56 protein-coding genes (1 of these 56 only partly in view) are annotated in these 56,475 nt (G+C 68.6%); 36 read left to right on the plus strand and 20 right to left on the minus strand.

What is annotated here, in order from left to right:
• The coding region (locus tag HYZ11_11475; GenBank protein MBI3128216.1) for a TRAP transporter large permease subunit at positions 1–945 on the minus strand (945 nt) is incomplete at its 3' end.
• A gap of 106 nt (positions 946–1,051) precedes the next feature.
• Positions 1,052–2,047: a TAXI family TRAP transporter solute-binding subunit gene (locus HYZ11_11480; protein MBI3128217.1), complete on the minus strand. Its 996-nt coding sequence runs from the start codon at positions 2,045–2,047 to the stop codon at positions 1,052–1,054.
• A 388-nt stretch (positions 2,048–2,435) separates the two neighbouring features.
• Between HYZ11_11480 and HYZ11_11485 the strand changes: the two genes are divergently transcribed.
• The 10 genes from HYZ11_11485 to HYZ11_11530 all read left to right on the plus strand — a co-directional run bounded on the left by HYZ11_11485 (position 2,436) and on the right by HYZ11_11530 (position 11,762).
• Positions 2,436–3,410 carry an NADPH:quinone reductase gene (locus HYZ11_11485; GenBank protein ID MBI3128218.1) on the plus strand — a complete coding sequence of 325 codons (975 nt, stop codon included), beginning with the start codon at positions 2,436–2,438 and terminating at the stop codon, positions 3,408–3,410.
• Positions 3,411–3,426: 16 nt separating this feature from the next.
• Positions 3,427–3,843 (plus strand): thioesterase family protein, encoded by a 417-nt coding sequence (locus tag HYZ11_11490; protein ID MBI3128219.1) that lies wholly within the window; start codon positions 3,427–3,429, stop codon positions 3,841–3,843.
• A gap of 52 nt (positions 3,844–3,895) precedes the next feature.
• Positions 3,896–5,068, plus strand: a complete 1,173-nt coding sequence (locus HYZ11_11495) for a CoA transferase (GenBank protein ID MBI3128220.1) — start codon at positions 3,896–3,898, stop codon at positions 5,066–5,068.
• 118 nt (positions 5,069–5,186) lie between these two features.
• Entirely contained in the window at positions 5,187–6,410 is a 1,224-nt protein-coding gene (locus tag HYZ11_11500; protein MBI3128221.1) for an alpha/beta hydrolase, read from the plus strand.
• A 23-nt stretch (positions 6,411–6,433) separates the two neighbouring features.
• Positions 6,434–7,237, plus strand: coding sequence for a 3-keto-5-aminohexanoate cleavage protein (locus HYZ11_11505; protein ID MBI3128222.1), 804 nt, complete (start codon positions 6,434–6,436; stop codon positions 7,235–7,237).
• A gap of 124 nt (positions 7,238–7,361) precedes the next feature.
• Complete coding sequence (locus tag HYZ11_11510) at positions 7,362–8,237, plus strand: DMT family transporter (GenBank protein MBI3128223.1); 876 nt, start codon at positions 7,362–7,364, stop codon at positions 8,235–8,237.
• A gap of 485 nt (positions 8,238–8,722) precedes the next feature.
• Entirely contained in the window at positions 8,723–9,586 is an 864-nt protein-coding gene (locus HYZ11_11515) for a J domain-containing protein (GenBank protein ID MBI3128224.1), read from the plus strand.
• Between the two features lie 279 nt (positions 9,587–9,865).
• On the plus strand, positions 9,866–10,492 hold the full coding sequence (locus HYZ11_11520) for a rhomboid family intramembrane serine protease (protein ID MBI3128225.1): 627 nt from the start codon (positions 9,866–9,868) through the stop codon (positions 10,490–10,492).
• A gap of 113 nt (positions 10,493–10,605) precedes the next feature.
• Positions 10,606–11,184 carry a hypothetical protein gene (locus HYZ11_11525; protein ID MBI3128226.1) on the plus strand — a complete coding sequence of 193 codons (579 nt, stop codon included), beginning with the start codon at positions 10,606–10,608 and terminating at the stop codon, positions 11,182–11,184.
• 47 nt (positions 11,185–11,231) lie between these two features.
• Positions 11,232–11,762, plus strand: coding sequence for a hypothetical protein (locus HYZ11_11530; protein ID MBI3128227.1), 531 nt, complete (start codon positions 11,232–11,234; stop codon positions 11,760–11,762).
• A 20-nt stretch (positions 11,763–11,782) separates the two neighbouring features.
• Here HYZ11_11530 and HYZ11_11535 read toward each other — a convergent pair whose 3' ends face one another.
• From HYZ11_11535 to HYZ11_11550, 4 genes are all read right to left on the minus strand, one after another.
• The gene (locus HYZ11_11535; GenBank protein MBI3128228.1) at positions 11,783–12,136 is read right to left on the minus strand and encodes an XRE family transcriptional regulator; all 354 of its coding nucleotides are present in this window, start codon (positions 12,134–12,136) and stop codon (positions 11,783–11,785) included.
• 105 nt (positions 12,137–12,241) lie between these two features.
• On the minus strand, positions 12,242–12,628 hold the full coding sequence (locus HYZ11_11540) for a hypothetical protein (GenBank protein MBI3128229.1): 387 nt from the start codon (positions 12,626–12,628) through the stop codon (positions 12,242–12,244).
• A 164-nt stretch (positions 12,629–12,792) separates the two neighbouring features.
• Entirely contained in the window at positions 12,793–13,326 is a 534-nt protein-coding gene (gene pyrR, locus HYZ11_11545) for a bifunctional pyr operon transcriptional regulator/uracil phosphoribosyltransferase PyrR (protein MBI3128230.1), read from the minus strand.
• A 306-nt stretch (positions 13,327–13,632) separates the two neighbouring features.
• A complete protein-coding gene (locus HYZ11_11550) occupies positions 13,633–14,958 on the minus strand; it encodes a CCA tRNA nucleotidyltransferase (GenBank protein MBI3128231.1) in 1,326 nt (441 codons plus the stop codon).
• Between the two features lie 144 nt (positions 14,959–15,102).
• Here HYZ11_11550 and HYZ11_11555 point away from each other — a divergent pair, with 144 nt between their 5' ends.
• From HYZ11_11555 to HYZ11_11565, 3 genes are all read left to right on the plus strand, one after another.
• Positions 15,103–16,122, plus strand: coding sequence for a tetratricopeptide repeat protein (locus HYZ11_11555; GenBank protein ID MBI3128232.1), 1,020 nt, complete (start codon positions 15,103–15,105; stop codon positions 16,120–16,122).
• 341 nt (positions 16,123–16,463) lie between these two features.
• A complete protein-coding gene (locus HYZ11_11560) occupies positions 16,464–17,435 on the plus strand; it encodes an NADPH:quinone reductase (protein MBI3128233.1) in 972 nt (323 codons plus the stop codon).
• 35 nt (positions 17,436–17,470) lie between these two features.
• Complete coding sequence (locus tag HYZ11_11565; GenBank protein ID MBI3128234.1) at positions 17,471–18,445, plus strand: NADPH:quinone reductase; 975 nt, start codon at positions 17,471–17,473, stop codon at positions 18,443–18,445.
• A gap of 513 nt (positions 18,446–18,958) precedes the next feature.
• On the opposite strand, the gene HYZ11_11570 is transcribed toward HYZ11_11565, so the two are convergent.
• Positions 18,959–19,543, minus strand: coding sequence for a thiamine pyrophosphate-binding protein (locus HYZ11_11570; protein MBI3128235.1), 585 nt, complete (start codon positions 19,541–19,543; stop codon positions 18,959–18,961).
• Positions 19,540–20,049, minus strand: a complete 510-nt coding sequence (locus HYZ11_11575; GenBank protein ID MBI3128236.1) for a hypothetical protein — start codon at positions 20,047–20,049, stop codon at positions 19,540–19,542. The genes HYZ11_11570 and HYZ11_11575 overlap by 4 nt, the downstream gene beginning before the upstream one ends.
• A 154-nt stretch (positions 20,050–20,203) precedes the next feature.
• On the opposite strand from HYZ11_11575, the gene pdxA reads away from it, so the two are divergent.
• Positions 20,204–21,322, plus strand: coding sequence for a 4-hydroxythreonine-4-phosphate dehydrogenase PdxA (pdxA, locus tag HYZ11_11580; GenBank protein MBI3128237.1), 1,119 nt, complete (start codon positions 20,204–20,206; stop codon positions 21,320–21,322).
• A 100-nt stretch (positions 21,323–21,422) separates the two neighbouring features.
• A complete protein-coding gene (locus tag HYZ11_11585; GenBank protein MBI3128238.1) occupies positions 21,423–21,650 on the plus strand; it encodes an addiction module protein in 228 nt (75 codons plus the stop codon).
• Between the two features lie 69 nt (positions 21,651–21,719).
• Here the strand turns inward: HYZ11_11585 and HYZ11_11590 are convergent, their stop codons facing one another.
• From HYZ11_11590 to HYZ11_11640, 11 genes are all read right to left on the minus strand, one after another.
• Positions 21,720–22,478 carry a helix-turn-helix domain-containing protein gene (locus tag HYZ11_11590; protein MBI3128239.1) on the minus strand — a complete coding sequence of 253 codons (759 nt, stop codon included), beginning with the start codon at positions 22,476–22,478 and terminating at the stop codon, positions 21,720–21,722.
• A 155-nt stretch (positions 22,479–22,633) separates the two neighbouring features.
• Complete coding sequence (locus HYZ11_11595; protein MBI3128240.1) at positions 22,634–23,410, minus strand: ComF family protein; 777 nt, start codon at positions 23,408–23,410, stop codon at positions 22,634–22,636.
• A gap of 13 nt (positions 23,411–23,423) precedes the next feature.
• On the minus strand, positions 23,424–24,575 hold the full coding sequence (locus HYZ11_11600; protein ID MBI3128241.1) for an XdhC family protein: 1,152 nt from the start codon (positions 24,573–24,575) through the stop codon (positions 23,424–23,426).
• Positions 24,576–24,612: 37 nt separating this feature from the next.
• Positions 24,613–25,425, minus strand: coding sequence for a putative selenium-dependent hydroxylase accessory protein YqeC (gene yqeC / locus HYZ11_11605; protein MBI3128242.1), 813 nt, complete (start codon positions 25,423–25,425; stop codon positions 24,613–24,615).
• Positions 25,422–27,194 (minus strand): hypothetical protein, encoded by a 1,773-nt coding sequence (locus HYZ11_11610; GenBank protein MBI3128243.1) that lies wholly within the window; start codon positions 27,192–27,194, stop codon positions 25,422–25,424. Before HYZ11_11610 ends, yqeC begins: the two co-directional genes overlap by 4 nt.
• 12 nt (positions 27,195–27,206) lie before the next feature.
• Positions 27,207–28,091: a MoxR family ATPase gene (locus HYZ11_11615; GenBank protein ID MBI3128244.1), complete on the minus strand. Its 885-nt coding sequence runs from the start codon at positions 28,089–28,091 to the stop codon at positions 27,207–27,209.
• Entirely contained in the window at positions 28,088–28,942 is an 855-nt protein-coding gene (locus HYZ11_11620; protein ID MBI3128245.1) for an EF2563 family selenium-dependent molybdenum hydroxylase system protein, read from the minus strand. The genes HYZ11_11615 and HYZ11_11620 overlap by 4 nt, the downstream gene beginning before the upstream one ends.
• 59 nt (positions 28,943–29,001) lie before the next feature.
• Complete coding sequence (locus HYZ11_11625; protein MBI3128246.1) at positions 29,002–30,084, minus strand: hypothetical protein; 1,083 nt, start codon at positions 30,082–30,084, stop codon at positions 29,002–29,004.
• 10 nt (positions 30,085–30,094) lie between these two features.
• Positions 30,095–30,364 (minus strand): hypothetical protein, encoded by a 270-nt coding sequence (locus HYZ11_11630; GenBank protein MBI3128247.1) that lies wholly within the window; start codon positions 30,362–30,364, stop codon positions 30,095–30,097.
• Between the two features lie 54 nt (positions 30,365–30,418).
• Positions 30,419–30,700: a hypothetical protein gene (locus HYZ11_11635; protein ID MBI3128248.1), complete on the minus strand. Its 282-nt coding sequence runs from the start codon at positions 30,698–30,700 to the stop codon at positions 30,419–30,421.
• Positions 30,701–30,728: 28 nt separating this feature from the next.
• A complete protein-coding gene (locus HYZ11_11640; protein MBI3128249.1) occupies positions 30,729–31,877 on the minus strand; it encodes an acyl-CoA dehydrogenase family protein in 1,149 nt (382 codons plus the stop codon).
• Between the two features lie 434 nt (positions 31,878–32,311).
• Between HYZ11_11640 and aroF the strand changes: the two genes are divergently transcribed.
• The 15 genes from aroF to HYZ11_11715 all read left to right on the plus strand — a co-directional run bounded on the left by aroF (position 32,312) and on the right by HYZ11_11715 (position 51,261).
• Entirely contained in the window at positions 32,312–33,331 is a 1,020-nt protein-coding gene (aroF, locus tag HYZ11_11645) for a 3-deoxy-7-phosphoheptulonate synthase (protein ID MBI3128250.1), read from the plus strand.
• Entirely contained in the window at positions 33,332–34,210 is an 879-nt protein-coding gene (locus HYZ11_11650; GenBank protein MBI3128251.1) for a peptidase, read from the plus strand. It abuts the gene before it with no gap.
• Positions 34,211–34,347: 137 nt separating this feature from the next.
• Positions 34,348–35,373 (plus strand): DUF4115 domain-containing protein, encoded by a 1,026-nt coding sequence (locus HYZ11_11655; GenBank protein ID MBI3128252.1) that lies wholly within the window; start codon positions 34,348–34,350, stop codon positions 35,371–35,373.
• 102 nt (positions 35,374–35,475) lie between these two features.
• Positions 35,476–38,973 (plus strand): transcription-repair coupling factor, encoded by a 3,498-nt coding sequence (mfd, locus tag HYZ11_11660; GenBank protein MBI3128253.1) that lies wholly within the window; start codon positions 35,476–35,478, stop codon positions 38,971–38,973.
• On the plus strand, positions 38,970–39,923 hold the full coding sequence (locus HYZ11_11665) for a peptidyl-prolyl cis-trans isomerase (GenBank protein ID MBI3128254.1): 954 nt from the start codon (positions 38,970–38,972) through the stop codon (positions 39,921–39,923). Before mfd ends, HYZ11_11665 begins: the two co-directional genes overlap by 4 nt.
• Entirely contained in the window at positions 39,907–41,370 is a 1,464-nt protein-coding gene (locus tag HYZ11_11670; GenBank protein ID MBI3128255.1) for a peptidylprolyl isomerase, read from the plus strand. Before HYZ11_11665 ends, HYZ11_11670 begins: the two co-directional genes overlap by 17 nt.
• Before the next feature lie 8 nt (positions 41,371–41,378).
• Positions 41,379–41,693, plus strand: a complete 315-nt coding sequence (locus tag HYZ11_11675) for an RNA-binding S4 domain-containing protein (GenBank protein ID MBI3128256.1) — start codon at positions 41,379–41,381, stop codon at positions 41,691–41,693.
• A gap of 276 nt (positions 41,694–41,969) precedes the next feature.
• Positions 41,970–42,554, plus strand: coding sequence for a bifunctional pyr operon transcriptional regulator/uracil phosphoribosyltransferase PyrR (gene pyrR / locus HYZ11_11680; GenBank protein ID MBI3128257.1), 585 nt, complete (start codon positions 41,970–41,972; stop codon positions 42,552–42,554).
• On the plus strand, positions 42,551–43,573 hold the full coding sequence (locus tag HYZ11_11685) for an aspartate carbamoyltransferase catalytic subunit (protein ID MBI3128258.1): 1,023 nt from the start codon (positions 42,551–42,553) through the stop codon (positions 43,571–43,573). Before pyrR (HYZ11_11680) ends, HYZ11_11685 begins: the two co-directional genes overlap by 4 nt.
• The gene (locus HYZ11_11690) at positions 43,557–44,876 is read left to right on the plus strand and encodes a dihydroorotase (protein ID MBI3128259.1); all 1,320 of its coding nucleotides are present in this window, start codon (positions 43,557–43,559) and stop codon (positions 44,874–44,876) included. Before HYZ11_11685 ends, HYZ11_11690 begins: the two co-directional genes overlap by 17 nt.
• Before the next feature lie 11 nt (positions 44,877–44,887).
• Positions 44,888–45,979: a glutamine-hydrolyzing carbamoyl-phosphate synthase small subunit gene (gene carA, locus HYZ11_11695; protein MBI3128260.1), complete on the plus strand. Its 1,092-nt coding sequence runs from the start codon at positions 44,888–44,890 to the stop codon at positions 45,977–45,979.
• 8 nt (positions 45,980–45,987) lie between these two features.
• Complete coding sequence (locus HYZ11_11700; protein MBI3128261.1) at positions 45,988–46,857, plus strand: hypothetical protein; 870 nt, start codon at positions 45,988–45,990, stop codon at positions 46,855–46,857.
• Positions 46,858–47,027: 170 nt separating this feature from the next.
• Positions 47,028–47,324 (plus strand): isoamylase early set domain-containing protein, encoded by a 297-nt coding sequence (locus tag HYZ11_11705; protein MBI3128262.1) that lies wholly within the window; start codon positions 47,028–47,030, stop codon positions 47,322–47,324.
• A gap of 232 nt (positions 47,325–47,556) precedes the next feature.
• Positions 47,557–50,814 carry a carbamoyl-phosphate synthase large subunit gene (gene carB / locus HYZ11_11710; GenBank protein ID MBI3128263.1) on the plus strand — a complete coding sequence of 1,086 codons (3,258 nt, stop codon included), beginning with the start codon at positions 47,557–47,559 and terminating at the stop codon, positions 50,812–50,814.
• Positions 50,815–50,862: 48 nt separating this feature from the next.
• The gene (locus HYZ11_11715; protein ID MBI3128264.1) at positions 50,863–51,261 is read left to right on the plus strand and encodes a DUF3465 domain-containing protein; all 399 of its coding nucleotides are present in this window, start codon (positions 50,863–50,865) and stop codon (positions 51,259–51,261) included.
• Between the two features lie 201 nt (positions 51,262–51,462).
• Here HYZ11_11715 and HYZ11_11720 read toward each other — a convergent pair whose 3' ends face one another.
• Positions 51,463–52,218 carry a class I SAM-dependent methyltransferase gene (locus HYZ11_11720; protein MBI3128265.1) on the minus strand — a complete coding sequence of 252 codons (756 nt, stop codon included), beginning with the start codon at positions 52,216–52,218 and terminating at the stop codon, positions 51,463–51,465.
• Between the two features lie 41 nt (positions 52,219–52,259).
• On the opposite strand from HYZ11_11720, the gene HYZ11_11725 reads away from it, so the two are divergent.
• The 6 genes from HYZ11_11725 to HYZ11_11750 all read left to right on the plus strand — a co-directional run.
• Complete coding sequence (locus HYZ11_11725) at positions 52,260–52,511, plus strand: hypothetical protein (GenBank protein ID MBI3128266.1); 252 nt, start codon at positions 52,260–52,262, stop codon at positions 52,509–52,511.
• 126 nt (positions 52,512–52,637) lie between these two features.
• Positions 52,638–53,288: a fructose-6-phosphate aldolase gene (gene fsa / locus HYZ11_11730; protein MBI3128267.1), complete on the plus strand. Its 651-nt coding sequence runs from the start codon at positions 52,638–52,640 to the stop codon at positions 53,286–53,288.
• A gap of 26 nt (positions 53,289–53,314) precedes the next feature.
• The gene (locus tag HYZ11_11735; GenBank protein MBI3128268.1) at positions 53,315–53,542 is read left to right on the plus strand and encodes a zinc ribbon domain-containing protein; all 228 of its coding nucleotides are present in this window, start codon (positions 53,315–53,317) and stop codon (positions 53,540–53,542) included.
• A gap of 83 nt (positions 53,543–53,625) precedes the next feature.
• The gene (locus HYZ11_11740) at positions 53,626–54,879 is read left to right on the plus strand and encodes a glutamate dehydrogenase (protein MBI3128269.1); all 1,254 of its coding nucleotides are present in this window, start codon (positions 53,626–53,628) and stop codon (positions 54,877–54,879) included.
• Between the two features lie 8 nt (positions 54,880–54,887).
• Positions 54,888–55,826, plus strand: coding sequence for an ATP-binding cassette domain-containing protein (locus HYZ11_11745; GenBank protein ID MBI3128270.1), 939 nt, complete (start codon positions 54,888–54,890; stop codon positions 55,824–55,826).
• Positions 55,823–56,475: the 5' portion of an ABC transporter permease gene (locus HYZ11_11750; protein ID MBI3128271.1), read on the plus strand. It continues 127 nt past the right edge of the window; 653 of the gene's 780 nt are visible here — the first part of the coding sequence; it begins with the start codon at positions 55,823–55,825; the stop codon falls past the right edge of the window. Before HYZ11_11745 ends, HYZ11_11750 begins: the two co-directional genes overlap by 4 nt.

The following is a 56,475-nucleotide window of genomic DNA, read 5'->3' on the forward strand; positions in this document are numbered from 1 at the left end:
GAGCCCGCTCGAGACCACGGCCGTGAGGCCGGGGCCGCCGGTGCGCTGGCCCGTCAGGCGGAAGGTGAAGTCGATGAAGAGGCTGCCCAGGCCCGTCTTCTCCAGGAAGGCGCCCATGACGACGAAGATGACGATGAAGTTCGCGAACACCTCGACGATGAGGCCGGTCAGGCCGTCCGACTCGATCAGCAGGAACTCCGCGATGCGCGCCGTGCGGAAGCCGTCGTGGTAGAGGAGGCCCGGGGAGATCTTGGCGATTGGCGCGAAGTTGTAGAGCAGGAAGGCGGAGCCGATCAGCGGGATGATGGGCCCCACGATCCGCCGCGCGATGTCGATGCTGACGCAGGTGATGAGGCCCGCCGCGATCACCAGCGGAGTGGGGACCGGTCCGCCGATCCGTGACTGGAGGGCCACGTTGTTCGACATCCACCAGAGGACGGAGCCCGTGATGGCGGCCAGGTAGATCCAGTCCGAGAGGGCGAGCCGCTCGGGGATCTCGTCCCGGTTCGCCTCCCGCCAGTAGAGGGCGGCCCCCCCCAGGAGGCCCGCGGCGAAGGCCGAGAGCGCCCCCTTGCCCGCGAACTGGTCCCACATCGGGACGGGGTCGAAAAAGAGCCAGAAACCGAGGAGGACGACCAGGCCGCAGGCCGTGGCGAGGGCGCCCAGGTGGAAGAACTCGTCCAGCCAGCTGAACCCCAGGCGGAGGGAGGTCAGCCTCCCCTTGTAGTACAGAAGGCAGAGGAGGGCGATGCCGAGGATGAAGGCGCCCTTGAAGATCTCCTCGACCGGGGGGCCGAAGAAGGATACGTGGACGAAGAAGTAGGAGAAGGCCACGGCCAGGAGCGAGGTGACGATGCGGGCCGGGCCCTCCAGCCTGCGGGGGGTGACCACGCCCTCCGCGACGAGGCCGATCTTGATGAGAATCTCCAGGAAGCGCTTGAACATGGCTCCCCAAGCTCGGGCGAGAGAGAGGCGCGCAAGCCTCGTCATGAAAGAGGGGGGCGGCGGGGCGCCGCCCCCCTCAGCAAGCGTGACGCTTGGGCCGGATGGCCTAGAAGCCCTTCACGACTTCTGCCGGCACCTTGGTTCCGCGCTCCTTCCAGTACCGGGCGGCCGCCGGGTGGACGAGTATCTTGTTGGCCTTCAGGGGATCGAAGTCCCCGCTCAGGTCCTTCCAGTAGCTAGCGGCCTTGGAGAGCTGCTTGAGGTTCGCCGGGTCGGCGACCGTCTTGAGCATGTCGTAGATGGCCTGCTCGGACATGGACTTGTGGGCGATCCACCAGACGTCGTAGGCGATGCTGCGGGCGGGCGTGGTCACCCCCTTCACCTCTTTCTGGGGCGGGATGGTGATCGGGGAGTAGAACTTGAACTTGTCCGTGATCTTATTCTGCTCCGCCTCGCTCATGCTGACGTAGCGGACGGGCTTCTGGATCGAGAGCTGGGTGAGCGCGGGGATGACGAAGGGAACCCCCGCCGAGCAGAAGACGTCGATCTGCCGGTCGCCGAGGGCCCGGGCCGACTCAGCGAAGCCGAGGTAGCGGGCGTCGATCTTGTCCATCATGCCCAGGGCTTCGAAGATATTCACGCAGTTGACGCTGCTGCCCGAGCCGCGGTTGAGGAGGCTCACCTTCTTCCCGGCCATGTCGGCGTAGGACTTGATGGGACTGTCCGCCAGGACGGCGATGATCTGGCTCTGGGCCCGCACCTTGGCGACGACCCGGAAGGTCTGCTTGGCGCCGTCCTTCTTGAAGGCGTCCGTGCCGTGCCACTGCTGGTACACCTGGACGATGTGCCCCCACGCCGTGTGGAGCTCGCCCAGGGCCACCTGGCGGACGTTGGCCACCGACCCGCCGGTGGGGGAGTTCTGGAAGTTGTACTTGCTCCCGAGCTGCTTGTTCAGGAGCTGGGTGCCGGCCCCGACGGCGGGGGCCCAGGCGCCGCCCGCGGGGCCTCCACCGAAGCGATAGCGCTCGGCGGCCGTGGCGGGCGCCGCGGCGAGGGCCGCGGCGGCGAGCGCGGCCAGTATCCAAAGGCGTGCGATTCTCATGGATAGTTCCTCCCTATCTTGCGCCTCATCCGGCGCGGTCCATCGCTCCGGCAAGGACGCCCAAAAGATGCGGAACTTGAAGGAGGGCAGGCAACGGCCGGTAACTGCCCCGCCGCTCCGAAGTGAGGTGCAGCGGCAATAAGAGCCCGCAAATCAAGACAATCCCCTATGACGATGGGCCGATTATCAGATGCGTGCATGGGGTTGTCAAGAAACCGTTTTTCGGGGGGCCATCCTGCGCGCGCCAACGGCGTCCGCAGCGTGCGCCCCGTGGGCCGTTTGTGGTAAGGGGAGAGTGCCGTTTCCGGTGCGAATGCACGGGGCGGGTGCGGGGGCGTTCCCGCATCCCCTTTTGAGCGGCTCCAGGTCCTTCAGCCACGGAGGAGCGATGAAAGCGATCCAGGTGCATCAGTTCGGCGGTCCCGAGGTCATGAAGCTCGAAGACGCCAAGGAGCCCTCGGCGGGCCCCGGGCAAGTGCTCATCCGCGTGAAGGCGGCGGGGGTGAACCCGGTGGACACCACTTTCCGCTCGGGCAACCACCCGCTCGCGAAGTCCCTCAAGCTCCCCTGGACGCCGGGCGGGGACGCGGCGGGGGAGGTGGTGGCCGCCGGCCCGGGCGTGGAGGCCTTCAAGGCGGGGGACCGCGTCTTCGGCTCGGCCGCGACCGGGAGCTACGCCGAGATGGCCCTCATGAGCCCCACCCGCACGGCCCAGCTTCCCCAGGGCATGAGCTTCGAGGAGGGGGCCTCCCTCCCCGTCGTGCTCTACACGGCCTACTACGGCCTCGTGTACAAGGCGGCCATCCGGCCCGGCGAGACCGTCCTCATCCACGCCGGGGCGGGCGGGGTGGGCAGCATGGCCATCCAGATCGCCAAGGCGAGCGGCTGCCGCGTCATCTCGACCGGGAGCTCCAAGGAGAAGCTCGACTTCTGCAAGAAGATGGGCGCCGACGTCGCGATCAACTACCGCGAGGAGAATTTCGCCGATCGCTGCCTGAAGGAGACCGGCGGCCGCGGGGTGGACGCCGTCCTCGAGATGGTGGCGAGCGAGAACTTCGACAAGGACTGCCAGGCCCTGCGCCGCTCGGGGCGGATGGTCCTCCTCGGCTCGGGCACCGGCAAGAGCCCCCAGGGGACGGTGACGTATCCCCCCTTCTACTCGAAGGACATCGACGTGCGCGGCATGAGCCTCTTCAACGCCGAGCCCGTCTTCGCGGACATGATCCGGCAAGTCGGCCTGCTGCTCCGCGAGGGCAAGGTGAAGGCCCACGTGGGCCAGACCTTCCCGCTGGCCGAGGCGGCACGGGCCCACGAGACGCTGATGACGGGCAAGGTGCTGGGGAAGATCGTCCTTAAGGTCTGACCGCGGAGGGAGCGTCTTGGGCTACGAGGATATCCCCGACGGCATCGAGGGGACTCATTCCCTCATCGTGGCGGACGAGCATGTTCCCCCCCACCTGCGGGGGACGAACGCCGAGGTGGTCTCGACCCCCAGCCTCGTGCTGTTCATGGAGATAGCGGCCTTCCGCTCCATCGAGCCTTATCTCGCGCCCGGGTTCACGAGCGTGGGGACGGTGGTGGAGCTCAAGCACCTGGCCGGGACCCCCAAGGGCATGAAGCTGGAGGTGCGGTCCCTGCTCGTCGAGCGCGATCGGCGGCGCTTCGTCTTCGTCTGCGAGATCTTCGACGAGGTGGAGAAGGTGGCCGAGGGCCGGCACGAGCGCTTCGCCGTGCCGCGCGAGCGCAAGAACGAGAAGCTGGCCGAGAAGATCGCCAAGGTGCGGGGCCGGGCCTGAGCCGGGGGGCAGGGCCGGGGCCGGAGCCCGGCCCTGTGGACGAAGGGAGCCGATGGGCGCTCTGGACGGAATCCGGGTGCTCGACCTCACCCACTACGTGGCGGGGCCCTTCTGCACCCTCCTGCTGGCGGACCAGGGGGCGGACGTCGTCAAGCTCGAGCCCCCGGCCGGGGACGCCATCCGGCGCTTCCCCTCCTCGTTCGAGGGCGAGAGCCGCCTCTTCCTCGGCCTGAACCGCGGCAAGCGCGGCATCGCCCTCGACCTCTCCCGCGAGGAGGGCAAGCGGGCCGCGCGCGCCCTGGCCGCTCGGGCGGACGTGCTGGTCGAGGGCTTCCGGCCGGGGGTCGCGGCGAAGCTGGGCCTCGGCGCGGACGAGATGCAGGCCCTCAACCCCCGCCTCGTCTACGCCTCCATCTCGGCCTACGGCCAGACGGGGCCCTTGAGCGCGCGCCGGGGCATCGACCCCATCGTCCAGACCTTCGCGGGCATTCCGGCCGAACAGGCGGGCGGAGGGCCCCCCCAGCTCGTCCAGGGCCACTTCCTCGACTACTTCACCGGCGCCCTCGCGGCGAACGCCATCGCCCTGGCCCTGCTCGAGCGGGCGAGGACGGGGAAGGGGATGCGCGTCGAGGCCTCCCTCCTCGCCTCGGCGGCGGCGCTCCAGCAGGGGCGGCTCGTGTGGGCGGCGGACCGCGAGCCGCGCGAGAGCGTGCGCGACCTCCTGGGGGACCGCCTCGCCCGCATCTACGAGACGGCGGACGGCCACATCTACGTCTACCTCGACGTGGACGGCTTCTGGGAGCGCGCCCTGGCCGTCCTGGGCCTGGAGCACCTGGGCGGGGACGCGCGCTGGCGGACCTTCCGGGGCCGCCACGCCGGGAGAGGCGAGCTCATCCCCCGCATCCAGGAGGCCCTGCGCGCGGAGAGTTCCGAGGCCTGGGTGGCGCGCTTCGAGGCGGCCGGGGTGCCCTGCGCGCGGGTGCGCTGGCCCTGGGAACTCCTGGAGGAGGAGCAGCTTCGCGGGATGGGGATGCTGAAGGAGGTGCGGCACCCGGACTACGGCGCGCTCCGCCTCATCGGGGCGGCCTTCCAGGCCGGCGGCCCGGCGGGAGGGTCGGATCTCCCGCCGCCCCGCCTGGGCGAGCACACGGAGGAGGTGCTGCGGGAGGCGGGCTTCGCGCCGGAGGAGATAGAAGCCTGGCGGATCTCGGGGGCCATCCGTTGAGGGAGGAGCGCCCTCATCCGTTGACCGCCGGGAGGCCGTGCCCGTACCATCGGGGCATCGGCGATTCGCGCCGTTTCCTGCGGGACTCCGCTATTTTTCACTTTTCCTGGAGGATGACATGATCCGCAAGCTTCGCACCCAGCGCGACAACCAGCAGTGGATGCTCGACCTGGCGCTCCACATGCGCGGGCGCGTGCAGAACTTCGAGCGCGGCGATTTCCCGGAGGTGCCCCAGGGGAAGACCGCGCACAACTACCAGATGCTCCCCAAGATGTGGCGCCAGGCGGCCGAGCACCACGAGGCGCTCGCCAAGCGGGCCCAGCGCGAGGGTTTCAAGGCCACGGCGACGGAGTACTACGATCACGCCATCGAGGCCTACCGCATGGCCCAGCACCCGATCTTCTACGACGACAACCCGGTGAAGATCTACCTCTGCAACAAGCTGGACGAGATGGTGGACCGCCGCTCCGAGACGGCCACCTACCCCATCGAGCGGGTGGAGGTGCCCTTCCTCGAGGGGAAGAGCATCTCGTGCCTCCTGCACCTCCTGCCGGACCGCCGCAAGGCCCCCTGCGTCATCTACGTGCCGGGGATGGACCAGACCAAGGAGTCCTTCCCCTTCGCGCAGCGCAACGTGGCCGGCGAGCGCGGCTTCCACCTCATCTCCATGGACGGCCCCGGGCAGGGCGCCTCGAACATCCGCAAGATCCGGGCCGTGGGGGACAACTACGAGCGGGCGGGCGCGGCGGTGATCGACTACCTGATCCGGCGCCCGGAGGTGGACGCCTCCAAGATCGGCATCTACGGCATCAGCATGGGGAGCTACTGGTCGCTCCGGCTGGCGAGCTACGACCGGCGCATGGCGGCGGTGGCGAGCGCCGTGGCCTGCTTCAACCCCAACAACACCATCTTCACCATCTCCTCCCCGCGCTTCAAGCAGATGTTCATGTACATGGCCGGCATGAGCAACGAGGAGGAGTTCGATAAGATGGCCCGCCACATGACCGTGAAGGGCTACATGGACAAGGTGCAGTGCCCGACCCTCCTGGCGACGGGAGAGTTCGACCCCTTGTGCCCCCTCGAGGACGCCATCGAGGTGTTCGAGGACCTGACCTGCCCGAAGGAAATGTGGGTGTTCGAGAACCAATTCCATCCGCTCAACCGCCTGAAGAACCTCGGGGGAGCTGACCACCACCAGCCGATCCTGGACTGGCTCCACCGCGTCCTCGTGCAGGGGAAGCCGAACAAGCGCCGCGTCGCCTACGTGCGCGAGGGCGGCGACGGCCCCTTCGGCGACTGCGAGTGGACCCCGCCCGTCCGCCCCGGCCAGCCGTATTTCTAGAACTCGTCCCCGAGGGAGGGCTGATGAATAAGCTCATCATCACCAATTGCGCGGCGGACAGCCGAAAACATTCCGGGGCGCCGAAACGGCTACAGACGCCGGACGCCGTGGCGAATGCCATCCGGGAGAGCTGGAAGGCCGGCGCCTCCATCGCCCACATCCATGGCATCCCCATGAAGCTGGAGAGCTGGGAGCCGCTGACCAAGGCGGTCCGGGAGCATTGCCCCGAGGTGTTGATCCAGTTCGGCATTGCGGCGATGGGGCTGAAGGGCCGCCAGAAGATCATCCACCTCAAGCCCGACATGGCCTCCGTCGCCCTGGGCTCTCATGATTTCGCTTTCGTCGACGGCGACCTCATCATCGAGCACACCCGCCAGGAGATCGAAGATCAGGTTCGCCTCCTCAACGACAACGGGGTGAAGCCTGAATTCGAGTGCTTCAACCTGGGGCACCTCTGGAATCTGCAATGGCTCCTGGACAAGGGGCTGGTCGCCGAGCCCATCCTCTTGACCATCTTCTTCGGCTGGCCGGGAGGCTTTTATTCCCCGCCGACGGTCAAGGAGCTGCTTCACCGGATCGAGCACCTGCCCAAGGGATGCACCTTCTCCACCAGCGTCGCGGGCCTGACGCAGACCGCCCTTGAAACCGTCGCGATCATCCAGGGAGGGCACGTCCGCGTGGGCTTCGAGGACGAACCGTACTATGCGGAAGGGGCGCTCGCCGAAAGCAATGCCCAGCTGGTCGCGCGCATCGTCCGGATCTCCCGGGAGCTCGGCCGCGAGCCCGCCACGGTCGGCGAGACGCGGCGGATGTTGGGATTGCCGTGAGGGAGCTCATCTTCCTCATCCCGGCCCTCCTTCGCTGCGGATGGAGCATTCCCGCGCCGTAGGGGCGTTCCATGGGACGCCCTACATTCGTCAGGGCGGATGATGCCTTGAGAAGCCAGGCCCGTTGGACCCGCTGATCGCCGTCACGTTCTCCGTCACCTCGGCGGTCGTCTTCGCCAGCTTCAGCGTCCTGGTCCGGAAGACCCTCTCGGTGGGCTCGGCCTACGCCGGGGCGGTCATCAGCCTGGTGGTGGGCCTGCCCATCCTGGGCGGGCTCTCGCTCCTCTTCTCCTCGTGGGAGAGGCTGACCTGGGAGGCGGCGGCCTGGTTCGCCCTGGGGGGCCTCTTCGCGCCCGGGCTGGGGCGGCTCCTCCTCTTCCAGGGCATCCGCCACATCGGGGTGGGGCGCACCATGCCCCTTGTCATGCTCACCCCCGTCTTCTCGACCGCCCTGGCCGTGGCCTGGCTCGGGGAGCGGCCCGGCCCGGCCGCGTGGCTGGCCACGGCGAGCGTGGCCGCGGGATGCGTCCTCCTCTCCCTCAAGCCCGTGGGGGACGCGGACTGGCGGCGGGTCCACCTGCTCCTCCCCCTGGGGCACGCCGCGGTGCTGGCGCTCGCCTCCATCACCCGACGCCACGCCCTCCTCATCGCCCCCGACCCGATCATCGGGTCCTTCCTCGCCAACCTCGTCTCCCTGCCCTGCGTGCTGGCCTGCGCCCCGCTCTTCCCGCCGGAGGAGCGCTTCCGGGTGAACCGGACCGGGCTCCTCCGCTTCGGCCTGATCAGCGTGCTCAACACCTTCGCCTTCCTGCTCTTCTTCTCCTCCTTCCGCTTCGGGGAGGTCTGGCTCGTGGTCCCGCTCGGCTACTCGGCCCCCCTCTTCTCGCTCCTCTTCGCCCGCTTCTTCCTGCGCGAGGAGGAGAGGGTCACTTGGCAGAAGGGGTGGGGGGCCCTTCTCCTCTTCCTGGGGATGGCCATCATCGTCTGGCAGGCGGCGTGAGATGCCGGGGGCGCCATCGGTAGGGGCGGGGTTTCAAACCCGCCTCTGCGGAGGAGCCGGAGGACCCATGATTCACAGGAACATCACCGGCGGGATGGCGGTTGGTTTGCCCCCTCCCGCCGGGAGGTCGGGCCCGCATGGGCCCGAGGGGGGAGGGAGGGCCGCTCGTGGCATTTCCCCCGCCCCTTCCCCTCCCCCGGAGGGGGAGGGGGTCTGCGGTGCCTGGGCCGCCGCATGGGCCGATGCGGATTTCAAATCCATCCTGCGGACCAACCGGCAGGCCGGTGATTCGCAGGAACCTCACCGGCGCGATGCGTCCGTAGGGGCGCACGGCCGTGCGCCCCTACGGCAACCGGCCCGGTGATCCACAGGGCGTGGCATTTTCGGGTGATGCGCCCCCCTTCCCCCCGCGGCACATTTTCTGCACTATCTCCCTGATCGGCGGGGGGTTTTTTGGGGATCCCGGCGGGGAGGGAGGGAGAATCTTGCCCGTTTCGCCCGGCGGAGGCGGCTCGGACCGGCAAAAAGCGCTCGCCCTCCTGGGCCTCGCCCCGGGGGCGGAGAGGGCCGAGGTGCGCCGCGCCTACCGCCAGCTCGCCTTCCTCTGCCACCCCGACCGCCACCCGGGCCGGCCCGAGATGGCGCGGCGCTTCCAGGCGCTGAGCGAGGCCTACTGCCTCCTCCTGACGCTGGGGACGGGCCAGCCCGCCCCCCACCCGGCCTTCCCTCCCATGCCCCGGCGCGGGCGCGACCTCGAGTGCCGCCTGCGCCTCGACTTCCTCGAGGCGGCGCGGGGCGGGGAGTTCCCGGTGAGTTTCACCCGAGTGCGCCCCTGCCCGGCCTGCGAGGGAACGGCGGGCATGAAAGAAGGCTGCGCGGCCTGCGGCGGGAAGGGGGAGATCGCCGGGCGGGCGGCGGTGCGGGTCCGGGTGCCGCCCGGCATGGCGGACGGCGAGAGCCTCTGCCTCGAGGGCGAGGGCGACGCCGGGCGGGACGGGGGCCCGGCCGGGGACCTCCGCATCCTCCTCTCCTGCGGGGGCCATCCCGCCCTCCGGCGCCAGGGGCTGGACGTCTACGGCGAGGTGAGCGTGCCGCGCTTTAGGCTCGATGAGGGGGGCCCGGTGCGCGTCCCCACCGTGAAGGGGCCCGCGCGCGTCGAGATCCCCCCCCATACCCGGCCCGGGCGCGTCTTCCGGCTGCGCGGCATGGGCATCGACCGCTTCGAGGGGGGCGCGGGAGGCCGGGGGGATCACATCGTCCGCATCGCCGAGATGCCCGCCGAGCCCCTCGACTACGCCGAGAAGACGAGCCCCCGCTATCCCTGGAAGGCGAGGAAGGGGAAGGGGTAGGGGAAGGAAAGGGCGCCTATTGTCCTGTAGGGGCGTATTGCAATACGCCCCTGCACAGATATCGGACGGATTGGCAGGATGTCCTCTGTAGGGGCAGTTCGCGAACCGCCCCTACGAACGGAAGGCCAACCGGAAAACCGGGCGACGCTGGTTCGATGTCATTCCGAGCACAGCGAGGAATCTGCGCTCCCTGCCGCTTACGAAGATTCCTCGCGCCTCCGGCGCTCGGAATGACATACGGGTGCCCTTGATTCCTCTTTTTCTCCCGCAAGGGTCGAGATGCTTCCGCTCTGGGACGACGTAACGAAGGACTGGCGCGCGCCCCTCACCTGGCTCCTCATCCTGGCCAATACGGCCATCAGCCTCTACGTTTTCAACCTTCCACCGGACGGGCAGGCCGGGATCGTCGAGCGCTATGCCTTCCTGCCCAATCTCCACGAATCCCTCTCGCCCCGGCTCCTCACCTCGGCCTACCTGCACGGCGACTACCTCCACCTCATCTCCAACATGGTCTTCCTCTTCGCCTTCGGGCCCTCCCTGGAGCGCCGCCTGGGCCGCATCTCGTTCCTCGCCCTCTACCACCTGGCCGCCCTGGCCGGCTGGCTCCTCTACGCCGCCCTGGCCCGCGAGGTCGCCCCCGCCATCGGCGCCTCGGGCGCCGTCTCGGGCCTCGTGGCGGCCTACATCCTCCTCTTCCCGCGCGCCCGGATCTTCACCGCGGTCTGGCTCGTGTGGTTCTGGCGGGCTTTCTACATTCCCGCCTGGGTCTACATCCCGGTCTGGATCGCCATCCAGCTCGCGGGCGCCCTGAACCCCGAGGAGACCGAGATCGCCTACCTCGCGCACATCGGGGGAATCCTGCTGGGGCTGGGGTGGGGAGGGGTGGCGAGGATGAGGAGGAGATAAGGGGAAGGACAATGCGATTTCAGGTCAGTGCCAAGACATAGTAGCCTAAGCGATATTAATTTGGTAAAGTTTTAAGTTGTGCAAAACTGTATATAAATCAGAGAAGAGAGGCAATGGTAATTGTGGGAATAGTTTCGGGATTTGCACGGGCTTTCATTGGGGGTGTTTTTCTTCTGGCAGTTTTTATTGGATTACTTGAATTTGTTCTTGGAATCAAAATGGATTTGAGCCAGGGTAGTTATTTGGTCTTGCTCTTCTTGGCGTCAGCATTAGTCTACTTTTATTTGGCAGATCGCGATAGTCATGCTCTGCCAAAGTTAAACGAGGCGTTGAAATCCATCTTCAAATCGGCAGACATATCAATAAGAATGTGGGAAGAAAATGAATCTATTTTTTCTATTTTGAAGCCATCGGTTGATGTCTTGAATGAACGTTCGGAAATTAAGGCTGCACTTGCCCTTCTACGACAGAATAGTGAATCCATGCATTTGCATTTGATTGAGCTAAAGAAAGTTCTTGATTATGTGGAGAAGGATATCATTCGATCGGAAAAGGCCGAAGCAAATTTGACAGCATATGGTGTTAACGTTAATTCATTTGATACGCTATCTGACATCGGGGCGAGGCGGCAACATATAGATGAAATGAAGATGATAATACTTGCGTTGCGAAAAGCGTATGGCATCTCATAGTGGCAGATTATCTCCTTCTGTGACCCTGATAGATTTGAGGATAGCTCATGGAAAGGGATTTTCAAGAGTTTATGCATATATTCCTCGCCGCGACGCAAAAAATTGAGAATCATTATTTCCAATTGCCTGTGGCGGGGCGTGAGGCGGTCTATCGAGAAAGGGTTTATTGTTATGAGCTCTACCATTGTCTTAGAGAATGTTCTCCGTCTGATTGGCCATATGTGCTTTGTGGTGAGATTGACAAAAGTGGGCATCCTATCTTTAGGACGAAACGAAAGCCTGATTTTTTGGTCCATCTTCCCGGAAAACTGGAAAAGAATCTCGTTATTGTCGAGGTAAAACCCGTCAATGCAAAAGAAGAGTCCATTCAGAAAGATAATGAGACGTTGAGATATTTTCTTGATTCGGCTGGATATTCTCAGGCGGTGTATCTAATTTACGGCAATATGAGTGAAGGAAAGTTAAATAAATTCAAGGAAATTATGCGGAGTATATTTCTATCTTATCACGCAGAAAAGGTGCACTTGCTTTGGCATTCGAAGGCAGGTTCATCAGCTGAAATAATTGAATGGAAGTAACCTCAATAATTTATTCTCCCTCACGTCGCCGCGACGACCTTCATCCGCCCCCGCCGCCCCCGCGCGGACACGCGCTCCCGGACGACGATCTCCACGTCCTTGCCCAGGAGGGTGAGGAAGTTCATCAGCCGCTTGGTCGAGAACTTGGAGAGCTTGCCCCGCAGGAGGTTCGAGACGTCGGGCTGCTTGAGGCCGAGGATTTTGGCGGCGGCGGCCTGGGTGAGCTTCCGGTCCTCGATGATCCCGGCAATCTGGCTCGTGAGCCCGGCCTTGACGAGCAACTCGTCCGCGTCCTTGAGGCCGAGGTCCTTGAAGACGTTCCTGCTGCCTTCGACGATCTTGGGCTTCACCGGGGCCTCCCCGCGCCGACGCACCTTCGCGGGAGTATAGCCGTAGTTCTATATTTAAGACAACATGAATGCGGGGAGCAGGGACAGGCGCGAAAGAGGCGGAAGCGGGCGTTCTGCGGAGGCGGAGCCCTACAGCGGGCCCGCCCGATCGAGGACGGCGGGTTCCGCGAACGTTGGCTTGGCCGCCGGGATCCCCGCGGCCGCCGGGGCTTCGGCGACGGCCGCGGCCTGGGCGAGCCGCTCCTCGAGGCGCTCCTCGAGGTAGCGCTCCAGGATGGGCACGGCGGACTTATAGAGGCGGTGGCCCGCCCGCCAGAGGAGCCCGCCGAAGGCCGCGCCCGCCGCGAAGAGGATGGCCAGCGCCATGAACAGCGCGGCGTCCTGCCCGAGGATGTCGGCCGGGAAGCCGATGAGGGAGACGAGGAAGCCGGCGGCGTCCTTCAGGAAGGCCGACAGCTCGCGCAGGAAGAAGTCGATGCTTCGGGCGATCGCGCCCAGGAGGCTGTTCGGTTCCATGGGGATGCCCGGACGGCGGACGGGCCGAAAGCATGAGATGCCGGGAGAATGATATCACGCCGGGGGCGGAGCGGGCCTGTGGTTTTTCCCCGAAACCGGCGGGGGACGGTCCTTCAAGCCGGCCTCGGGTGAAGACCCGGGAGGCCCGCCGGCGCGGGGCGCCTTTACCTCCCCGCCTCGGGCCGCTCGAGCCAGACGCCCTCCTCGCCGTCCGTCTCCTTGAGGCGGACGTTCACGCGCTCGGCCCGCGCCGTGGGGACGTGCTTCCCCACGAAGTCGGGGCGGAAGGGCAGCTCCCGGTGGCCCCGGTCGATGAGGGCGGCGAACCAGATGCGGCGGGGCCGGCCGAGCTCCATCAGGGCGTCGAGGGCGGCGCGCACGGTGCGGCCGGTGAAGAAGACGTCGTCCACGAGCACCACGTGGCGGTCGGTGATGTCGGAGTCGAAGCGGGTGGGGCCCGAGCGCATCCCGCTGTAGGGGTGGGAATCGAGGTCGTCGCGGTGGATGCCGATGTCGAGGACGCCCACGGGCGGGCGCACCCCCTCCATCTCCTCGATGAGGGCCGCGAGGCGGCGCGCCAGGGGCTCCCCGCGCGTGCGGACCCCGGCCAGCACCATGTCCCGCCCCGGGCCGCTGCGCTCCGCGATCTCGGAGGCCATGCGGCGCAGGGCGAGCTCCACCTCGCGCTCGTTCAGGATGGTGGTCTTCGCCGCGGCGCTCACGGGGCAGGCTCTCCCAAGGTCACGGGAGGATGGTAGGGAGGCGCCCCCCGCCCGTCAACGGCGCGCGGCGGGTCTGTGAGGGAAGGCGGCGGCGTGTAGGGGCGGTTCGCGAACCGCCCCTACGTAAAGATAGGCCCCAGGTGATGGAATGGGCGCCTTTCGTCCGGCGAAGGCCGGCGGTCGCCCCTGCGGACGGGAAAGGCACCGGCGGCGTGTAGGTGCGGTTCGCGAACCGCACCTACGCAAGGAACAGGCCTCCGCCCAACGATGAAAACGCGCGGATCACCCCGCCCGGTGGCGGCCGAAGCGGCTTTCCGCGAAGGAGCGGGCCTCCTCCTCCGTGCGGACCCGGCCCTCGAGCTGCTCGTCCTCGAGGGCGGAGAGGACCTCGCCCAGGATGGGCCCTTTGGGAAAGCCCATCTCCATCAGCGCGTGCCCATCCAGCAGGCGCGGCGGCCGAAGCGCCTCCTCCGGGACCTCGGCCAGCATCTCCCGGCAGAAGTGGTGCGCCGTCAGGTCGCCGTGGCTGGCCAGGCAGTCCAGCCGGTGGAGCTCCAGCAGCTCCCCGAAGAAGGGCTCGCGCAGGAAGCGCTTGAGGCGGCTGGGGCGCATCTGCATGGCGTTCATGAAGCGCATGTGGTGGGCCACGAGGTCGCGGACGCGCGCGGCCTCCTCGCCCGGCATGCGGAGGCGGCGCGCGATCTCCTCCGCCATGCGGGCCCCCGCCGCGGCGTGGCCGTTGAAGCGGATGCGGTCCGTCACGGTCATGGTGACCGGCTTGCCGATGTCGTGGAGGAGGATGCCCCACGCCAGCGCGGGGGAGGGCGCCGCGGCCAGGCGGAACATGAGCCTCACGTGGGTCCACACGTCGCCCTCCGGGTGGAACTCCGGGGGCTGGGGGACGCCCTCCATCGCGGCGGCCTCGGGCAGCACCTCGCGGAGGAGGCCCGAGCCTATGAGGAGATCGAGGGCGCGCTCGGGACCCCTTCCGGCGAGCATGAAGGTCAGCTCGTCGCGCACGCGCTCGGCGCTCGTGCGCTGGATGCGCGGGGCGAGCGCCCGCGCGGCCTCGAACGTCGCCGCCTCGATCTCGAAGCCGAAGCGGGCCGCGAAGCGGACGGCGCGGAGCATCCGCAGGTGGTCCTCCTCGAAGCGCTCGCGCGGCTCGCCGATGGCGCGGACGAGGCGGCCCTCGATGTCGCGGCGGCCCCCCACGAAGTCGAGGACGCGGTCCTCCCCCGGATCGTAGAACATCCCGTTGATGGTGAAGTCGCGCCGCCGGGCGTCCTCCTCGGGCCCCGCGGGGTGGACGGCCACGGGCCGGCGCCCGTCGGCGTAGGCGTCGTCCCGGCGGAAGCGGGCCACCTCGTACTCCCCGTCCGCCATGAGGACGCGGACCACCCCGAACTGAGCGCCGACGGGGACGGTGCGCCGGAAGAGCCGCATCACCTCCTCGGGCCCAGCGTCGGTGACGATGTCCCAGTCCGCCGAGGGGAGGCCCATCAGCGCGTCGCGGACGCACCCCCCCGCCAGCAGGGCCTGGCGGCCCGCCTCGCGCAGCCTTCCGATGATGCGCAGCGCGCCCTCCGGGGCGGTGATGCGGGGCATGGCGTTCTCCCGTCTCAGGATGATACCTGATGCCAATCCAAACGATATCCCAGGGGCTTTCCTAGGGAAAATCTCCCTTGCCGGGGCTTCGCCTCCTCTGGTAGCGTCCCCTGCTAGCCGCGATTTCCCGCAGAGGGGCGTCCGATGGTTCGATTCCTGGCGTCCCTGGTCCTCGCGGGGCTGATCCTCCTTCCGGCGGCTTCCCGGGCGATGAACGAAGAGGCTCTCCTCCGCGGCGCCGAGGCCGCGGCGGCGGGCCGCTTCGAGGACGCTCTCCTCGTCTTCGATCGCCTCGCCAGGGAATACCCCGACCGGCCCGAGGGCCCGTTCTTCCGCGCGGCCGTCTACCAGTTCCTCAAGGGGCACTTCGAGCTGCCCGACTACAAGAAGGGCATGGAGGAGAGCCTCGCCCTCGCCATCTCGCTGGCGGAGGAGCGCATGCGCCGCGACCCGGCGGACGCCCGCGCGCACTTCTTCGCCGGCCTGGCCCATGGCATCCGGGCGGTCGAGGCGGTGAGCGACTGGAACTACCTGAGCGCCATCGCCGAGGGGCAGCGGATGGTCCATCTCCTCGAGCGGGCCCTGGCCCTCGACCCGGGGCTGGTGGACGCCTATTACGGGCTGGGAGTGTACCGCGTCCGGATGGCGCAGGTCCCCGTGATGCGCCCCTTGATGGGCGCCTCGCTCGACGAGGGGCTCGGCATGCTCCGCCGGGCCGCCGCCGGGGGCCGCTGGATGGCGGCGCTGGCCCGGGTGGACCTCGCCTGGGCCCTCTACCGGGAGGAGCGCTACGACGAGGCGCGGCGCGAGCTCGCCCCCCTGCTTGACCGGTATCCCCGCCACCCCCTCTACCAGCTCGCCTGGGCGGAGGGCTATTTCCTCGCCCGCGACTATCCCAAGGCGCGCGAGCAATTCTCCTCGCTTCAGGGCAACCTGTCCGGGAAGCCGGACCGCTTCTCCCACTTCTACGGGCGCTTCGCCCAATGGCGGGTCGCCCGCTGCGACTACGCCATGGGGCGCTACGCGGAGGCGGGCGTCGCCGCTCGCGAGGTGATGGACGCCCCGGACATGAACTCCTCGCTCCTGCGGCAGGTCCGCAAGGGAGCGGCGGCCATGCTGGACCGGATCGAGAAGAAGAACGCCCAGCTCCGCGGCGGGAGCTAAACCGCCCCGGCGCCCCGCCCTGCCGTTCCGGGGGAAAGGGGTCGCCCTGAACCCGCTGGATACGGCTTACGGCGGTGGGTCAGTTCGATGTTTTTGCTGTCGTTCCGAGCGCCGCAGGCGCGAGGAATCTGCTTCTAAACGGCAGATTCCTCGGTCGCCTTTTTTTAGGTCCTCCAGGCGGCGAGCCGCCTGGGCGGGCTTCCTCGGAATGACATCTCTGCGTGCTGCTCAAGTTGACCTGCCACCCGGCTTGCCCGCGGCGCCCGGAACAATCAGAATAAAGCCCAACTAGGAAATCTTTCCTTTTCCCGTCCTCTTGACGTGAAGGAGATGTGAATTCCATGCGAGCCGTCCGCGTGCACCAGTTCAACCTCGACGTTCCGATGCGCCTCGAGGAGGTCCCCGATCCCCAGCCGGCCGCCGGGCAGGTGCTGATCCGGACCGGCGCCGCCGCCATCAACCCCGTGGACGTGGCCATCCGCCAGGGCGTCCACCCCTACGCCAAGCTGGTGAAGCCCCCCTACGTCCCGGGGGCCGAGGCGGCGGGCGACATCGTCGCCCTGGGGCCGGGCGTGCAGGGCTTGAAGGTGGGCCAGCGGGTCTTCGGGCGCGCGGTGGGCGGGGGCTACGCCGAGCGCGTGCTGCTCGACGCGCGGGGCACGGCCGAGCTCCCCGAGCGCTACAGCTACGCCGAGGGCGCGTCGATCACCGTGGCCTACGGCACCGCCTGGAACGCCCTGGTGATCAAGGCCGAGGCGGGGCCGGGCGAGACGGTGCTCATCCAGGGCGGGGCCGGGGGCGTCGGCATGGCCGCCGTCCAGCTCGCCAAGCGCCTGGGCTGCCGGGTGCTGGCGACCGTCAGCTCCAAGGAGAAGGCGGACTTCTGCCGCCTCATGGGCGCCGACGAGACCATCAACTACAAGACCGAGGACTTCGCCGCCCGCTGCCAGGAGCTGACCGGGGGCCGCGGCGTGGACGTCATCGTCGAGCTGGCCGCCTGCGACAACTTCGACAAGGACCTCGACGCCATCCGGGTGGAGGGGCGCATCGTCGTCGTGGGCACCGGCACGGGCAAGGGCCCCAAGGCGGAGTTCCGGGTGCCGGCCGCGATGACGAGGGACGCGCGCGTCATCGGCATGGCCGCCATCAACCTGGCGCCCAAGCTGCCGGAGGTGTTCCGCCGCTTCGGCGCCCTCCTCAAGGAGGGCCTCAAGGTCCACGTGGACCGGCAGGTGCGCCTGGACGAGGCCAACGAGGCCCACGACCTCGTGCTGAGCGGCAAGTTCCTGGGCAAGGTGGTCATCACCGCCTGAGGGGAGGCAGGGAAAACCGCAGACAGGAGGAACAGATGAAAGCCGTGCTGGTCAAGAAGTTCGGCCTCGACACGCCCCTGGCGGTCGAGGAGGTGCCCGAGCCCCGGGCGGGCGCGGGCGAGGTGCTCGTCCGGGTGCGGGCGGCGGGGGTGAACCCCCTGGAGATATCGGTCCGCAACGCCGCCCATCCCAGCGCCAAGCTCCTGAAGCTCCCCTACATCTGCGGCACCGACATCGCGGGCGAGGTGGAGGCCGTGGGCGAGGGCGTCAAGACCTTCGCCAAGGGCGACCGCGTCTGGGGCCGCGCGGCGGGCGGGGCCTACGCCGAGAAGGCGGTGCTCGCCGCGGCGGAGACCGGAAGGCTCCCCAAGGCCATGTCCTTCGCCGAGGGGGCCTCGCTGGCCATCCCGCTCCTCACGGCCTGGAACGCCCTCGTCGTCAAGGGGGAGGCCCAGGCGGGGGACGCCGTCCTCGTGCAGGGGGGCGCGGGGGGCGTGGGCCAGATGGCCATCCAGCTCGCCCGCCGGATGGGCTGCCGCGTGTTCGCCACCGTGAGCACGGACGAGAAGGCCGACCTCTGCCGCCAGCTCGGGGCCGAGGCGGTGATCTTCTACAAGAAAGAGGACGTGGCCGCGCGCGTGATGGAGCTGACGGGAGGCCGGGGGGTGGACATCGTGGTCGAGACGGTGGCCGCCGAGAACCTGCCCGTCTCCGCCGGCATCACCTGCGTGGACGGCAAGGTCATCATCGTGGGCAACGGCACCGGCAAGGGGGGGCAGGGCACCTTCCAGCTCCGGGACGCCATGGGCCGGGACGCGCGCATCATCACCCTCGCCTCGGGCTACCTCAAGCCGCGCCTGCCCGAGATCCTCCGGCGACTCGACCCCCTGCTCGAGGCGGGCGCCCTCCGGCCCCACATCGGCAAGGAGATGCCCCTCGGCCAGGCCGAGGAGGCCCAGAAGCTCCTCCTGAGCGGAAAGTTCCTGGGGAAGATCGTGCTCAAGCCGTAGGGCGAAGAATCCAACGCCGGATGCGAGGTTCGTCTGTAGGGGCGCACGGCCGTGCGCCCCTACGTCTTTTGGGCACCACCCAGGACGCCACGCAAGACGTCATCCTGAGCGAAGCGAAGGATATCGGTGTGGATTTTGGTCTGTATTCAAGGACACACCGATATCCTTCGGTCGCCCTTTGTGGTTTCCCCGCCGGTTTTGCCGCCTGGGCGGGCTCCCTCAGGATGACCTCGCTCTTCCCCCCGAAAAATGTTCTTCGGAGCACGAACCAGCGCGAAAATGGCGGAAATTGCTGTAACCGGCTTTCCCGCCGGAGGGCGTATGTTGCCCCCCGGGGCGGGCGGCCGCCCGGGGGGAGGCGGTATTTCGTCCGTAGGGGCGGGTCTCAGACCCGCCCCTACGGAATAGGGCGGGGCCACGCGTCTGCCGGGGCGGTTTTCGGAGCCGTCTCTCGGAAGTAACGGCTAATAACGCTTAATAAGGGAAAAAGGGGGTAAAAAGCCCCCGCGCTGGTCAGACCACCCCCAGCGCCTTGCGGAGGTTCCGCACCCGGCCGGCGTGGTCGGTGTGGGCGACGGGGGGGAGGGGCTCCTTGTTCGTGACGGGGAGGACGACGAAGTGGGGGCCCTCCTCGGCCAGCAGCCGGGGGAGCTGGGCCTCGAACTCGGCCAGGGTTCCGATGCGCTCGACCTTGCCCTTGCCGGTCGCGCCGCCCCCGTGGAAGCCCGCCGCCCGGGCCAGCTCGAAGAAGTCGGCCCGGGGCGGAAGGGGCTGGCCCCCCACCATCTCGTAGGTGTGGTTCTCGAGGAGGAGGATGAGGAGGTTGCCGGGCGCGTAGGCCGAGTAGGTGACGAGGGAGCCGAGGCTCATCAGGAGGCCCCCGTCCCCCTTGAAGACGATGGTCTTGCGCTCGGGCCGGGCCATCGCCAGGCCCATGCCGAAGTCGGCGGCGTGGCCCATGCCGAAGGCCAGGAAGTCGAAGTCGAGCTCGTGCCGGGAGACGAGGGGCCACTGGAGGGTGGTGGTCATGGTCATGACCACGATCTCGTTCGTGCGCCGCGCCTGGACGGCGCGCAGGAGGTCCATTCGCTCGATCATGGCCGGAAGGTGAACCCCGTGACGACGGCGGCCGGGAACGAGGTTTCCCCGGCCGTCTTGTCCATGGTGTCGAGAAGGGGGAGGTCCTCGTCCCGCATGAGGTGCCAGTGGGGGATGCCGTAGGCCGAGAGCACGGGCTCGGTGTAGGTGTAGGCCGAGTCGATGGGCTTCCTGTTGGCGATGGCCCCGGCGTAGCCCCGCCAGCCCACCATGAGGCGCAGCGGAATCTTGGGGCCCAGGCCGCAGCCCCGCAGCGAGTCGCCCGCCTCGAAGAGGCCCGTGCACTGGACCACGACCAGGGGCTTCCGCCCGCCCGTCCAGAGCCCCGCGGCGATGGCCATGGACTCGCCCTCCCGGCAGGGCGTGATGAGCTTGATGGACTTCGAGCGCCCCGCCGCTTCGTGGAGGAGGCGGCTCTCGCTGTCCGGGATCATGACGACGTGGGTGAAGCCCAGGGACTCGATCTTGGCGAGCGTCTTGGCCGCGCTCGCCCCTCTCTCGCTCACGGCGGGTCTTCCTCCGAAGATGGCTCGTCCCAGCGCGAGGGACTATGCACCGCGGCTAATCGGATGGTCAACTCCCAATTGAGTTGCGGAGTAGGATATTCTGGCCGGGGCGTCGATGGGTTTCATGTAGGGGCAGCCCCTGCGGTTGCCCCCCATGAGGGCGGGCACAAGGCCCGCCCCTACAGCGGCCTCTTCGGGAGATATGCCAAGCGGAGGACCCATGAGCCAGCTTCCAATTATCGCCGTCACGATGGGGGACCCGGCCGGGGTGGGGCCCGAGGTGTGCCTGAAGGCGGTCCGCTCGCCCAAGGTGCGGCGCTGCTGCGTGCCCCTCATCGTGGGGGACCTGGAGGTCCTCCGCCTCCACGCGAGGAAGATGCGCCTGCCGGGCCGCCTCGCGGCCGTGGCCCCGGGGGGGCTGCCGGTGAAACTCGGGGCGGAGGCGCCTGCCCCCGTGCTGGACCTCGCCAACGTCCCCCCGGGGGAGCGCGCCTTCGGGGAGGTGCGCCCCGCCCTGGGCCGGGCGGCGGGGGAGTACGTCGAGCGGGCGGTCAAGCTCGTCCAGGAGGGGGCCTGCCGGGCGGTGGCCACCGCCCCCATCCAGAAGGAGGCCTTCCAGGCGGGGGGCTACAACTTCCCGGGCCACACCGAGTTCCTCGCCCACCTGACGGGGGGGCGGCCCGTCATGCTCCTCTGGCACGGGCGCTTCCGCGTCGCCCACGTCTCGACCCATCTCTCCCTGCGGGCGGCGCTCCGCCAGGTGAGGCGCGCGAACATCCGCCGCACCGGAAAGATTTTCGCCGATGCGCTTCGCGCCTACCTCGGCCGCCCGCCGCGCCTCGGGGTGGCGGGCCTCAACCCCCACGCGGGGGAGGGGGGTCTCTTCGGCCGGGAGGAGATCGAGGAGATCGCCCCCGCCGCCGGGGACCTCCGCGCGGAGGGGATCGACGCCCGGGGGCCCGAATCCCCCGACACCATCTTCGCCAAGCTGCGCGGGGGCCTCTACGACGGCGTCCTCGCCATGTACCACGACCAGGGGCACATCCCGGGCAAGCTCCTCTGCTTCCGCTTCGACGAGCGGGGCCGGGGGAGTGTGCGCGGGGTGAACGTCACCCTCGGCCTCCCCATCGTGCGCACCTCGGTCGAGCACGGCACGGGCTTCGAGATCGCGGGCAAGGGCGTGGCCGACGAGTCCAGCATGGTGGACGCGATTGTGCTGGCGGCGAGGCTGGCGAGGGGGAGGGGGAGGGGGAGGGGGAAAGAAAAAATGTAGGGGTGTTCAATTGAATACCCCTGCGGAACGAAACGTGGACGCCTACGAAGGTGCCGTGACACAATTGATGCTGGGTGCCTCGCCGTGGGGGGATTCGTGAATGGACATCAACCTGGAAAAGCTGGAGGAGGAGGCGCTGAAACTCACGCCGGGCGAGCGCGCCGCGCTCGCGCAGAGATTGCTCGCGAGCCTCGATGAGGATACCGGGATCGAAGAGGACTGGGCCGCCGAGGTCGAGCGCCGGATAGCGGAGGTCGAGCGCGGCGCGGTCCCGCTCATCCCCATCGCCGAGGCACTCGCACAGGCTCGCGCGTCACTGAAGTGCTGACGCGAAAAAAATAAGGGGCGTGCGCCGTACGCCCCTACAGAATCCCATCAGCGTGTCCCGGATTTTCCCCTACGCCATCTTCTGCCACACCCAGATGACGCGGCCGATGACGACGTCCTCGATGCGGTCGCCCGACTTGAGGTCGATGTGCTCGAACTCCCCGGCCGGGCGGTCCTCGACGAACCACAGGCGGTTGCCGCTGCGGCTCAGGCGCCGGACGGCGTTGACGCTGGCCTCGGAGGAGGGGCCCTTGCGGGAGAGGGTATTCACGGCGTAGTAGGCGTCGGGCTGGATCTCCTTGTCGTCGCGGTCGACGATGGCCCGGCTGCCGGCCCGCAGCGGCGGGTTCATGTTCTTCACCCACTCGCCACGGAGGTCCAGCGCGACGAGGTTGGGGCGCCCGGCCGTCTGCTGGACGGGGAGGATCTCCCACTCAGAGACCTTCTCGACCCGGATCTTGCCCGGGCTGGCCGCGGCGCGGGGGTCGACGAGGGGGATGCCGGTGTAGCCGTCGCGCTTGCGCCTGCGCTTGGTGGCCACCCCGGCCTCGTCGGGGAGGCGCACGTCGATCTGCTTCTGGGCGCGCTCGAAGGGGGAGGCCCCGGAGCCGAAGATGAGCCAGTCGCCCGAGACGCCGAAGTTGTCGGCCAGGAACTTGATGAAGGAGAGGCTGACCTCGGTGAGGCCCTTCTCGTACTGGCTGATGATGGCCTGGGAGAGCCCCGCGCGGTCGGCCAGCTCGGTCTGCTCGAGCTGGTTGAAGAGGCGGATCTCGCGGACCCTGGCTCCGATGGCTTCGCGGGCGCTTTTGTCGAGCCGCAGTTTCATGGCTTCAGGCCCTCAATGGAAGGAGCGACGCCTCTTCCCTATCATACCGCGCGGGCGGGAGATTTCTATGAACCAGATCACCGATTCAGTCTCAATTTGAAACTACATGGTCGAGATAGTGAAATCAAGATCGAAAATCGCATTTCTGGGGCGAATCAGTCATTTCTTATCCATTTCCCGGCCGAAACAGTGCAAACAGTCAAAACCGCGACGGCCTCCGCCCCCGCCCCTTTGAGCGCGTGGGCGCAGGCCGAGGCCGTGCTCCCGGTCGTGAGCACATCGTCCACCAGGAGCACCCGGGCGCCGTCGAGCCTCTTTTCGGACCGAAGCCCGAAGACCCCCCGGAGGTTGCGGCGGCGCTCCCGCCCACGAAGGCCCGTCTGGGGCGAGGCATCCCTGCGGCGCTCAAGAAGCGGCTCGAAGGGGAGGCCGAGCCGCCCGGCGGTCTTCCGGGCCAGGAGCTCCGACTGGTCGAAGCCGCGCTCGCGCCAGCGGGCAGGCGAGATGGGCACGTGGGTGACGCGGGCGCCTTCTTCCAGCCAGCCGCCCATCTCCTCCTCGGCCAGCCGCCCCAGCAACTGGCCCAGCTCGGAGGCGATACCGGCCCTCCCCCCGAACTTGTAGAGATGGATCAGCTCCCGGAGCTGGCCTTCCATGGGCCCCGCCGCCCGCGCCAGGTCGAAGGCGGGAGGGGCTTCGCGGCAGGCGGCGCACAGGTGGCCCGGGGAGTCGCGGAGGGCGATTTCGGATTCGAAGGGCTTGCCGCAGCAGGGGCACCAGGGCGGCTCGAGGCGCTCCAGCGCGTCCAGGCAGGGCTGGCAGACGGCGCGCGGGCTCCCGAGGCGGAGGCGGTCCCCGCAGAGGGGGCATTCGCGGGGGAGGAGGAAATCGAGCGCGCCCGACAGCAGCGTCCGGAGCCGGGCGGAGGGCACGGAAGCGGCCGGGTCAGGCCTTCTTCCGGAGCTGGATGCGCTTGCCGGGGACACCGCTCTGCCCAGCCTCCTCGCCAAGGCGGCGGAAGCGGATGAATTCGGCCACGATGGCGACGGCGATCTCGCCCGGCGTGTCGGCCCCGATCTCGAGGCCGATGGGCGCGTGGACCCGCCGGAGGAGCTCGTCCTGGTCGAAACCCTTGTCACGGAGGTGGCGGTAGGTGAGCAGCACCTTGCTCTTCGAGCCGATCATGCCGATGTAGCGGGCGGGCGTCTTGAGCGCCCACTCGAGGACCACCTCGTCGTTCGCGTGCCCGCGCGTGATGATGGCCATGTAGTCCGACTCGTCCACCGGGATCTTGCCGAAGACGGCCGGGAACTCGCCGACGTAGAAGGCCTCCGCCATCGGGAAGCGCTCCTGGTTGGCGAAGGTGGGCCGGTCCTCGACCACGGCGACGCGGAAGCCCGCCAGGTGCACCGCCTGGGCCACGCAGAAAGAGACGTGCCCGCCGCCGAAGAGATAGACCAGCGGCTGGCCGGTGATGGGCTCCAGGAAGATTTCGGTGCCCTCGCCGGGCTGGCGGCGCCGCTTGCCGGTGCGCTCCTCCTCGCTCGCGAAGGTGAGCACGGAGGGCTGCCCGTTGCGGATGACCTGGGAGCTCTCTCGCCAGAGCTCGGCCGAGTACTCGGGGATCTCGCCCCGCGCGCTCCCGTCCCGGCGGATGAGCTGCTTCCGCCGCCCGGCGGGCAGGTCGCCCAGGCGCCCCGGCTGGACCACGGTGGCGAGGGCGGCGCTGCCGCCCCGGCTCCGGATGTCGGCGATCTCGGCGAGCAGGGCGCTGTCGTACGCATCGAAGGGCTCGACGAGAATGTCCACGACGCCGCCGCAGATGTGGCCGCTGTCCCCCGCCTGCTGGGCGGTGAGGTCGAACGTCAGCTTCTCGGGTCGGCCGCTCTCCATGATGTTCATGGCCGCCTGCCACACCTCGGCCTCGAGGCAGCCCCCGCCCACCGTCCCCACGGTGCTCCCGTCCTGGCGGACCAGCATCTTCGCATCCCCGCTCATGGGGGCCGACCCCTTGCGCGCCACCACGGTGGCCACGGCGCCGCGCTGCCCGGCCTTCTTGAGCTGGTACATCTCGCGGAAGACGTCCTGCTGGCTCATGGTTCCTCGGCAAAATAAATGCAGCCGCCCCCTCGGGTCAGGCTGCGGGGAATTGATGAGTTATGCCCGGGCCGCCGCCGAGAGAAGCGCAGAGGATCCTCTCGATGGGACCACGGGGAGTGCCCGCAACGCTCCATATAATATAGGCGGTTTCCTTAAGTTTATCAAGATCCATCGCGTCCGCCTGGTTCAGCAGGACGAGCTTGCGCGCGCCCCTTGGCGCCCCCTTGAACAGCCCCTCCGGATGTCCCGCCAGCCGCCCGACCGCCTCGGCCGTGACGGGAGCTCCGGACGGGAGTCCCGTTATTTTCCTCAGCAAATCGGAGCGGAAAGCATGCGCCTCGTCCAGCGGCGCGCCCAGCGCCCGGAGCCCCACGACGCCGACGACGGCCTCGGCCCAGGGGGGAATCACCGGCTCCTCCGGCCCCGGCGCCTTGATGGGGAGCCCACGGGCGCCGTCCGCCTCGATGAGGAGCACGCCCGCCCCTTCCCGTAGGGCCTCCAGCTCACCAGGGGCGAAACCGTCCAGCTTCATCCGGCGAAGGGAGGGCTCGCCCGGAACCGGCGCTTCACCCAGGCGGGCGCGGGCCAGGGTGAGGGGGCCGGAGTGCTCCCCGCTCCAGGCGCCGAGGGTCCGGGCGAGGGATGAAGCCTCGCCCAGCAAAAGGAGCGAGCCCTCCCCGGGCGCGAAGATCTTGGTGGTGGTGGTCAGGAGGGCGGGGCGCCAGCCGGCGGCGTGGCACTCGGCGGCCAAAGCTGCGAGGAGGCTCGTCTTCCCGCCCGCGCCCACCGCGGCCACGGCCTGGCCGCGCCGGAGGCCCAGGGCGCGGAGCAGCGGGCCTTCGCTCACCAGGCGCCTTCCCGGCTGGCTCCAAGAAGCTCGCGGCGCAGGATGCGCACCAGCTCCTCGGAGAGCTGCGGAAGGTGCCGCACCACGATGTGGTTCGGGTAGATCTGCTCGACGAAGGGATCGACGACGCCCACCCCGACGACGCGGATGCCCAGCTTCTCCAGTCGGCTCACCGTCTCGATGAGGTGGCTCGCGTCGCCGTTCGGCTGGCCGTCCGAGGTGATGATGATGATCTTCTCGCGCTCGGGCCGGAGGAGGAGCCTGCGGTAGGCGAAGAGGAGATGCTCCTCGTCCCAGTTGTTGAAGCGCGGGTAGATGTTCACCATCCGGTGCTTGATGGGCAGGAAGTCCTCGTCGAAGGCCTTGTACACGCGGTGCTGGAGCGGCGAGTGCCGCATGTGGCGGAACTTGAAAGCGGGGATGTGGCCCAGCGCCGCGGCCATGGCCGCCTCGGAGCTCTCGGTCGAGTAGCCGATGACCTCGAAGGGCACCTTCAGGCGGTCGAGCACCTCGGCGAAGAAGATGGTGGCCTCGCGCGCGGCCAGGTACTTCGACTCGCGGTTCATGCTCCCGCTCTCGTCCACGAGCAGGGTGAAGCAGACGTCCAACCGCTCGGGGCTCTCGCGGCGCTGGAAGAGGCGGTAGCGCCCGAGCCGCTGCTTCCAGAGCTTGGGGGTGTTGAGCCGGCCCGAGCGGTGGGAGCCGCTGTAGCGGGTGTAGGTGCGCTCGCGGATGATCTGCATGAGCTTCCAGGCCAGCACCTTGATCTGGCTGCCCGCGTTCTGGACGACCGCCTGGTACTCCTCGGGCTTCCCCTCGGGGGGGACGACGATGGTCCGCTCGTCGGGCAGGGCCGCCGTCGGGTGCACTTCCTTCTTGTGCCCCTTGAGCTCGAACCAGGGCGAGGCCCAGTGGCCGAGCTTGGCCAGCTCCTCCGGGGTGAGCTCCAAAGGCTCCCCCTCGGCCTCGATGGGCTCCGCCTGGAGCTCCTGGCTCTTGAGCTCGACGGCGTCGTCCTGCTCGCCCGCCGCGCCCTGCTCCTGGATCTTCTTGAGCACCTCCTCGGGGATGCCGGTGGCGGCCATCTCCTCGGCGGCCTGGGCCATCTCCTCCTCGGTCAGGAAGCCCCGCACGGCCTCGTAGATCTCCCGGGCCGCGCGGAAGGAATCCGCCGCGCTTCCGGCCCGGCAGGCGCCCTCCACGGCGGGGGCCGCCCCCCGCAGGAAGGCGGCGACCTCGGGTTCGAACCATCCCGTGCGCAGGGCGCCCGGCCCGGAGGGGGCCGCTCCCGGCTCGAGGCCCACCCCGCGCAGGTAGAGTCCCCACTGGACCTCCAGGAAACGGGGGAGCTGGCCGGCGGCGAGCTGCCGCTCCGCCTCCTCCAGCGCGGGGCGGATGAAGGAGCGGAAGTTCTTGCGGGTTCCGGGGAGGGCGTCCGCCAGGCGGTTCTCGCAGCGGGCGTCCTCGAGCGCGTGCCAGACCTGGAAGAAGCCGGGGCGCGCCTGGTTCTCCCGCAGCGCGCGGGCGGCCCACTTGAGAGTGCCCTCGCGGCGGTGGGCCACCTCGATGAGGGTCATTCCCTTCTGGTAGCGGAGGACGCGGTCTTCCTCCAGATCTCCGCTGTTGAGGCGGGAGAGGGTGCGGACGGGATCCTCGATGTGGATGGTCCGCCCCTCCGGGCCGGAGCCCTCGCCGTAGCGCAGGGAGAGGTCGTAGTCGTGGGAGGCGATCTGGGCCAGGGCTTCGAGGCGGGCGCGGCGCCTTTCCATGGCGGCCCCCTGCTAGAAGTGGTTGTCCACGATGTCCTCGAGCACCTTCGCGTCGAAGGGGTTCACCTTGCTGAAGACGGTCGAGGCGGCGGCCTCCATGGGGTCGAACTGGGCGGCCATCCGCGCCCAGTCGATGAGCCGGCGGGTGCTGAAGGTACAGAAGATCTTCTCGTTCCGCATGGCCTCGCGCGCGTCATGCGCCACGCGCACCATCCGCTCGACCAATGCGCGGTCCTCGTTGCCGCTCTGGCGCATGACCACCTTGATCTCCACCTCGAGGGGGAGATACTCCATCCGGATGGTGACCGGGAAGCGATCGAGGAGGGCCTCGTTCAAGGGCTTCGTGCCGCCGTAGCGCCGGTCCTCGTGCGGGTTCATGCTGGCGAAGAGCCGGAAGCCCGGGTTCGGGTGCACGATGCGGCCATCGTACTCGGAGAGCACGATCATCCGGTCGTCGTCGAGGAGGCTGTGGAGGCAGAAGGCGATCTCGGGCAGGCAGGCGTTGATCTCGTCGATCAGCAGCCAGTCGCCCGCCTCCATCGCCTCGATCAGGATGCCGTTCACCCAGTAGGTGCCCCGCTCGTTGATCATGAGCTTGCCCACGAACTCGTCCACCGTGGTCATCCCGTTCAGGTTGACCCGGCGGAAGCCGTTGTTCGTGACGTGGGCCAGGTGGCGCACGGCGAGGGTCTTGCCCACGCCGGTTTCCCCGATGAGGAGGACGGGCAGGTTCTGGCCCACGGCCCAGGCGATGCGCTCAAGGGAGTCGCCCGCGGGCAGGTAGAACTGCGGGGCGGGGAGGAACGGGTTGTCCTTGTGGGGGTTGATCGGAATGGCGCTCCGGCCGACCCGGTAGGTACCGTTCTCGACGGTTTCGGTGAGGATGCCGACGCTCAATGGGCTCGCTCCACGGTGGAATGTACGCCGAACAGGAACATCATGATGGCCTCGAGGACGCCGCCGGCGACCGCCCGCGATTTGTCCGAGATGGTGAAGCAATGGGCGGGCTTGGCGCGGGGATCGACGTCCCCCACCTTGAAGCCCTCGGTCACCTCCAGTCCCTCGCGGACGAGGCCCCGCAGGACGCCCGCGATCTGGGCCCTCACCTCCCGCCCCGCGACGAGCCCCACCGGCTGGCCCTTCTCGACGCGGTCGCCAATCCGGCAGATAGGCTCGAAGCGGCCCCGGGCGGGGGAGCGCAGCAGGCGCTCAGTGGTGTAGCCCCCGATGTCGCCGGGCACCCCGGTGTTGGGCTCGGCCGGGCCGCTCAGGATCACCCGCCCGATGTCGTGCCCGCGCGCCGTCTCGATCACCGCGTGCGCGTCCTCGCCGGCCGAGAATCCCGGGCCGAGGGCCACGACCACCCCGGCCTGGTCCATCCGGGTGCCGAGGTTTCTCTTCGCGAGGATGGCGTCCACCAGGGCGGCCGGGCGGGCGAGGGAAACGATGGCGGCCTCCGGGTCCACCACCACGGGCACCACCCCCTCCGCCAGGAGGGCGCGGGCCGCGGCGAGCTTCTCTCCGGGGGTGCCGCCCTTCGCGGGCCGGGCCTCGACTCCCTCGACCTCAATGCGGCCCGAATAGAGGCACTCCGCGAAAGCCACTGTGCGCCGCACCATGGTCGGGTTCTCCACCTCGGTCACAATGACCGGGAAACCGGCCCGGAAGAGGCGGTGGGCGGTGCCGGTGGCGAGGTCGCCTCCCCCCTTCACGACGACGAGGGAGCCGGCGACCGAACGTTTCTGCACGATAGCGATTCCTCCCTCAAATACAGGGAGTTCAGCCTAGCACCCTTCCGGAAAGGCGATCAACGCTCAGGCGACCCGGCGGGGCGCCCGACGGGGACCGTCACGGCGCGCGTGGGGCCGAAGGTGGGCAGGTAGGCGGAGTGTTTGCCCGCCCCCCCGGCCACCACCACGAGGATGTCCCCGGGCCGGTCCACGAGCGGGATGAGGGCGGCGTTGTCCCCGGCCCGGGCCTCGAGCTCCGGGGGCCAGTCCCGCATCCCCCACATGCCCCCCCGGCGGAGTTCCCGGACGCTCTTGCGCGCCCGCTCGTGCAGGGCGCGCCGCGCGTCCGCCTTGGAGAGGCCTCCGCCGGCCAGGGTGTCCGCGTGCTCGGGGCCCAGGACGACCATCACCTCCCCCCGCAGGTAAAAGTTGTTGCTCCCCATGACCGCCATGGTGTCCGCGATGGTGGCGAGCAGGCCCTCGGCGTCGTGGCTCACGTGGTCGTTCACGTTGTGCGGGCCCTCCGCCGCGATGAGGGTGACGGCGCTCTCGTCCCGCGCGAAGCCGCGCTCGGCGTGGAAGGGGGGCCAGGGGCTCTCGGCCTCGTTCTCGGCGATGCAGAAGGCGTACTTCGCCGGGGAGCCCTGAGTGGAGCGGTCGAGGACGCCCGGGATTGCCCCTCCGGCGTGCAGGAGCACCAGCCGGAGCGCCCGGCCGATGGTGGCGTTCGCGCGGCGCCCGGGGCCGAAGCAGCCGCTGCCTCCGTTGATCTCCAGCTCCCCGGCGATGGGGCCGTTCACGAGGATGAGGGGAGCGGCGGGGTGGGTGGTCGCCTGGATGGCGTGGAGCGAGAAGGCCGGGTCGAGCGCGGCCCGGACGGCGGCGGCCAGGACGGGCATGTAGGCCGGGAGGCAGCCCGCCATGACGGCGTTGACCGCCAGGGTTTCGGCCGTCACCACCCCCTGCCTGGGGGGCATGACGCCCAGCTCGGTTCCCGGGGGGAGGCCCAGGCCCCCGAGCATCTTCTCCACGCGGTCCGGGGTGGGGGGCACGACGGGGAGCCCGTCCCCCCAGCCCCGCGCCTCGAACAGGCGGAGGATGCCCTCCGGGGTGTCCGGCACCCGGAGGCGCTCGCTCAGGAGAGGCGCCGGATCGGTCAAAGGCGGGGGCTCAGGCGAAGAGCGGCTTGTGCTGGACGACGCGCCGGGGCGGGAGGTAGACCCGCTCGCGGTACTCGCGCCGGAGGGTTTCGGCGTCGGCGGTGAGGGCGCGGAGGGCCTCCCCGGCGGCGCCGTCCCCCATGGCGCGCGCGGCCTCGGGCGGGATGCCCCCGACCGGGTGGGGCACCACCACGATGGGGAGCCCCGGCATCCCGAGCGCCTGGCGCTCGCTGGCGCCCAGGGCGGCGAAGACGCTCGAGCAGAAGGTGACCGTCGGCACCCCCGCCCTCTCCAGCCTCACCGAGTCGTGGACACTCCACGACGTGCAGCTCCCTCAGTCCCCCACCGCGTTGGCCACGACATCCACCTGGGGGATGAACTCCTCGATGCGGCTCTCCGGGAGGGTGGGGTTCTCCTTGCGCCACCAGACGGGGGTGATTCCGGCCCGCTCGCCCAGGAGCTCCGCGACCCGGGCCAGTAGGGCGTCCCCGTTCGGCTTGTTGTTGTGCAGGAGCCCCAGGCGCAAGCCGCCGAGACTCGCCGGGCGCGGAGCGAGGGGGTGATCCTCCGCCCGTACCGCGCCGAGGGGGGAGAGGATCTCGATGGTGCGGCTCATGGCGAGATCCTCGCGGGCGGCGGAGGGGTCACAGCCCCAGCAGGTTGCGGGCGATGATGAGGCGCTGGATCTGGCTCGTCCCCTCGACGATCTGGATCTGCTTGGCGTCGCGCATGAAGCGCTCGAGGGGATGATCCTTCATGTAGCCAGCCCCGCCCAGCACCTGGATGGCGTCGATGGCCACCTTCATGGCCATGTCGGCGGCGTAGGTCTTGGCGGCGGAGAAGTAGTGGGCGTTCTCCCGGGTGTAGAGCCCGGCGTCCACGAGGGAGGCGCCCCGGTAGACGAGCAGGCGGGCGGCCTCGATCTCGATGAACATGTCGGCCAGCATGAACTGGACGGCCTGGAAGTTGGCGATGGGCTGGCCGAAGGCCTCGCGCTCCTTGGCGTAGTTGGAGGCGTAGTCCAGGCAGCCCTGGGCGAGGCCCACGGCGCGCGCCCCGATGGCGGGCCGCATCTGGTTGAAGCCCATCATGGCGCTGCGGAAGCCCTTGTTGAGTTCCCCGACTTGATTTTCCAGCGGCACCTCCACGTTCTCGAAGTGGAGGAGGCAGGTGGAGAAGCCCTTCATACCCATCTTGCGCTCGAAGCGGCCGATGCTGAAGCCGGGCGCACCCTTGGGGACGATGAAGTAGGTGATGCCCCGGGTGCCGGCCTCCGGGTCGGTCTTGGCGGCCACGAGGATGAAGTCGGCCTTGTCGGGCCCCGTGATAAAGCACTTGGTGCCGTTGATGACCCAGCGGTCCCCGCGCCGCTCGGCCCGGGTGCGGATGTTGCCCGCGTCCGAGCCGGCGTGGGGCTCGGTCAGGGCGTAGGAGCCCCTGAGCTCGCCCTTGGCCAGGCCGGTCAGGTAATGCCTGCGCTGGGCCTCGGTGCCGCTCAGGTGGATGACCCGGCTCGAGAGCATGTTCAGGACGATGAAGAGGGGGCAATTCGAGCAGAAGCGGGCGATCTCCTCGATGGTGATGCACCCGCCCATGAATCCCATCCCGGCCCCGCCGTACTCCTCCGGCAGGAAGACGCCCAGGAGCTGCTGCCGCTTGAGGACCTCGAAGATGTCCTCGGGGTATTCCTCCCTCTCGTCGATCTCGGCGGCCCGGGGGGCCACGTGGCGCCCGGCCAGCGCCCGCACCGTCTGGCGCAGCATCTTCTGAGACTCGTTCAGGTCGAACTGCAGGTCGGTCTCGGCCTGGATGCTCATGGAGAAGCGCTCCGGCGCGGGAAAAGAAAAAAGGCCAAAATGAAGGACAAGCCGCATGATCTCCTCCGGCGCGGCGGCCTGTCAACGCGGGGGCCGGGGTGCCTGCCGGCGGCGCGGGCCGGCTCTTGACGGCGGAGCAGGGAAGGGTCTAAAGTCCCGTCGGTTCGGAGGGAATCCTTCCCTCGGAGGATGAGGCCATGCGGGCGATGTATCTGGCGGGAGGCCGGTTCGCGTTTTTCGGCTTTACCCCCGTCCGCCCGCGCGCCCGCTTCGGATAGCGAACCGAGGCGGCCGGGGGCGGACAACCGGCCGCCCCGCCGCCTGGCAATCGACCATGCGCCACGGGGCCGAGCCCGTGGCGATTTTTTTTGGAGAAATCCGGCAAGCTCACGGAGCCAAAGGAGAAGCAGATGATCGTGGTCATGAAGTCGAGCGCGACCGAGGAGGAGATTTCCGAGATTATCCGGCGCATCAACGATCTCGGGCTGGAGGAGCATATCATCCGGGGCGTGATGCGCACCGTCATCGGCGCAATCGGGGACGAGCGGGGCAAGATGATGCTCGAGTCCCTCATCAGCCTTCCGGGGGTGGAGAGCGTCGTCCCCATCCTCAAGCCCTACAAGCTGGCGAGCATCGAGGGCCGTCCCGAGCGCAGCCATATCCCGATGGGCAAGGGGGTCAAGATCGGGGGAAATCAAATCGTCGTCGTGGGCGGGCCCTGCTCGGTGGAGAGCCGGGAGCAGATTCTGGAGTCCGCCCAGGTGGTGAAGGAGGCGGGCGCCCACGTCCTGCGCGGCGGCGCCTACAAGCCCCGCACCTCGCCCTACAGCTTCCAGGGGATGGCCCTGGAGGGCCTCAAGCTCCTCGCCGAGGCGCGGGAGAAGACGGGGCTCCCCATCCAGACCGAGCTCATGGACACCGAGGACATCGGGCCGGTGGTCGAGTACGCCGACGTCATCCAGATCGGCGCCCGCAACGTGCAGAACTTCTCCCTCCTCAAGAAGGTGGGGAAGGTGAAGAAGCCCATCTTCCTCAAGCGGGGCATGTCCACCACCATCGAAGAGCTGCTTATGTCGGCCGAGTACATCCTCAGCCAGGGGAACCCCAACGTCATCCTCTGCGAGCGGGGTATCCGCACCTTCGAGACCGCCACGCGGAACACCCTGGACATCAGCGCCGTGCCGGTCCTGAAGGAGCTGACCCACCTCCCGGTCGTGGTGGATCCGAGCCACGCGGCGGGCGCCTGGCGTTTCGTCCCCGCCCTCGCCAAGGCGGCCATCGCCGCCGGGGCGGACGGGCTGATGATCGAGATGCACCCCGAGCCGGCCAGGGCGATGTCGGACGGGGCGCAATCCCTTAAGCCCGCCGTTTTCAAGCAGCTGATGGATGAACTTCAAGTGTTTGCGAAGGCCGTGGGCCGAACCTTGTAGATGGGACTCCTCTTCGTTTTCGTGGACGGCCTGGGACTGGCGCCGCCCGGGCCGGTCAACCCGCTCTCCCGCCTGGCCGGGGGGCCGCTGGCAACCCTGGGAGGGGGGCGCCCGGCGGGGGAGGGTTTCCGCCTCCTCCCGGCGGACGCGTGCCTGGGGGTGCCGGGCGTCCCGCAGAGCGCGACCGGGGGTACCGCCCTCTTCACCGGGGTCAACGCACCCGCCCATGTGGGCGGGCACCTGCAAGGCCTCCCCACCCGGGCGCTGCGCGAGATCATCGCGCGCCACGGCCTGCTGCGCCGGGCGCGCGAGCGCGGGGCGCGGGTGGACTTCGCCAACGCCTATACGCCCGCCTACTTCGCGCGCGGCCCGAACCGCCGGCGCTCCGTCACCACCGTCATGATGGAAGCCTCGGGCCTGCCCCTCAAGCGCCTCGGCGACCTGCATCGCGGCGAGGCCGTCTACCGCGACTTCACGAACCGCCTCCTCCGCGAGCAGGGCTTCGAGGCGGACGTGCTGGCGCCGGAGGAGGCGGGAGGGCGCCTCGGCGCGCTGGCGCGGCGGTGGGACCTCCTCGTCTACGAACACTTCCAGACGGACCACGCGGGCCACCGGGGCACGATGGAGGACGCGGTGCGGGTGCTCGATGAGCTGAATCGCTTCCTCGGCGCGGCTCTCGATGCGCTCGACCCGGAGCGGGACGGCTTCCTCCTCAGCAGCGATCACGGGAACATCGAGGACATGAGCTGTACGGCGCACACCACTCATCCCGTCCCCATCCTGCTCTGGGGAAGGGCCGTGGCCTCCTGGAGCCGTGGCGGGAATTTGAGCCTTTGCGATGTCACGCCGGGGGTCCTTTCGCTTCTGGATGGGCAATAATCCAGGAATTGCGGGCATTTTTTCTTCGGGATTTAGCATTGACTTTGAGAATTTTTAGCTATACATTTGTTTTCACAGCATTTATCCTTTAAATGCAGGTCTTCCAAGGAAGAATGAAAAACGAATCAGGCGGGAACATGGCAAAGCCGAACTGCATGATCGAAGACGGATTAGGTCCGTTCCTGCGCCAGGAGCGCGAGGCGCGCCATATCCCGCTCGCGGATGTGTCGAAGCAGACGCGCGTCCGGAATTTTTACCTGGAGCGGATCGAGGCGGGCGAGTACCGGCGCCTGCCCTCGATCCCCGTCGGACGCGGCTTCGTCCGCGCCTATGCGGCCGCCATTGGCGTCGATGCGGACGCCGCCGCGCGGCAATTCGATCGGGAGTTCGGAACCGCGAAGGAGCGGGAGAAGGAAGTGGAGCGCAGCGGCGAGAAGATCGCCTTCTCCCAGATCGCCCAGGCCTCGCCGGGCCACCGGCTGTGGTTGCCCTTCGCGGCGGCGGGTGCGCTCATCGTGGTGAGCGGCGTGGCCCTGTGGGCCTCGATGGGGAAGACCGATCGGTACGTGCCGGTTTCCAGCCTGACGGAGCGCCTGAGGGCGGCTGCGGGCCCCATGATGAAGCAGATGCCCCTGCTGCTGAGCCCGTCGGGGGGCATGGCGCCCAAGCCCGAGGCCCGCAAGGCGCCGGCCGTGCCCGCGCCGAAGCGAGAGGAGGAGCCCCGGAGCGCCCTGCCGGCCAGGCCCCGGGAAATCCTCTCCGCCAGCGTGGCCAAGCCGAACGGGAACAATGGGCTGGGGGTTCCCCTTCCGGTGCCGGAGACGGCCAGGGCGGGCGACGAAACTCCCGAACGGGAAGAGGGCGCCACGCCTCCCGTGGGTTCCGCCGCTCCGGGGATCGCGGTGGCGGACGGCCGCCTGGCCCTCAAAATACGCGCCCTGGAAGATACATGGGTCCGCATCGTCGTGGACCGGAACGAGATCCAGGAGTTTCTCCTGACAGCGGGGAACGAGCGCTTCTGGAAAGGCTCGGAGAGGTTCATCCTCACCGTGGGGAATGCGGCCGGAACGCAGGTTTCCCTGAACGGGTCCAGCATCGCCCTTCCGCAGTCCTCGTCCAACATCGTGCGGGACTTCGTCATCACCGAGAAGCTGCTGAACTGACCCCATTTTCATTCCGCCAGGGCGGAGGCGCCGGAACGGCCCTCTCATCCGAAGCGAACGCCGCGATCGTCCCCCGGGACGCCCTGAACGGATGCTTGGCTCATGATCGAATCGCTTCTCTCCTTCATCTCACGCCCTGAGGGCAGCCGCCGCATCCGCCTGCGGGGGAGCGACGAGGCGTCCTGCGCCTGGTGGCTCGCGCGGCTCCTGCCCAAGCTTTCCGCGCCCCTGATCTACGTCGAGGCGGACGCCAGGCGCCTGGGGCAGGTGGGGCAGAACCTCCGCTTCTTTCTCGGCACGGAAGGGCCGGATGGACGCCCGCCGGTGTTCATGTTCCCGGCCTGGGACGTGTACCCCTACGCCCGGCTCTCACCCTCGAGCGAGGTGGTGGGGGAGCGCATGGGGGCGCTCGACTTCCTCCTGAGCGGCCGGGGCGGCGTTGTGCTGACGACCCCCGAGGCTCTCGCGGGCAGGCTCCCCTCCCTGGGCCGCTTCCGGGAGCGCGCCGTCTTCCTTCGGGAGGGCGCCGAGGTCGACCGCGAGGCCTTCCTGGCGGCGCTGGAGAGCTTGATGTACCAGCGCCGCTCGGTGGTGGAGTCCCCGGGGGAGTATGCCGTGCGCGGCGGCATCGTGGACTTCTTCCCGCCCCAGGAGGCCCGCCCCGTCCGGGTGGACCTCAAGGGGGACGAGGTGGACTCCCTCCGCGAGTTCAACCCCCAGACTCAGCGGACGCTGCGCACGCGGAAGGAGATGCGCGTCTTCCCGGCGCGGGAGCTCCTTCTGTCGGAAGAGGAGCGCGGGCGCGGGGCGGAGGGGCTGCGGCGGGCGTCGGCCGCGGACCCCGGCCTCGCCAGCCGGGTCGAGCGGATGCTCCGCCTCCTGGAAGTCGAGGGTCACTTCCCGGGCATCGAGGGTCTCTCGCCCTTCTTCGTGGATGGGATGAGCTCCGTCTTCGACGCGGTGCCGGGCGACGCCGTCTGGCTGCTTCACGATCCGGACTCGATCGCCGCGGCGGGGAGGAAGATGTGGGAGGACCTCGAGGAGGAGGCCGCCCTGGCCCAGGAGCGCGGGCTGATCGGCTTTGACCCTGGGCTCCTGTGGCTGCGCCCGCAGGAGGCGGAGGAAGCTCTCTCCCTCTGGCCCCGGGCGGAGCTCGATCCGCTCGGCCTGGACGGCACCGGCGCCTCCCGGCCCGCGGACATGCTCGCGGCGGAGCGGCTCTCCCCCATCCGGGGGCGGCTGGACGCCTTCATGGAGCAGATCGGCTCTTGGCGGAAGGCGGGGGATCGCATCCTCCTCGCGGCGGAGGAGCGCACCCAGGCGCTCCGCCTCCAGGCCCTGCTGCGGGAGCGGGAGGTGGAGGTGCCCCTGCTTCCGCCGGGCGCCCCGCTCCTCGAGGAGAAGGGCGGGCTCGCCATCGCCGAGGGTCGCCTCACCTCGAGCTTCCGGCTGCCGGACGAGAAGCGCGTCTTCTTCCGCTCCGAGGACCTGCTCATCACCTCGTTGGGCGGGATGCGCCGCCGCGCCGGCCGGGGACGCCCCGGGGAGGGCCTGCGCGATCTCAAGGTGAACGACTGCCTGGTGCACGTGGACCACGGCTTGGGCCGCTACCTGGGAACCCAGATCATCGAGCACGCCGAGGGGGAGGACGAATTCCTCACCCTGGCCTACGCCGGGGGCGACCGCCTCTACGTCCCGATGGACGACGTGGATAAGGTTCACATCTACCGCGGCGGGGAGGCGCCGCCGCTCGACCGCTTGGACGGCTCCCGGTGGGACAAGACGAAGAAGAGTGTCAAGAAGGCCCTCCAGGCCATCGCCCGCGATCTGGTGCGCCTCTACGCCGAGCGCGGCGCGGCGGCCGGCTTCTCCTTCGCCCAGGACGGCGCCTGGGACCGCGAGATGGCGGCCGGGTTCCAGTACGAGGAGACCCCGGACCAGGAACAGGCCATCCGCGACGTGCTGGCCGACATGGAGCGGCCCCGCCCGATGGACCGCCTCATCTGCGGGGACGTGGGCTACGGGAAGACCGAGGTGGCGCTGCGCGCCGCGGCCCGCGCCGTCTCCTGCGGCAAGCAGGTGGCCCTGGTGGTCCCCACCACCTTGCTGGCGCACCAGCACTGGGACCGGTTCAAGGAGCGCTTTGGCCCGCTGCCGGTCAAGGTCGAGATGCTCTCCCGCTTCCGAAGCCGGAAGGAGCAGGCCGATGTGGCCCGGCGCCTGGCGGCGGGGGAGGTGGACGTCGTCATCGGCACCCACCGCCTCCTGCAGGACGACGTCTCGTTCAAGGACCTGGGCCTGCTCATCGTGGACGAGGAGCACCGCTTCGGCGTCACGCACAAGGAGCGGCTGAAAAAGCTCAAAGTCGACGTGGACGTCCTCAGCATGACGGCCACCCCCATCCCCCGCACCCTTCAGCTCGCCCTCTCGGGCACGCGCGACCTGAGCGTCATCGAGACGCCGCCGCGCCACCGGCTGGCCCCGCGCACCTACATCGCCCGGTTCGGCGAGAAGGTGGTGGGGGACGCCATCCGCCGGGAGCTCGACCGCGGCGGGCAGGTCTTTTTCGTGCACAACCGGGTGGGCAGCCTGCCGGCGATGGCCCGGTTCATCCGGGAGGTTGCGCCCGGCGCCCGCATCCTCGTCGCCCACGGGCAGATGAAGGAGCGGGAGCTGGAGCAGGTGATGGAGGATTTCGTGTCGCGCAAGGCCGACATCCTCCTCTGCACCACCATCATCGAGAGCGGGCTCGACATTCCCACCGTCAACACCATCATTGTCAACCGCGCAGAGACCTTCGGCATGGCGCAGCTCTACCAGCTCCGGGGCCGGGTGGGCCGGGACCGCTTCCAGGCCCACGCCTACCTGCTCGTGCCGGGGGCCGAGGCCCTGACGCAGGAGGCGCGGGAGCGCCTCCAGGCGCTGGAGGAGTTGAGCGAGCTGGGGGCGGGTTTCAAGCTCGCCATGCGGGACCTCGAGATCCGGGGCTCGGGCCACCTCCTGGGGCACCGGCAGTCGGGGCACATCGCGGCGGTGGGCTTCGAGATGTACTGCCGCCTGCTTGAGGAGGTGATCCAGGAATCAAAGGGCCATGCGGTCGAGCGGCGGGAGCCGGACATGATCCTTCCGGTGGCGGGCTCCATCCCGCCCGCTTGGGTGCCCGCCCAGGTCGAGCGCCTGGAGATCTACCGCCGCGTGGCCGCCGCCGCCGCGCCCCGGGAAATCGGAGAAATGGAGCGTGAGCTCGCCGACCGCTTCGGCCCGCTCCCGCAGCGGGCGCAGCGCCTGCTGCAGCTCGCCGAACTCCGCATCCGCTGCCGCCGCTGCGGCGTGAAGGGCCTGCACGTCCGGGGGCGGGAGGCGCATTTCGAGACTTTTCCGGGAGACTACGAGATATCGGCGGTCTTCCTGGAGACGCCCGGCATCACCTTCACCGGCTCCCACAGCTTCCGCTGCGCGTTGACGGGCCCCTGGGAGGAGGATTTCCAGCGGCTGGCGCGTCTGCTCGAGGCGTTCGAGGCGTGCGCGCCCGAGGAGCCCGGGGAGGAGGCCGGCGGGGTGACGGTCCCGGCGGGAGAGGAGGAGGAGGAAGAAGGATGAGCCGTCCTCTCGCCGCCGGGTTGCTGGCCGCCCTTCTCTCATTCGGCCCCGCGGGCTGCGGCGAGGATTCCTCGCCCGGCGCCGCCCTTTTCGGCGAGCTTTTGGCCGAGGTGAACGGGGAGCCCATCACGGTGGGCGATCTCAGGGCGGCGCTCATGGCGGACGGAAAGCACATGCTCTCCTCCGCCCAGCGGAGGGGGGAGGCGCTCCGGAGCCTGCTCGAGCAGATGGTCGAGCGCCGCCTCATGCTCCAGCGCTTCCGGGAGAGCGGGGAGCACGTGGACGAGGGCCAGGTGCGCGCGTATGTGGAGGCCGTCGCCCGCCAGTACGGCCCGGAGGGCTTTGACGCCGTGCTCCGGGAGGACAAGATCGACCGGGAGAAGTGGGTCCAGACCGTCCGGGAGACGCTGGAGATTGAGCAGCTCCTGGGGCGGGAGATCTATTCCAAGCTCAGCGCCTCGGAGGAGGAGGTGAGGGCTTATTACGCCCGGAACCGGGAGCGCTTCCGGGTGGGGCGGCGGTGGCGGGTGAGGCAAATCGTCGCTGGGACCGAGGAGGCGGCCGAAAAACTGCGCGCCAGGCTCCTCCAGGGCGCTTCCTTCGAGCAGGTCGCCCGGAGCGAATCCCAGGGGCCGGAGCGGGCGCGCGGGGGGGACCTGGGATTTTTTGAATCGGGGGAGCTACCGGAAAGCATCGAAGCCGTGATTAAATACCTGGACGAAGGGGAGGTTAGCCGGGTGGTGGGCAGTCCCTCCGGCTATCATCTGTTTCAAGTGACTGAGCGCCGCTCCGCCGGAATCCGGCCCCTGGAGTCCGTGCGCGAGGAAATCATGGGAGAGCTGCTTTCCCAGAAGGGCCGGGAGCAGATCGAGCGTTGGCTCGCCTCCCTCAAGGAAAAGGCCTCTATCCGCTATCATTGGAGAAATCTGGACCATGTCCCCTTGGGCTAAGTGTTTTGCGTTATGCGCCGCCTTCCTCGCCGGCTGCGCCACGGCCGCCTCGGCCGCTCCCGTCACCATCGAGCGCATCGTGGCCAAGGTGGACCAGGAGATCATCACCCTCAGCGAGCTTCAGGACCTGGTGAAGGAGGAAGTGAGCAACCTCGCCAGAGTCTACAAGGGAGAGGAGTTCGAGCGCCGCCGCCGCGAGATGGAGCTGAGGGGCCTCGACGCCCTAGTGGAGAACAAGCTCATCCTCCGGCGGGCGAAATCCATGGGCGTCACGGTGGGGGAGTCGGAACTGGAGCAGGCCGTGAGCTCCGTCACGGACCGCAACCGGCTCACCACCCAGGATTTCCGGAAGTACCTCGCTTCCCAGGGCATGACTCTGGAGACCTACCGGGAGAAGGTGCGGGAGCGCCTCCTCGTCCGCAAGGTCGAGAGCCTGGACGTGGCCCTCCGCGTGACCGTGAGCGATGACGAGATCGCCGCTTATTACAAGGCCAATCCCGACCTCTACCGCGAGGGGGAGGAGCGGCGCGTTCAGCAGATCTTTTTCCCGACGAAAGAGGGCATGCCCGAGCCCGAAGTGGAGGCCCAGCGCCAGAAGGCGGCGGCCGCCCACAAGGAAGTCGGCGGGGGCGCCGATTTCGGGGAAACCGCGAAGAAGGTGTCTCAGGACCCGGCCGCCGCGCAGGGAGGGAACCTGGGATTCATCAAGAAAGGCGAGGTGTTCCCCGAGTTCGAGGCAATCATCTTCTCCCTCAAGGAGGGGGAGGTGAGCCAGCCCATGAAGACGCGGGCGGGTTTCCACATCGTGAAGCTCCTGGAGATCAAGAGGGGCAAGGCCATTTCGCTGGAGAGCGTGTCGTCCAAGATCCGCGACCAGCTCGCCGAGGAGAAGCGCGCCAAGCGCCGCCGCGAGTGGATCTCCGAGCTCAAGCGGGCCTCCTTCCTGGAGGTTCACTTCGACCCGCAGGTCCAGGCCGTCTCCGCCGGGGCGACCGTCGATCCGCTCTTCCGCGACGTCCGGGAGCAGGTGACTTTCAAGCTCGTCGGGGTCCGCCTCGCGCGCTCGAACGAGATGGTGGGCAAGGACCGGCTGTTCTGGGCCTACGGGGCCAACCAGAAGGACCCGCGCTGGAAGTCCGAGAAGGTCAAGACGGACGACAAGCTCTTCGTCGGCACCGACGAGATCGGGGTGCTGGAAAAGTCCCAGCGGGAGTTCGTGAACCCGGACCCCTCGGCCAGCCTCTTCTTCTTCGAGCACAACTACCTCCTCCCGAACGCCTATCTGGGCCGGGTGCATTTCGCGGACGTCATCAAGGAGTTCTCCCTCAAGCCGAACGTGAAGAAGCTCTCTCTCGAGACGGACTCCAAGCGCGTCCGGCTGGAGTTCGAGGTCAAGGTGGAGAAGACGCGGAGCATCGTGGCCGACCCCCGGGAGATCGGCCAGTAGGCGCCCCGGTGCGGCTCGATCTCTTTCTCTCGCTGAGCCGCCTCGTGAAGCGCCGCGCCGCCGCCAAGGAGCTGGCTGACTCGGGCGGGGTGCGCCTGGGGGGCCGTCCGATCAAGGCCGCGCACCCGGTCCAGGTGGGGGACGAGCTGGACCTTCGCATCGGGGGCCGGGAGCTCCGGGTGCGGGTGGCGGCCCTGACCGAACGGAAGCTCCGGCCCGCCGAGGCCCGCGAGCTCTATGAAATCCTGAGCGAAACCCGGGTCGAGGAGGACGAGGGGGGCTCCGAGGGGGGCGTGATGGACTTCCTCCTCCGGCGGCCGTAGCGATTTCCGCTTGCCGATCCCGGGCCGGGCTGATACATTCTTTCCAATAGGGCGCATCCTGGGCTTGCGCGCATGGGGCGGGTGAGCCCGGAAAAGCGCCTGGAAGACCGCTAAATTTCGAGTTGGCTCCCCCTTTAAGACCGTCCCGTGAGGCGGTCAAGGAGGACCGCGCAGTGCGGTGTTGTGCTGTGAATTCGCGCGCCTATCGGCCTCCGTTCCGGATGGAATGGAGGTTTTTTTTGTCTCCGCGCCCCTTTTGGGCGGGAGGAGCCCCGCATGGAGCGTGAGGAGCTGGGTCCGGATCAGATCCGCCGCACCCTCCGCCGGCTGGCCCACGAGATCGTCGAGCAGACGGGGGACCTGGCGCCCCTGGCCCTGGTGGGGGTGCGGACGCGGGGGGTCCACATCGCCCGCCGCCTGGCCCGGGACATCGAGGCCCTGAGCGGCACCCTCCCGCCGGTCGGGGCCCTGGACGTGACCCTCTACCGCGACGACCTGGACCGCGAGGCCGGCGCCAGGGCCAAGCTCCAGCGGACGGACCTGCCCTTCTCCTGCCATGACCGGGAGATCGTCCTAGTGGACGACGTCCTCTACACCGGCCGCACCACCCGGGCCGCCCTGGCCGCCCTGGTGAGCTTCGGCCGTCCCCGGCGGGTGCGCCTCGCCGTCATGGCGGACCGCGGGGAGCGCGAGCTGCCGGTGCGGGCCGACTTCATCGGCAAGAACCTCTCCGTCCTCCCGGGCACCGAGGTGAAGGTGCTGCTGGAGGAGATCGACGGCCGCGACGCCCTCGTCGTGCGCGCTAAAGGAACCGTTCCCGGGACCCCGTCCCGCAGCCATGCCCCGGAGGAAACGCCATGATTCCCGAACCGTACCGGAGGAAGGACCTGCTCTCCATCCGGGAGCTGTCGGCGGGGGAGATCCTGTTCCTGCTCGACCAGACCGACTCCTTCCGCGAGGTGAACGAGCGCGACATCAAGAAAGTGCCCACCCTGCGGGGCAAGACCGTCGTCAACCTCTTCTTCGAGGCGAGCACGCGCACCCGTGCCTCCTTCGAGATCGCGGGCAAGCGCCTCTCGGCGGACGTCATCAATCTCTCCGCCTCGACCAGCTCGGCCAAGAAGGGTGAGAGCCTGCGCGACACCGCCCGAAACATCGAGGCCATGGCGACGGACGTGCTGGTCGTCCGGCACTCCGCCTCGGGCGCCCCGCACTACCTGTCCCGGGAGCTCCGCTGCTCGGTGGTGAACGCGGGCGACGGCTGCCACGAGCACCCCACCCAGGCCCTCCTCGACCTCTACACCATCCGGGAGCACAAGAAGGACTTCCAGGGGCTGAACGTCTCCATCATCGGGGACATCGCCCACAGCCGGGTGGCCCGCTCCGACATCGCGGGGCTCCTGAAGCTCGGGGCGAACGTCACCATCTGCGGCCCCGCGCCCATGCTCCCGGCGGCGGCCGAGTGCCTGGGCGCCCGGGTGACCACCCGCCTCGATGAGGCCATCGAGGGCGCGGACGTGGCCATCGCCCTGCGCATCCAGCTCGAGCGCGGGGCCGGGACCACCTTCCCGGGCAACCGCGAGTACGCCGCGACCTACGGCCTCACCCGCAAGCGGCTCAAGGGCGCCAAGCGAAACCTCCTCATCATGCACCCGGGCCCCATCAACCGCGGGGTGGAGATGTCCCCCGACGTGGCCGACGGGCCATTCTCGGTCATCCTGGAGCAGGTGGAGTACGGGGTGGCCTCCCGGATGGCCATCCTCTACCTCCTGGCGGGCCGGAAGGCGGACGAGCCCCCAGTCTCGCCGCCGAGGCTCGAGGAGGGAGGCCAGCCCGAGGCCGCGCCCGCGGGGAGGACCGAAGATGCCCTTGCTCGTTAAAGGCGGCCGCCTCATCGACCCGGCCTCGGGGACGGACGAGGCGCTGGATCTCCTCATCGAGGGGGGCCGCATCGCCCGGCGCGGGAAGGACCTCGCCGCGCCCGAGGGGGCGGAGGTGCTGAACGCCAAGGGGCTCGTCGTGGCCCCGGGCTTCATCGACATGCACGTCCACTTCCGGGAGCCGGGCCAGGAGTACAAGGAAGACATCGAGAGCGGCACCCGGGCCGCCGCCGCGGGGGGCTTCACCTCGGTGGCCTGCATGGCCAACACCGACCCGGTGAACGACACGAGCTCCATCACCGAGCGCATCCTGAAGCGCGCCCGGGAGGCGGGCGCCTGCCGGGTGCACCCCATCGGGGCCGTCTCGGTGGGCCTGAAGGGCGAGGCCCTGACCGAGATGGCCGAGCAGCTGGCGGCGGGCGCGGTGGCCTTCAGCGACGACGGGGTGCCCGTTCGCAGCGCGGCCCTCATGCGCGCCGCCCTCGACTACGCCGGGATGCTCGGCGCCCCCGTCCTCGACCACGCCGAGGACCGCTCCCTCTCCCAGGGGAAGGTGATGCACGAGGGGAAGATTTCGACCCTCCTCGGGCTCTCCGGGAACCCGGCCGCGAGCGAGGACATCTGCGTCTACCGCGACATCCGCCTGGCCGAGCTGACCCGCGCCAGGGTCCACATCCTGCACCTCTCCTCGCGGGGGGCGGTGGCCCTCATCCGGGAGGCCAAGAAGCGAGGCGTGCGGGTGACGGGGGAGGTCACCCCCCACCACTTCACCCTCACGCACGAGGCCCTGCAGGGCTTCGACGCCTCGGCCAAGATGGCGCCCCCCCTGCGCGAGGAGGAGGACCGCCAGGCCCTCCTCGAAGGGCTCCGGGACGGCACCATCGAGGTCATCGCCTCGGACCACGCCCCCCACTACGAGGCGGATCTGCAGGTCGAGTTCGACGAGGTGCCCTTCGGGGTCGTGGGGCTGGAGACGGCGGTGCCCCTCGCCCTCGACCGCCTCTACCACCGGGGGGTGCTGACGCTGCCGGAGCTCATCTCCAAGTTCACGGTGGGCCCGGCGAAGGCGCTGGGCCTCAAGCTGGGCACCCTGGCCGAGGGCGCCCCGGCGGACGTGACCCTGCTCGACCCGGAGCGCGACACCAAGGTGAACCCCGAGGCCTTCGAGAGCCGGGGGCGGAACACCCCCTTCGGCGGCTGGAAGCTCAAGGGCTGCGCCGTGGCCACCGTGGTGAACGGGGAGATGCGCATGAACCGCATCGCCGGCGTCACGCAGATCTTCGCCCCCGAACGGGTGGCCTGATGGGCATCTGGATGCGGCCGGACCGCGCCCGGCCCGCCCTCCTGGCCCTGGAGGACGGCCGCTGCTTCCGGGGCCGGGCCTTCGGCGCGGAAAAAGAGGCCGAGGGGGAGGTGGTCTTCAACACCGCCCTCACCGGCTACCAGGAGGTGCTGACCGACCCCTCCTACCGGGGCCAGATGGTGGCCATGACCTGCCCCCACATCGGGAACTACGGGATCATCCCGGGGGACGACGAGTCCCGCCGGGTGTGGGTCGAGGCCTTCATCGTGAAGGAGGCCTGCCGGGTGCCGAGCAACTTCCGCTCGCGCGGGGACTTGGACTCCCACTTGAAGGCCCAGGGGGTGCCGGGCATCGAGGGCATCGACACCCGGGCGCTCACCCGCCACCTGCGGGAGAAGGGGGCCTTGAAGGCCGTCCTCTCCTCGGCGGAGCCGGACGAGAAGAAGCTCGCCGCCCGGGCCAAGGCCAGCCCCGGCCTCGACGGCCGCGACCTGGTGCGGGACGTCACCTGCGAGAAGCCCCACCCCTGGGGCGAGCGGCGCGGGCGGCCGCTGTGCGTGGCCTACGACTTCGGGGCCAAGCGCCAGATCTTCGAGGAGCTCTCCCGCCGCTTCGACCTCGAGGTGGTGCCCGCCGCCGAGACGGCGGACGCCGTGCTCGGGCGCCGGCCCGCCGCCGTCTTCCTCTCGAACGGCCCGGGCGACCCGGCGGCGCTGGGCTACATCGTGAAGAACGTCCGGGACATGCTCGGCCGGGTGCCCATCGTGGGCATCTGCCTCGGCCACCAAATCCTCGCCCAGGCCCTGGGCGGCAAGACCTACAAGCTCAAGTTCGGCCACCACGGCGCGAACCACCCCGTCCAGGACGTGAAGGGCCGCGGAGTGGACATCACCTCGCAAAACCACTCCTTCGCCGTGGACCCCGGGAGCCTCCCGGACGGCGCCCTCGTCACCCACCTGAGCCTCAACGACGGGACCTGCGAGGGCCTGCGCTCGGAGGACCCCGCCGTCTTCTCGGTCCAGTACCACCCCGAGGCAAGTCCAGGCCCACATGATGCAAGGCATTTGTTCGATACGTTTTATGCGTTCTGCGTGGGGGAGTGAGGGGGGAGATGGCTGAATCCGAAGAAAGATTGAAGCGCGAATCCCACCTCAAACGTATTGAAGATTTGCTTGAAGTGATTCAGGTAGAGTTTAGGCACCGAAGTAATGAGATGGAAGTGAGCAGAGAACAAAAAATTGGCGGCATTGTGAGTAATTTCAATGGAAGAGGAGTATTGCAATCGAGCATGTGTTGTCATGCAATTTTGAATGTATGCGTTGAGGATATACGAGCGCTTGCGGAATATGTTTTCACGGTTGGGCTCGATTATGCAAGACAAGTTAGTTTTGATTCCGACAAGGAATTTCTTGTTCGTTTCTCGGGGCACTCAGTCGGATTAATTGAGCAGGAATGGGTGAAACAACGTGGGCAGCTGGATAAACGAAAATACCAGCATGATTTTTCCTACGAAGACCATTTGAAAAAAAACGTCTCTCCGATTATTGCTCGCTTGATTGAGAGGATTGCCCTGGTAGGTAAGAAAGCTGCACTTGGAATTGGAGTACGACAGGAGATTCACATGGAATCTCATAGTATCAATATTTCGCAGGCGGGCATTGTGAATTTTGGCGGTATGTATGGTCAGATTGAAGGAAATGTCACTGCTCTGAATCAAAGTGGTGCTGAGGAAGTCGCGGAAGCTTTCAAGAAGTTGATTGAGGCGATAGATCGGTCTCCCCTGGAAACTGCGCAGAAGCGCGAAATTGTTGAATTGACGAGTGAGCTAAGCCAGCAAGCAAAAGAGCCGAAAGAATCCCGCAAGGGAGCGGTGGTCAGCGCTCTCTTGGGAAGGCTGAATGAGATGGTGAAACTATATTCCGGTCTTCAGGCTATTTGGCAAGATGTCGAGCCAATTATTACGATGTGGTTCCAATCTTAGGAGTTTTATAGTCGTCCCCGCCCACGGGAGGGCCGCGGCGAGTCCGGGATTCGCCGCGGTGGCCGGGGCGGCTTAACAGGGATGGGACGATGGTTCTCCCGGGAGGGGAGATTGAACTTATGAGTCAGCTTTTCGCCGCCGCTCGATAACCGGCCAGAGGAAGCGCCGCCATGATACGCAAAGAGAGGGTGAAGGGGAGCGGGAAGGTGCGGGTGACGTTCGTCCTGCCGAAGGACCAGCCGCACGGGAAGGTCTCGGTCGTGGGGGACTTCAACGGCTGGGAGCCCAACAAGACGCCGCTGGTGCGGCGGGCGAACCAGGCCTACAGCGCGGCGATCACGCTGGAGGCGGGCCGGCGCTACGCCTTCCGCTACATCACCGGGAAGGGCATCTGGCTCGACGAGCCGGAGGCCGACGCCCGCGAGCCCAACGGCTTCGGCGGCGAGAACTGCGTGGTGGTGACGTGAGGGGCGACAGGCGCGGCATCGTCCGTAGGGGCGAGGCATGCCTCGCCCCTACAAGATAGGTGCTCGGACCCATTATCCGTAGGGTCGGTTCCATGATGTCATTCTGAGCGACCGGAGGGAGCGAAGAATCTGCTTTTCGTTGTTCAGGGATGAAAAAAGAAGCAGATTTCTCACTGCGCTCGGAATGACAGTTCCTCTCATCCATCGAGCGAAAAGGAAATTGTAGCCCCCCATGCCCAGGCGCGCGGACATCCGGAAAATCCTCATCATCGGCTCGGGGCCCATCGTCATCGGGCAGGCCTGCGAGTTCGACTACTCGGGCACCCAGGCCTGCAAGGCGCTGCGGGAGGAGGGCTACCAGGTCGTCCTGGTGAACTCGAACCCGGCCACCATCATGACCGACCCCGAGACGGCCGAGGCCACCTACGTCGAGCCCATCACGGCGGATGTGGTGCGCCAGATCATCGAGAAGGAGCGCCCGGACGCGCTGCTCCCGACGATGGGCGGGCAGACGGGGCTCAACACCGCCGTGGAGCTGGCCGAGGCGGGGGTCTTGGAGGAGTTCGGGGTCGAGCTCATCGGGGCCAAGCTCCCGGCCATCAAGTGCGCCGAGGACCGCGAGCTCTTCAAGCACGCGATGGCCGAGATCGGCCTCGACCTCCCCCGGAGCGAGGTGGTGCGCACGGCGGAGGAGGGCTGGGCGGCGGCCCGGCGCGTCGGCTTCCCGGTCATCCTGCGGCCGGCCTTCACCCTGGGGGGGAGCGGGGGCGCCATCGCCCGCTCGGAGGGGGAGTTCGGGGAGAAGATCGCCTGGGCGCTCGCCGAGAGCCCGGTCAAGCAGGTGCTGCTGGAAGAGAGCGTCCTCGGCTGGAAGGAGTTCGAGCTCGAGGTGATGCGGGACCTGAAGGACAACGTCTCCATCATCTGCTCCATCGAGAACCTGGACCCCATGGGCATCCACACGGGGGACTCCATCACCGTGGCCCCGGCCCAGACCCTCTCGGACCGCGAGTACCAGGCCATGCGGGACGCCGCCATCGCCTGCATCCGCAAAGTGGGGGTGGAGTGCGGGGGCTCGAACATCCAGTTCGGGGTGAATCCCCGGGACGGGCGGATGGTGGTCATCGAGATGAACCCGCGCGTCTCGCGCAGCTCGGCCCTGGCGAGCAAGGCCACGGGCTTCCCCATCGCCAAGATCGCGGCCAAGCTCGCCGTGGGGCTCACCCTGGACGAGATCCCGAACGACATCACCCGCATGACCCCGGCCTCCTTCGAGCCCTCGATCGACTACGTGGTGGTCAAGTTCCCGCGCTTCACCTTCGAGAAGTTCCCCGAGACGCCCCCCATCCTCGACACCCAGATGCGCTCGGTGGGGGAGGCCATGGCCATCGGGCGCACCTTCCGCGAGGCCCTGATGAAGGCGGTGCGCTCGATGGAGATCGACCGCCACGGGCTGGCCGACCCCGAGCCGGACAAGTACGCGGGGCTCTGCGCCGACCTGAAGCGCCAGCTCATCGCGGACACGCTGCGGGTGCCGGGCCCGGACCGCCTCTGGGCGGTGGCGCGGGCGCTGCGGGAGGGCTTCTCCGTCCTGGAGATCTATGAGGCCTCGGGCATCGACCCCTGGTTTCTCTGCCACATCAAGGAGCTGGTGGACCTAGAGGCCGAGGCGGGGGCGCCGGGGCTGCTCTCGGACGCCGCCCGGCTGCGCCTCCTCAAGGAGAACGGCTTCTCGGACCGCGACCTGGCCCAGCGCCAGGGGGTGAGCGAGAAAGACATCCGCGAAGCGCGCTGGCGGCTGGGCGTCCGGCCGGTCTACAAGCAGGTGGACACCTGCGCCGCCGAGTTCGAGGCCCACACGCCGTACCTCTACTCGACCTACGAGGAGGAGGACGAGGCGCCCCCCACCGGCCGGGAGAAGATCATCATCCTGGGCGGGGGGCCCAACCGCATCGGGCAGGGGATCGAGTTCGACTACTGCTGCGTCCACGGGGTGATGGCCCTCTCGGAGGCCGGCTACGAGGCCATCATGGTCAACTGCAACCCCGAGACGGTGAGCACCGACTACGACACGAGCGACCGGCTCTACTTCGAGCCCCTTACCCTGGAGGACGTGCTGGAGATCGTCCACCGCGAGAAGCCGATGGGCGTCATCGTCCAGTTCGGAGGGCAGACCCCGCTCAAGCTCGCCATCCCGCTCAAGGAGGCGGGGGTGCCCATCCTCGGCACCTCGCCCGAGAGCATCGACCTCACGGAGGACCGCGAGCTCTTCAGCGCCCTCCTGCGGAAGCTCCACCTCACCCAGCCCCCCTCGGGCACGGCCACCAATGCGGAGGCCGCCCTCAAGATCGCGGAGGCCATCCGCTACCCCATCCTGGTTCGGCCGAGCTACGTGCTCGGGGGCCGGGCGATGGCCCTGGTGCACGACCCCCAGGAGCTGGCCGAGTACATGAGCGAGGCGGTCAAGGCCTCGGCCGAGCGGCCGGTGCTCATCGATCATTTCCTCCAGGATGCGGTCGAGGTGGACGTGGACGCCGTATCGGACGGCGAACGGGTGGTGATCGCCGGGGTGATGGAGCACATCGAGGAGGCTGGCATCCACAGCGGGGACTCCGCCTGCTCGCTCCCTCCCTACACCCTGGGCCCGGCCGTGGTGGACGAGATGAAGCGCCAGGTGCGCATCCTCGCCAAGGCGCTGGGGGTGGTGGGGCTCACCAACGTGCAGTTCGCGGTCCACCGCCGCCAGGTCTTCATCCTGGAGGTGAACCCCCGGGCGAGCCGCACCGTGCCCTACGTGAGCAAGGTGGTCGGCATCCCCTTCGCCAAGGTGGCGGCCCGGGTGATGGCGGGGGCGAAGCTGGACGAGCTTGGGGTCGAGGAGCGCGAGATCCGCCACTACGGGGTGAAGGAGGCGGTCTTCCCCTTCAAGAAGTTCTCGAACGTGGACGTCATCCTGGGCCCGGAGATGAAGTCCACCGGCGAGGTGATGGGCCTGGGCGCGGATTTCCCCACCGCCTTCCTCAAGGCGCAGGAGGGGGCGGGCTCGCGGGTCCCGACGGGGGGGAAGGCCTTCCTCTCGGTGCGGGACGAGGACAAGGCGGCCGTGGTGCCCATCGCCCAGTCGCTTGTGGAACTCGGGTTCGGGCTCGTGGCCACCGAGGGGACGCGCAAAACCCTCCTCGCGAACGGCATCGAGGCGGATTTCGTGCACAAGGTGACGGACGGCCTCCGGCCCAACACGGTCGACCTCATCGAGGGGGGCGAGGTCGACTTCGTGCTGAACACGACCGGCGGGCGGCAGTCCAAGAAAGACAGCTACTCCATCCGCCGCACCTCCCTCATCCGCAACGTCTTCTACTGCACCACCCTGGAGGCCGCCCACGCCGCCGCGCGCTCCATCCGGGCGCTGAAGGAGGCTACGCGCTCCGTCCGGCCCCTCCAGGACTACCACCGGAGCCTCCGGGCGCGGCCCGCCCCGCCGGAGTGCTAGCCCGTGCGCCGCGCGCTCGGCCTCCTCGCGGCCCTCGCCCTCCTCGGGCTGGGCGCCGGGAGCCCGGCCTCCGGGGCCGCCTCCGCCGCGCCGCCGCCGGCCGAGGCCCCGGCCCGGCCGGGCCTCTCCGTCCGTGGGGCCTTCGAGGGGCACCGCTCGGGTGTCTGGCTGAGGGCGCGGGGGGTGGTGAGCCGGCTCCTCCGCGACGACCTGGAGGGCCAGCGCCACCAGCGCTTCGTCCTCCGCCTCGCGGACGGCCTGACGGTGCTCGTCTCCCACAACATCACCGTGGCCCCGCGCGTCCCGGCCGGGAAGGGGGACGAGGTGGAGGTCTACGGCCGCTATGAGTGGAACAAGCGCGGCGGGGTCATCCACTGGACCCACCGCGACCCCAAGGGCCGGCGCGAGGGCGGGTGGATCAGGCACAAGGGGGAGGTGTACCGGTAAGGAAAGGATTCTCGTTCGTTGAAGATTTCCTCATTCGGACGCTGGTAGACGAGAGGTTTCGGTGTGCCTCGGTGTTCCCCCTCCCTCCGGGAGGGGGCAGGGGGAGGGTGAAACGCGGGGCCATTCGAGATAAAGCGCGGGGGACATTGTAGGGGCGTATTGCAATACGCCCCTACAGCAATGGGTGAGGCGGAGAAGGAATCAGGGATCTCCCGCCTTTTGCGCCGTGGCGATGAGCCGCGAGAGGGCCGGGGAGGCGGGAGAGCCCTGGAAATCTCCGTAGAGGGCGATGTCCGCGAAGCCCGCCGCCAGGAGGGCGTCCCGAATTTCCCCGGGCCGGTAAAGGCGCATAGAGTAGAAGTAACGGCGCTCGGGCTGACCGGGGGCGCGAATGTGGCGGCGGATCTCGTAGCGGTCGCCCTCGGAGGAGGGGGCGATGCGGCTCGACTCGGCCACCCATACCCCCTGGATGGTCACCGCGTCGTCCGGGGGGACGTGGTGCCGGAGATGGTCCGGGTTGCGCAGCTCGAGGTAGACGCCCCCTCCGGGCCGGAGGATGCGGTGGATCTCCTGGAGAGAGGCCAGGTCCTCGGCCCGGGTATCGAAGTAGCCGAAGGAGCTGAACAAGATGGCGGCGGCGTCGAAGGCGCCCGCCGCGAAGGGGAGCCGGCGCATGTCGCCGCGCGCCCACCGGCCCCCGGGCTCTTCGTCGCGGGCCCGCCTGAGGAGGGGGGCGCTGAGGTCGAGCCCCGCCGTCCAGTGGCCGTTCCGCCCCCAGGCCCGGCTGTGGCGCCCGTAGCCGCAGCACAGGTCGAGGATGCGGGCCCCGGGCGGGAGGTCCAGCAGGACCTCCACCGAAGCCGCCTGGACCTCCGTCCAGGCCTCCTCGAAGGTCTGCATGAGGGGGTAGTGCTCATCGAAGCCGGAGGCGTACCATGGTGCGGCGTCTGGTGCCATGGAGGTCTCCGGGCGGGCCGGGGGTCCCGGGGGGAGGAGGCATGTTGCTGAGATCCATCTTGTACCTTCTGCTCGTCTGGGCCGTCTACGCCGGGGTGCGGGGGTTGCTCGGCGCGGCGAGGCGGCCCGCCCGGGAGTCGCCGGGGGAGGGCGTGGACGACGTCATGAGCCCCTGCCCGGAGTGCGGGTCGTATTTCCCGGTGAGCTACGGCGTCTCCAGGCGGGTGGGCGGGCAGAAGCTCCTCTTCTGCGGCGAGGAATGCGCCGAGCGCCACGCCAGGAAGGGAAGCTGAGCGTCTCCATTGACTTTTGCCGCGCCGGGCGTAATCTGACCTGCACAGTTGGATTCCGCCCGGTCCCGCGGGCCTCATGGGGATGAGCCCGGGGGAGCGAAAGGAGCCGGAACGGGGGGAAGCGGCATGAAGATTTTCATCGACACGGCCAACCTGCAGGAAATCAAGGAAGCCGCCGCGACCGGCGTCATCGACGGCGTCACCACCAACCCGACCCTCATCGCGAAGGAAGGGGCCGACATCCACACCCGCATCCGCGAGATCTGCGAGGTGGTGAACGGGCCGGTGAGCGCCGAGGTGGTGGCCACGAAATGGGAGGAGATGGTCGAGGAGGGGCGCGAACTGGCGGCCATCCACGACAACGTGGTGGTCAAGGTGCCCATCGGCCTGGACGGGCTCAAGGCGGTCAAGAAGCTCCGGGAGGAGAACATTTCGACCAACGTGACGCTGATCTTCAACCCCGCCCAGGCCCTCCTGGCGGCGAAGGCCGGCGCCTCGTTCGTGAGCCCCTTCGTGGGGCGCCTCGACGACATCACCAGCCCGGGCATGGACATGGCGGCGGACATCGTCCGCATCTTCCAGAACTACGATTTCGCCACCCAGGTCCTCGTGGCGAGCGTGCGCCACCCGATGCACGTGCTCGAGGCGGCGCGCATGGGAGCGGACGTGGCGACCTGCCCCTTCGGCGTCATCGGGCAGCTCCTCAAGCATCCCCTGACCGACATCGGTCTGGAAAAATTCCTGGCGGATTGGCGGCGGGCCAGCGAGCTCCGCTGACCGCGCAAGGCGAAGGAGAGTACCCAGTGCCCATGTACGAATTCATCTGCGGCGAATGCGAGACCGATTTCGAGAAGCTCGTGGCCTCGGCCGAGGCGGCTTCCTCGGTGGAGTGCCCCTCCTGCGGGTCCAAGAAGGTGCACAAGAAACTCTCCGTCTTCGCGAGGACGGCGGCGGGCACTGGCCCCTCGGGCTATTCGAGCGGTTTCTCGGGCGGCGGCCACTGCTGCGGCGGCTCCTGCTCCTGCCACTGAGCGCATCCGGAATTCCCGAGGCGGCCCCGCGGGGCCGCCTTCGCGCGCACGCCCGATGACCGCCCTTTTGCGGAGGCCGCCTCATGCCGGAGGAGAGCGGGGAGCACGTCAGCATCTTCGAAACGGCGAACGCCCAGTTTGACCGCGCCGCCCAGGTGATCGAGCTCGACGGGGAGATGCAGGCTCTCCTCAAGAACCCCTTCCGCGAAATGCAGGTCGAGATCCCCCTCCGCCGCGACAACGGTGCGCTCTCCCTCTACCGGGGCTACCGCGTCCAGTTCAACGGCGCCCGCGGGCCCTTCAAGGGAGGCATCCGCTACCACCAGGACGTGGACATGGACGAGGTCCGGGGCCTGGCGGCCCTGATGACCTGGAAGACCGCCCTCGTCAACATCCCCTTCGGGGGAGGCAAGGGGGGCGTCAACGTCAACGTGAAGGAGCTGAACCGCTTCGAGAACGAGCGGCTGACGCGCAAGTTCATCTCGCGCATCGGGCATATCCTGGGCCCGTACCGCGACATCCCGGCCCCGGACATGAACACGAACGCCCAGGTCATGGCCTGGATCATGGACGAGTACAGCGGCCGCCACGGCTACAGCCCGGCGGCCGTCACCGGCAAGCCGCTCGCCCTCGGCGGCTCCGCCGGGCGCGAGGCGGCCACCGGCCGGGGCGTGGTGATGGTGTTCGAGGAGATCGCCCGGCGCGAGGGCTGGGACCCCAAGCAGATGACAGCGGCCGTCCAGGGCTTCGGCAACGTCGGAAGCTACGCCTCGCGCTTCCTGTCGGAGATCGGGATTAAGGTCCAGGCCATCTCCGACGTGTCGGGCGCCTATTTCTCCCAGAAGGGCGTCGACATCTCCCGCGCCTGGAACCACAACGCGCGCCACGGCAGCCTCGAGGGTTTCGCGGAGGGAGACAAGATTTCGAACGAAGAGCTCCTCGCCCTCAAGGTGGACGTGCTGGTGCCGGCCGCGCTGGGCGGCGTGCTCAACAAGGAAACCGCGGGCCGGGTGAAGGCGCGCATCGTGCTCGAGGCCGCGAACGCCCCCGTGACGGAAGCGGGCGAGAAAATCCTCGAGGCGAACGGAGCCTGCCTCATCCCGGACATCCTGGCCAACGCGGGCGGTGTGACGGTCTCCTATTTCGAGTGGGTGCAGAACATCCAGCAGTTCACCTGGGACGAAGACCGCGTGAACTCCGAGCTGGGAAAGATCATGAACCGGACGGCCGCCCAGGTGTGGGAACTGGCGAAGCAGCGGAATGTCTCGATGCGCACGGCCGCCTTCATGATCGCCATCGAGCGGGTCGCGGAGGCCGAGCGCCTGCGGGGAATCTAATCCGGCGCCTGCCGCCGGTGGAGCCGAGTTTGCCGGAGCAAGAATACGAGGTCGAGGGCGAGGGCCTGGCCAAGTCCTACGGCTCCGTCAAGGCGGTGGACGGCGTGAGCCTGCGGATCCGGCGGGGGGAGTGCTACGGAATCCTCGGCCCCAACGGCGCGGGCAAGACGACGACCATCAAGATGATCTGCGGCTATGCCATCCCGGACGCGGGCAGCCTGCGCGTCTTCGGCATCGACGCCGTCGCCGACAGCCGCCGCGTCCGCGAGCGAATGGGCATCGTCCCCCAGGAAAGCACCCTCGACAGCGAGCTGACCGTGTACGAGAACCTCTGGGTGTACGCGGGATACTTCGGCCTCTCCCGGAAGGAGTCCCGCCCCCGCATCGAGGAGCTGCTCGAATTCTTCCAGCTCCGGGAGAAGTGGGACGCCCAGATCAAGGCGCTCTCGGGGGGCATGAAGCGCCGGCTCCTCATCGCCCGGGCGCTCATCCACCGCCCCCGGCTCCTCGTCCTCGACGAGCCGACCACGGGCCTGGACCCCCAGGCGCGCCACCTCGTGTGGAACCGCCTGCGCGAGTTGCGGCGCCAGGGGCTGAGCATCCTCTTGACGACGCACTACATGGAGGAGGCAGCCCAGCTCTGCGACCGCATCGGGGTGATGGACGAGGGCAGGTATCTCGTGGAGGGCGCGCCCATCGACCTCGTGCGCGAGCGGGTGGGGGAGGAGGTCATCGAGCTTCGCGGTGTGGATGAGGGGCCGGTCCTCCGGGCGCTGGACGGGCTTCCCTTCAAGCCCGAGCGGGTAGGGGACACGCTCTACCTCTATTGCCGGGACGGACGGGTGATGGACCGCCTCATCGGCGCGGGGCGGCGGGACTTCCTCCGGCGGCCCGCGACGCTGGAGGATCTCTTCCTCCACCTCACGGGCCGGGAATTGCGCGAATGAGCGAATTCCTCCAGCACGCCCCCAGCCACCGCGCGGTGCGGGTGTGGATCCGGCACCTGGTGATGTACCGCTCCTGGTTCATCGCCGAGTGGGCGGGCAGCCTCACCGAGCACGCCCTATACCTCCTGGCCTTCGGCTACGGGCTCGGCCGCTTCGTTCCCGACATGGGGGGGATGGCCTACGCCCAGTTCATCGGGCCGGGGCTGGTGGTCTCGATCGCCATGTGGTCGGCCTCCTACGAGTCCACCTACGGGGCCTACTCCCGCATGCGGCTTCAGCACATCTACGAGGGGATGCTCTCGGCCCCCCTCACCATCGGGGACGTGGTGCTGGGCGATCTTCTCTGGTGCGCCTCGCGCTCCCTCATCGGAGCGGTCCTGATGCTGATCGTCCTCTCGGCGTTCGGGCTGGTGGGCTCCCCCTGGGCGGCCGCCGTGCTGCCGGTGGTGTTCATCGAGGCCCTCATGTTCGCCGGGCTGGGCCTCATCGCCACCGCCCTGGCCCCAAGCCACTCCTTCTTCAACTTCCACTACTCCCTCATCGTCATGCCCATGTTCTTCTTCGCCGGGACCTTCTTTCCTCTTCAGGGGCTCCCGGCCTGGATGCAGACCGTCTCGGAGCTGATGCCCCTGACCCACGCCGTGATCCT

This window comes from Candidatus Tectomicrobia bacterium (genome assembly GCA_016192135.1).
Classification (GTDB): Bacteria; UBA8248; UBA8248; order UBA8248; family UBA8248; genus 2-12-FULL-69-37.

Coding starts and splice junctions, on each gene's coding strand:
- HYZ11_11480 (MBI3128217.1), bottom strand. CDS start 2,047: ATGAGAATCGCACGCCTTTGGATACTGGCCGCGCTCGCCGCCGCGGCC.
- HYZ11_11485 (MBI3128218.1), top strand. CDS start 2,436: ATGAAAGCGATCCAGGTGCATCAGTTCGGCGGTCCCGAGGTCATGAAG.
- HYZ11_11495 (MBI3128220.1), top strand. CDS start 3,896: ATGGGCGCTCTGGACGGAATCCGGGTGCTCGACCTCACCCACTACGTG.
- HYZ11_11500 (MBI3128221.1), top strand. CDS start 5,187: ATGATCCGCAAGCTTCGCACCCAGCGCGACAACCAGCAGTGGATGCTC.
- HYZ11_11505 (MBI3128222.1), top strand. CDS start 6,434: ATGAATAAGCTCATCATCACCAATTGCGCGGCGGACAGCCGAAAACAT.
- HYZ11_11520 (MBI3128225.1), top strand. CDS start 9,866: ATGCTTCCGCTCTGGGACGACGTAACGAAGGACTGGCGCGCGCCCCTC.
- HYZ11_11525 (MBI3128226.1), top strand. CDS start 10,606: ATGGTAATTGTGGGAATAGTTTCGGGATTTGCACGGGCTTTCATTGGG.
- HYZ11_11530 (MBI3128227.1), top strand. CDS start 11,232: ATGGAAAGGGATTTTCAAGAGTTTATGCATATATTCCTCGCCGCGACG.
- HYZ11_11540 (MBI3128229.1), bottom strand. CDS start 12,628: ATGGAACCGAACAGCCTCCTGGGCGCGATCGCCCGAAGCATCGACTTC.
- HYZ11_11550 (MBI3128231.1), bottom strand. CDS start 14,958: ATGCCCCGCATCACCGCCCCGGAGGGCGCGCTGCGCATCATCGGAAGG.
- HYZ11_11555 (MBI3128232.1), top strand. CDS start 15,103: ATGGTTCGATTCCTGGCGTCCCTGGTCCTCGCGGGGCTGATCCTCCTT.
- HYZ11_11560 (MBI3128233.1), top strand. CDS start 16,464: ATGCGAGCCGTCCGCGTGCACCAGTTCAACCTCGACGTTCCGATGCGC.
- HYZ11_11565 (MBI3128234.1), top strand. CDS start 17,471: ATGAAAGCCGTGCTGGTCAAGAAGTTCGGCCTCGACACGCCCCTGGCG.
- HYZ11_11570 (MBI3128235.1), bottom strand. CDS start 19,543: ATGATCGAGCGAATGGACCTCCTGCGCGCCGTCCAGGCGCGGCGCACG.
- pdxA (MBI3128237.1), top strand. CDS start 20,204: ATGAGGGCGGGCACAAGGCCCGCCCCTACAGCGGCCTCTTCGGGAGAT.
- HYZ11_11585 (MBI3128238.1), top strand. CDS start 21,423: ATGGACATCAACCTGGAAAAGCTGGAGGAGGAGGCGCTGAAACTCACG.
- HYZ11_11590 (MBI3128239.1), bottom strand. CDS start 22,478: ATGAAACTGCGGCTCGACAAAAGCGCCCGCGAAGCCATCGGAGCCAGG.
- HYZ11_11600 (MBI3128241.1), bottom strand. CDS start 24,575: ATGAGCCAGCAGGACGTCTTCCGCGAGATGTACCAGCTCAAGAAGGCC.
- HYZ11_11610 (MBI3128243.1), bottom strand. CDS start 27,194: ATGGAAAGGCGCCGCGCCCGCCTCGAAGCCCTGGCCCAGATCGCCTCC.
- HYZ11_11635 (MBI3128248.1), bottom strand. CDS start 30,700: ATGAGCCGCACCATCGAGATCCTCTCCCCCCTCGGCGCGGTACGGGCG.
- aroF (MBI3128250.1), top strand. CDS start 32,312: ATGATCGTGGTCATGAAGTCGAGCGCGACCGAGGAGGAGATTTCCGAG.
- HYZ11_11650 (MBI3128251.1), top strand. CDS start 33,332: ATGGGACTCCTCTTCGTTTTCGTGGACGGCCTGGGACTGGCGCCGCCC.
- HYZ11_11655 (MBI3128252.1), top strand. CDS start 34,348: ATGGCAAAGCCGAACTGCATGATCGAAGACGGATTAGGTCCGTTCCTG.
- mfd (MBI3128253.1), top strand. CDS start 35,476: ATGATCGAATCGCTTCTCTCCTTCATCTCACGCCCTGAGGGCAGCCGC.
- HYZ11_11665 (MBI3128254.1), top strand. CDS start 38,970: ATGAGCCGTCCTCTCGCCGCCGGGTTGCTGGCCGCCCTTCTCTCATTC.
- HYZ11_11670 (MBI3128255.1), top strand. CDS start 39,907: ATGTCCCCTTGGGCTAAGTGTTTTGCGTTATGCGCCGCCTTCCTCGCC.
- pyrR (MBI3128257.1), top strand. CDS start 41,970: ATGGAGCGTGAGGAGCTGGGTCCGGATCAGATCCGCCGCACCCTCCGC.
- HYZ11_11685 (MBI3128258.1), top strand. CDS start 42,551: ATGATTCCCGAACCGTACCGGAGGAAGGACCTGCTCTCCATCCGGGAG.
- HYZ11_11690 (MBI3128259.1), top strand. CDS start 43,557: ATGCCCTTGCTCGTTAAAGGCGGCCGCCTCATCGACCCGGCCTCGGGG.
- carA (MBI3128260.1), top strand. CDS start 44,888: ATGCGGCCGGACCGCGCCCGGCCCGCCCTCCTGGCCCTGGAGGACGGC.
- HYZ11_11700 (MBI3128261.1), top strand. CDS start 45,988: ATGGCTGAATCCGAAGAAAGATTGAAGCGCGAATCCCACCTCAAACGT.
- HYZ11_11705 (MBI3128262.1), top strand. CDS start 47,028: ATGATACGCAAAGAGAGGGTGAAGGGGAGCGGGAAGGTGCGGGTGACG.
- carB (MBI3128263.1), top strand. CDS start 47,557: ATGCCCAGGCGCGCGGACATCCGGAAAATCCTCATCATCGGCTCGGGG.
- HYZ11_11720 (MBI3128265.1), bottom strand. CDS start 52,218: ATGGCACCAGACGCCGCACCATGGTACGCCTCCGGCTTCGATGAGCAC.
- HYZ11_11725 (MBI3128266.1), top strand. CDS start 52,260: ATGTTGCTGAGATCCATCTTGTACCTTCTGCTCGTCTGGGCCGTCTAC.
- fsa (MBI3128267.1), top strand. CDS start 52,638: ATGAAGATTTTCATCGACACGGCCAACCTGCAGGAAATCAAGGAAGCC.
- HYZ11_11740 (MBI3128269.1), top strand. CDS start 53,626: ATGCCGGAGGAGAGCGGGGAGCACGTCAGCATCTTCGAAACGGCGAAC.